Origin of the sequence: Flavobacterium sp. (genome assembly GCF_025352015.1) — a bacterium.
Classification (GTDB): domain Bacteria; phylum Bacteroidota; class Bacteroidia; order Flavobacteriales; family Flavobacteriaceae; genus Flavobacterium.
This window is the reverse complement of record NZ_JANXUG010000112.1, coordinates 1-57,671: the sequence shown is the minus strand read 5'-3', so window position 1 is coordinate 57,671 and position 57,671 is coordinate 1. Positions and strand designations below refer to the sequence as shown.

Genomic DNA, 57,671 nt, shown 5'->3' with positions numbered 1-57,671 from the left:
TATGATAATCGCCGACAAAATCAACACAATTATTGGAGTGGTAACCATAATTACTGCTGCCGAAATAGGCGTGGTAAAACTTAATCCTTTAAAGAATGTCAGCATGTTCAATGCCACGCCAAAAAAAGCGGCTGCTACTATTCTTGGAAAATCCTGAAGTTGAATTTTTTCTTTTGAACCAAAAAAAGAAACAATCCAAAACAATATAGTAGTACCGATAACACGTAGTAAAATAAAGCCAAAAGGTTTGATATAAACCGGCATGACATCTTTGGCGACCGTAAACGAAACGCCATAAATCAGCGAAACCATCATGGCGGCAATCAATGCCCACGTTCTTTTTGACATTACGACAATGCTTTTATAACTTCGATGATATTTTTTTGGCTGTTACCGATATAAATTTTATCGTCTAGGATAAAAACGGGTCGGCTTAAAAATGTGTAATGTTCTAAAATATACTTTTTAAAATCAGGTTCTGTCAACGATTTGTTTTTCAAATCCATCGATTTATAAAGCTGTGCTTTTTTGCTGAACAACGCTTCATAGGTTCCCGAAAGTGAATGCATTTCCTCTAATTCTATCGCTGTAATCGGGTCTTGACGAATATCGTGGAATTCCAATCTATCAGGATTTGGTAGCGATTTTATAATTTTTCGACACGTGTCGCAGGAAGCCAAATAGTAAATTTTGTTAGTCATAAGATTTCTTTTTACAAAGAAAATTCATTTCGAGTTATAATCTGTAATTTTATACAAAAATTCAAACTAATGGAAACTATCTTTAACATCAATAAAACCAGCAGAAATGTCATTTTAAGATTCCTGGAAAATCATACTTTAGAACAACTAAATACCATTCCGGAAGGATTTAGCAACAACTCAATTTGGAACATTGCTCATTGTATAGTAGTACAACAACAGTTGGTTTATAATTTATCTGGCTTGTCAATGATGGTTTCAGATGATATGATTGTCAAATACAAACGCGGCACCAAGCCTGAACACAAAGCAACTCAAGAGGAGGTTGACGAAATTAAATTCTTGTTGTTTTCAACGTTAGAACAAATTAAAAAAGATTTTGTAGCTAACATTTTTCAGGATTATTCTGAATTCACAACCATGTCTGGTTTCACTATTAGAAATGCTAAAGAAGCATTAGAATTCAACAACTATCATGAAGCGGTTCACACTGGAATCATGATGCAAATTAGAAAGTTTATATAACGTTAAACTAGCTTTTGCATTAAGAAATTTAAAATATATTTGTCAAAAATTACTCGAAATGAAATTTAATACCAAAGTTATCCACGGGAAACAACATTACGAAAAAGTTACTGGAGCCGTGATGCCCCCTGTTTTTCAAACCTCAACTTATGCTCAAACTTCACCTGGGAAACCTGTAGGTGATTACGAATATTCACGAGCGTCAAACCCTACGCGACAGGCTTTGGAAGATGCTTTGGCATCAATAGAAAATGGTGCACGTGGATTGGCATTTTCATCTGGATTGGCTGCTACCGATTGTTTATTAAGATTGTTTAAAGCTGGTGACGAAGTAATCGCCATGGACGATTTATACGGCGGGACGTATCGATTATTTACAAAATTATACAAAGACAGTGGTATTAAATTTCATTTTGTGGATATGAATGATGTTGCAAAATTTCAATCATTAATCAATGAAAATACAAAGTTGGTTTGGGTAGAAACGCCAACCAATCCGTTGATGAAATTGGCAGATATTCAGGAAATTGCTAAAATCACTAAAGCAAAAAATATTCTTTTTGCGGTCGATAATACCTTTGCTACGCCTTATCTTCAAAAACCTTTGGATTTGGGTGCAGATATTGTAATGCATTCGGCTACCAAATACCTTGGCGGACATTCTGATGTAATTGCTGGTGCACTAGTTATAAAAGACAAAGCACTGGGTGATGAATTGCATTTCAAGCAATTTGCAACTGGGGCAACATTAGGACCTATGGATAGTTTCTTGGTATTAAGAGGTATCAAAACCTTGCATTTGCGCGTGCAGAGACATTGTGAAAATGGCGAAAAAGTTGCGGCATTTTTAAGTAATCATCACAAAGTGCAAACTGTTTATTATCCGGGATTGCCAAGTCATCCGTTTCATGAAATTGCCAAAAAACAAATGAGTGGTTTTGGTGGAATGGTTTCTTTTACCTTCAAATCGGGCAAAAAAGAGGCTGCTATTTCATTTTTAGAAAAGTTAAAAGTATTTACTTTGGCTGAATCGCTTGGTGGTGTTGAGAGTTTGGCAAATCATCCCGCTTTGATGACTCACGCTTCCATACCAGAGGACATGCGTGCAGCAATAGGAATTACTGACGATTTAGTTAGATTGAGTGTTGGTGTTGAAGATAGTGACGATTTATTAGCTGATATTGAGCAAGCTTTTAGATAAAACCAAAACTTTTGTTGGGTTTCAAACTGCAGATGGAATTTTTTTAGTTGTCATATTATTAGAAACCATAATTGACACCTAAACCGATAACTTGACGCGTTTGAAAGCCTCGGAAAGCATTGTCGTCATAAATAGTTTGAAAAGCTATGTTTGAGGATAACGATTTATTAATTTTCATCACAATATTTAAATTGTAATCAAGGTCGATATTTTGTGGGTCTTGTAAATAATTAGAATACAAATTCAAAATATTTTCTACCGTGACGTTTTCAACTAGAATAAATTTGTAATACGCATTAAGCGCTGCTCCAAATTCATAGCGTGTCGATTTGCCTTGTTGAACACCAAAAGAAGGACCGAGTACCGTAAAATATGAATCAACTACAATGAGTTTCGAGGTTGCGGGAGCAATATTTACTTTCAGATTATCATTTTTTTTCCACAACATACCAGGACCAAATTGAAAATAAGCTGGCGAGAAAAAATGAGATGTTTTAATTCCTGAAACCAAGTCAAATCCTGAATCAAACTGTGTTTGGAAATTAAAAAATAAGGAGTAGAACCATTCGCCACTTGCTTTTTTGCCTGCTAGTGAATTAAATACAAATCTATCATCGGTTTTTTGAACTTTTTGGTCTTTTAATTTCGTCAAGCCATAGCCTGCAATAATTTTATTGTCCCAGTTCCAGGTATCACTTTTGTAATTAAAGTCATAGTTTAAGCCAAGATTCCCAGAAATACTGCTTTGTCCTCCTGCCAACCAGTTATTAAAATTTGCCTGATTTGCTAAAAGAGTAAAGGTTCCTTTTTTAACCCAGCCGTTTGGTTTTTCAACTTTCAATTTTGCTGCAGCTTCTTCATTTTTCTTAAGTAATTCTTTCTCATTTACTTGAGCAGCAACCGTAGTAAGCGTTAATGCAAAAGCAATTGAAAGTACTATATTTTTCATTTTGTGATTTTTAAAATTTTGAAACAAAGTTAAAATTACATTTCTTTAATCCAAATTGGATTTAGATTTAACCTATTTGCTTTTTTTGAATAATGGAACTGCCGAACATGCTTCGCCATACATAATACTTTTGGCAAAAGGTTGTAGTTTTTGAACGGCCATAATGTAAGCACTTTGTGGCACTGGTTTTTTTGAGCAACCTTTTAAAATGACTGGTTTATCTTGAAATTTGGAGTAATCAATTGTTGGAATAATTTCAAAATATAGTGCTGTTTCTAAATCATACAACGTTCCAGCAACCACTTTTTTAGCATACGGAGCAAGATAAACGGTAACCAAAATGCTTGCCCAAGTGGGTATTATGGCATCAGTGGCACAATAAATCGCAACAAAATGGTTTTCATATTGTTTCCAGTCATGGGTTTTAAGAGTTTCACGAAAAAAAATTTCCTTCAAAATATAATCTTCCAAAAGCCATTTTGAAATATCGATTTGCGTCCGAATACCGCTTGGGTAATACTCTTCAAGATCAAAAACCTGAAGATTAGAATTGGCTACTTTATTTATAATTTCGTTCATTTTTTAAGTCTGAAAGTCGAAAGTCAACTGTCAAAAGTCGGTAAGAAAGAATCTTTGGACTTTGAACATTAGACTTTGGACTAATTAAAGCATGCCTAATTCTAATTTTGCTTCTTCGCTCATTAAATCTTTGCTCCATGGCGGATCAAACGTGATTTCTACTTCGCAGGATTTAACAGTATCTATTTTTTTGATTTTTTCTTCTACTTCACGAGGCAAAGTTTCTGCCACAGGGCAATTTGGTGAAGTTAGTGTCATTAAAACTTTCACTTCATTGTCCTCATTAATCATGACATCATAAATTAATCCTAACTCGTATATATCTACAGGAATTTCTGGATCATAAATGCTTTTCAAGGTTTTGACCACGTTTTCTCCTAAATTAATATCGTCTTTATATTCTTCCATAGTTTAAATTTTTATTCGTATGTGACAGATTTTAGTACATAAGTCGAGAACAAGGTTATTAATTTTTCAACTCCAAATTCAGCATTTGAAAGAAAGATTGCTGGTGAAATTTTAGGATTTAATTTTTTATTAAAAACAACAACATTAGTCATTTCTAAATAATTATTTTTTTCTCTATAAGACCCTGTAACCTTATCGTTATCAAAATAAATCAAGTCGTATTTTGGTTCGAACTTAACTGTTCCATTCCAAATCGTTTTAATTGAATTTTCGGTTTCTTTTTTATAATCAATCGCTATAATCATAGTAAATCGTGGAAAATATTCATTGAAAATTTTTTTTGCTTTCTCTTTGATATCTTTATCATCTCTTATTATCTTAATTTCTGTTTTGTTTTTATCAACATAATAAGTTCCTTGGTATGTTTGATTGGTATGATATAATTCTCCTTGAACAAGTTTTCTTTTATCTTCAGGGTCAGAAAAAGCAGAATAAGGCAAAAACCCACAAATACTATTTTGTTCTAGAGGATTTTTTACTTTACTATATTTTATTTTTGGAAAATCAAATGCAATCAAAAGTGTGTCAGCAAAAACTCCGGTATCATCCAAATAATAATTAGATTTTTCTTCATACAGAAAATGAATTTTTTTTGTTTTTGTCGGCATTTTCTCGAAAAATGCTTGAGAGAAGCAATTGCAAAAGGTTAAGCAAACTATTACATCTAAAATAGATCTCATAAATTAATTTTTTGAAGTAAATCCCAAAGCATATATTTTTATTTTTTTTATCATCGATACCAAGCCATTGGCACGTGTTGGCGATAAGTGTTCTTTTAAGCCAATTTTGTCAATGAAATCGTTATTTGCATCTAAAATATCACTTGGTTTTTGATTGGAAAAAGACCGAATCAAAATGGCTATAATTCCTTTAGTTAAAATCGCATCACTATCAGCCGTGAAAACAATTCTTCCGCCTTTTTGTTCGCCATAAACCCAAACTTTCGATTGGCATCCAGTGATAATATTTTCCTCGGTTTTGTGTTTTTCGTCAATTAATGGTAACGTTTTTCCAAGTTCAATAATATATTCATACCGTTCCATCCAATCATCAAATAGTGAAAATTCTTCAACAATCTCGTCTTGTATTTCTTGTATGCTCATTTTTTTTCTTTGGCTAATGAAACTATTTTGCTGACCAGCTTTTCTATCGCTGCAGGTGGAAATCCATGATCAAAAGCTACCGATTCATAATTATTTCCTTGATAGCGTATTTTTAAATTTGCAATCGCAGCACCATCATATAATCGTTTTTGCGTAGGATCTTTAAGGTTTGGAATTGCAGCCAAATTAATTTTTTTAAATTCGGTTACCAATTCTTTCCAATCTGCATCAGATATAGCCATTTCTACCGCAGGATTTTCCGTTCCTCTTCCTTGAGAAATGGTAGCCTTTTGATTAGCGATATTAATCATCAAATGAAAACCGCGTGTATTTGCCGTATACTGAATTTCAGCATTAGCAATGTTATTTTGCGCTTCGTTAGTACAACTCTTCCCCAGAAAAAGTGTGACTAAAAACAAGGTGGCTATTTTCATTTTTTTTATTTTAAGATAACATTATTTGGGCTTTTTTCAGCGCTTTAATCATCAAATCAATTTCCTCTTTTGTGTTATAAAAGGCAAAACTCGCTCTAATTGTTCCCGGAATTTTTAAAAAATCCATGATTGGTTGTGCACAATGATGCCCTGTTCGTACTGCGATTCCCATTTGGTCAATAATTGTTCCAATGTCATACGGATGAATATTACCTATGTTGAACGAAATTACAGAAGTTTTGTTTTGTCCTGATGCTTCTGGACCATAAATTTTTAAACCTTCGATTGCTTCTAATTGTTCTGTTGCATATTCCAATAATTCGTGTTCGTAGTCTGCAATAGTGTCAAAACCTACTTCATTCATATAATCAATTGCGGTTCCAAGTACAATTCCTGCTTCTATATTAGGCGTTCCAGCTTCAAACTTGTGTGGCAAATCGGCATACGTTGTTTTATCAAAAGATACTGTTGCAATCATTTCTCCACCACCTTGATAGGGTGGCAATTTGCGAAGCCATTCCTCTTTTCCGTACAAAATTCCGATTCCTGTTGGACCACAAATTTTATGTCCCGAAAATACATAAAAATCGCAATTTAATGCTTGAACGTCTGGTTTTAAATGTGCCACTGCTTGCGCACCATCTATTAAAATTGCAGCACCAACTTTATGCGCTTTGTCTATCATTTCCTTTATTGGATTGATGGTTCCTAAAGCATTGGATATATGATTTACCGCTACAATTTTGGTTTTATACGTTACTAATATGTCGTAGGCAGACATAATTAATTCGCCGTTTTCATTCATTGGAATGACTTTCAATACAGCACCAGTTTTTTCACAAAGCATTTGCCATGGAACAATGTTGCTATGATGTTCTAATGCCGAAACGAGAACTTCGTCACCTGCTTTCAAAATCGAAGCAAAACCAGTAGCAATAGCATTTATACCGTGAGTTGTTCCCGATGTAAAAATTACTTCATACGGGAATTTTGCATTAATATGATTTTGAATTTTATTTCGTGACACTTCATAAGCATCAGTAGCTAATTGGCTCAACTTATGCACGCCACGATGAATATTGGCATTTATTTGCTGGTAATATTTCGAAATTGCATCAATAACCACCTGCGGTTTTTGCGAAGTAGCGCCGTTATCAAAATAAACAAGGGGTTTGCCATTGACCAATTGTGAAAGTATCGGGAAATCACCTCTAATTTTTTGTATGTCTAACATGTTATTTATAAAAATTCTAAATACAAAAGTACTACAATTGAAACGGCTAATTTAGCAAACACTTGTTAATAATAACTTTAATTTTTTACATTTACTGAAACACAATTTTATTTGATCCTATGAAAAAATTCCTCATAGTCTTCGTTGCGCTGCTGTTGATTGTCCTTGTTTATTTGAGAATTGCCATTTATCCGCAACTAGATTTGATTTCAGGATTTTCGGCGAAAAGTGTGGCATCTTGTCATTTTATTGATGGTCGAAATTTGGAAACCATTCAAAAAAATGATAATAACATTCCAAAAGTAGATTGGGCAACCAATGATATTAATAAAGTCGGGAAATTTGTCTCTTCAAAAGTATTTGGATTAAAAACCCGAAAAGCTATTTACCGAGAGGGTTTAGGAGCAACTTTGATTGATGATGATTTTGATGAAACTAAACCGTACGAAATTCCAAAAAGAACGAAATTGAACACAAATTTGCGCTTCCCTTACGGAGATTTAGAGCCTAAAGATAGTGTTTTTGCAAATGTTGATTACAGGAAATTAAATGCAGCTGTTGCCAATGCATTTGATAAAAAAGGAGAAAAGAATAAAAGAACACGTTCAATACTTGTGATTTACAAAGACAAAATTATTGCAGAGCAGTACGCTGATGGCTTCAATAAAAACTCGAAAATTTTAGGCTGGTCAATCACCAAAAGTGTGACGGCAACCTATTTTGGAATTCTGCAAAAACAAAGCAAAATTAATATTATGAATCCCGCACCCATCGTCGCATGGAAGAAGGATGCTCGATCAAAAATAACCATTTCAGATTTATTACACATGAATTCTGGCTTGGAATGGGATGAAGATTATGGCAAAATTTCAGATGCTACAAGAATGCTTTTTCAGGCAAAAAACATGTCGCAATCACAAATTGAAAAACCACTGATTGGAAAACCAAATAACACCTGGAATTATTCATCAGGAACAACTAATTTATTGTGTGGAATTTTGCGTAATCAGTTCAAAACGCATCAGGAATATTTAGATTTTTGGTATTCCGCATTAATTGATAAAATTGGGATGCACTCCATGGTTGTTGAAACCGATATGGCTGGTAATTTTGTAGGTTCTTCGTACAGCTGGGCGACCACAAGAGATTGGGCAAAATTTGGATTATTGTATTTGCACCAAGGCAACTGGAATGGCGAACAAATTTTTGACCCTAGTTGGGCTAAATATGTGGCAACACCAAGTGAAGGATCCAACGGTAAATATGGCGCTCATTTTTGGCTCAATGCTAATGGCGATTTTCCTGATGTTCCCAAAGATTTCTATAGGTGTAGTGGTTTTCAGGGGCAAATGATTGCAATATTTCCAACTCAAGATTTGGTAGTTGTTAGAATGGGAGTGAAAGAGGATTTTGATTTTAATGGATTTTTGAAGGAAGTCGTTGGTAGTTTGGATAATTGATGAAGATAATTATTCAAAAGAAAGTTTAAGAAAATGCGAAATAAAAAAATTAACCGCAAGGACACAAAGTAAAAAATCGAAAAGTGCGCAAAGGTTAAACCTTGCGCACTTTTCGTATACTTAAGCGAACCATGCGGTCGAAGTCTACAAGTCAAACCCCAAATTCACTCCTAGTTTTGTAGCAATGATCTTAGTAATCCTCTTTTTAAGTTCTGGAATTTTAATACTTTCGATGACTTCGTTAGAAAATGCATACATCAATAATGCCTTGGCTTCTTTCTTTGGAATACCACGTTGTTGCATGTAAAACATAGCGTTTTCATCTAATTGCCCGATGGTACAGCCGTGCGAACATTTTACATCGTCAGCAAAAATTTCAAGTTGTGGTTTTGCATTTATTGTGGCTTTATCGCCCAATAAAATGTTGTTGTTTTGCTGAAAAGCATCGGTTTTTTGCGCTTCTTTTTCAACATAAATTTTTCCGTTGAAAACTCCAGTTGAACTGCCCGCCAAAATGGTTTTGTAGTTCTGATGGCTTTCGCAGTTTGGTGTCGCATGATTGACCAATGTAAAATGATCTACATGTTGCTTGTCGCCAATAATGGTAATTCCTTTCAACGTTGAATCGATTCTTTCTCCAAAATGATAGAAATTCAAGTTGTTTCTTGTAATGTTGCCACCAAAAGAAAACGTGTGAACCGAAACCCGACTTTCTTGTTTTTGGGAGATATAAGTATTGTCAATCAGATTGGCCGATTGCAAATCATTTTGGATTTTATAATAATCAACAATCGCTCTTTTTTGTGCAAAAATCTCGGTTACCGAATTTGTCAAAACTGGATTTTCGTTTAACGACTGATGTCTTTCGATGATTTGAACGTGCGCATTTTCGCCAACGATTACCAAGTTTCTGGGTTGTACCATAAAAGCGCTTTCATTACCCGTCGAGAAATAAATAATTTCAATAGGTTTCTCCACTACTTTGCTTTTCGGAATGTTGATATACGCTCCTTCATTGGCAAATGCCGTATTAAGTGTTGTTAAACTCTCGTCTTTGCTGGCAATTTTGTTGAAATATTCATCAATCGCAATTTTGTATTTCGGTTTATTCAATGCCGATGACATTAGGCAAACATCCAAACCATCATGCGTTGTTGCTGATAAAAACGAACTGAATTTCCCGTCTACAAAAATCACTTTGTGGGTGTCAATTTCGTGGAGAAAGTATTTTTTTACGGCTGCAAATTCAACTGCATTCTCATGCTTTGGAAAAACAGAATAGTCATTTTTTAAAATAGCAGTCAGCGAAGTGTATTTCCAGGCTTCTTCTTTTTTAGTTGGAAAACCTTTATTTTCAAAGTTTTTTATAGCCGAAGTACGCACATCATGAAGTTCGGAATGAACGTCGATTTGCTCTTCAAAGGCCATGAAGGAGGAGATAAGTTTTTCTTTTAATTCCATTTTATATTTAAGTCTGAAAGTCGAAAGACTTTAGATTGAAACTTACTATTATTGATAATTTATTGTTTGAAAACCATAGCGTATTTAGTGAATAATATATTTATGCCTTTAAATTTTATGCTTTTTGAATTTGCGACTTTGGACTTTATGCCTTTGTACTCAAGTATTTAATAAAACCACTTAACAGTTTAGAAATTTCAGTAACTGATTCTAATAATTCTTCAAATTCTAATTTTGATATATATTCTAAATCAAATGCTAAATATATTTGAGAACGAACTTCTCCTGCTGATGCCTCTGCAACATACAAAAAGTAAACGAACTCTTTATCTGTATTTCTTTCAAATCCTTCAGCATTATTTGAAGAAATTGAAATCGATGCACCCCTTATCTGTCTTACCAAATCAAAGTCTTTCTTAAAATTTAGGTTTTCACTAATTTGATAAATTTTTTTATTGAAAATTCTTGATTTTTGCCAAAAAATAATTTCTTCAAATGAATTGAACTTTCCCAGCTCTTAACTTTAAGACTTTTGACTTTCGACTACTTCGTTTTTAATCCAATCGTATCCTTTTTCTTCTAACTCGTAAGCCAATTCTTTTCCACCCGATTTTACGATTTTTCCATCCATCAAAACGTGAACGAAATCGGGTATAATATAGTCTAACAATCTTTGATAATGCGTAATTACAACCACAGCATTGACTTTACTTTTTAGTTTGTTTACACCATTAGCAACAATTCGTAGCGCGTCGATATCCAAACCAGAATCAGTTTCGTCAAGGATTGCCAGTTTTGGCTCTAACATCGCCATCTGGAAGATTTCATTACGCTTTTTTTCTCCACCCGAAAAACCTTCGTTTAACGAACGCGATAAAAACTTACGGTCTATTTCCAATAATTCTGATTTCTCCCGAATTAGCTTTAGCATTTCATTGGCTGGCATTTCTTCCTTCCCGTTGGCTTTGCGACTTTCGTTGATAGCGGTTTTCATAAAGTTCGTCACCGAAACTCCTGGAATTTCCACAGGGTATTGAAACGACAAGAAAACACCTTTATGCGCTCTTTCTTCAGGAGCTAATTCAGAAATGTCTTCACCTTCCAAAAGGATTTCTCCTTCAGTAACAGTGTAATTTTCATTTCCGGCAATGATGGAAGAAAGTGTAGATTTTCCGGCACCATTGGGTCCCATGATAGCATGTACTTCTCCTGCATTTATTTCAAGGTTGATGCCTTTTAATATTTCTTTGTCTTCTATCGAAGCGTGTAAATTTTTTATGCTTAACATTTTTTGAATGTGTTTTTATTCTGATTTATGATTATCCTACGGAACCTTCTAACGAAATCTCTAATAATTTTTGAGCTTCTACAGCAAATTCCATCGGCAGTTTGTTCAAAACTTCTTTACTAAAACCGTTTACAATTAAGGCAATGGCTTTTTCGGTTGGAATGCCACGCTGGTTGCAATAAAAAACTTGATCTTCACCGATTTTAGAAGTTGTTGCTTCGTGCTCGATTATTGCAGTTGAATTTTTGCTTTCGATGTAAGGAAAAGTATGTGCACCACAATTATTGCCCATCAACAACGAATCGCATTGTGAAAAATTTCTAGCATTATCAGCATTGGTTCCAATTTTCACTAATCCGCGATAACTATTTTGTGATTTACCTGCGGAAATTCCTTTGGAAATAATAGTTGATTTGGTGTTTTTTCCAATGTGAATCATCTTTGTACCTGTATCGGCTTGTTGGTAATTATTGGTTACCGCTATTGAATAAAATTCACCAACAGAATTATCACCTTTCAAAATAACCGATGGATATTTCCAAGTAATCGCAGAACCTGTTTCGACTTGTGTCCAGGAAATTTTTGCTTTTTTTTCACAAATACCTCTTTTGGTTACAAAATTAAAAACGCCTCCTTTGCCTTCCTTATTCCCGGGGTACCAGTTTTGTACTGTTGAATATTTTATTTCGGCATTGTCTAAAGCAATCAGTTCTACACAAGCGGCATGCAACTGGTTTTCATCTCTGCTTGGTGCTGTGCAACCTTCAAGATAGGAAACATAACTGCCTTCGTCGGCTATCAAAAGTGTTCTTTCAAACTGACCGGTTCCTGCCTGATTAATTCGGAAATACGTTGACAATTCCATTGGGCAACGAACGCCTTTTGGGATGTAGCAAAAACTACCATCGGAGAAAACAGCAGCATTTAATGCTGCATAAAAATTATCTTTTTGCGGAATTACCGTACCAAGATATTTTCGAACTAATTCTGGATGCTGTTTTATCGCATCAGAAATTGAACAGAAAATAATGCCTTTTTCATTCAGCGTTTTTTTGAATGTGGTAGCAACTGAAACCGAATCCACCACAATATCCATGGCGATATTGTTCATCATTTTTTGTTCGTCTACATTAATTCCAAGCTTTTTATACATCGCCAAAAGCTCGGGATCAACATCATCAAGCGTTTTATTGGGATCCACAGATTTTGGTGCTGAATAATACGAAATAGCTTGAAAATCGGGTTTTTCATACCGAACGTTTGCCCATGCAGGTTCAATCATTTCCTGCCAAGTACGAAACGCTTCAATGCGCCAATCGGTCATCCATTGTGGTTCATCCTTTTTTAGAGAAATAGCCCTAACAATATCTTCATTTAATCCAACGGGGAACGTCTCCGAGTCTAAATCCGTGTAGAATCCGTATTCGTATTCTTTACTTTCGAGTTCAATTTTTAAATCGTCTTCGGTGTATTTTGACATTTTTTTTGTTTAAATATTATAATGAAAACGATTCCCCACATCCACAAGTTCTAGATGCATTTGGATTGTTAAATACAAATCCTTTTCCGTTTAATCCTCCTGAAAATTCTAAAATAGTTCCCGCTAAATACAAAAATGATTTTTTTTCAACGACAATTTTTACATGATTATCTTCAAAAACTTTGTCGTTTTCACCTAGTTCTTTATCGAATTTCAATTCATACGACAAGCCCGAACAACCACCACTTTTTACGCCCACACGAACATAATCTTGGGCTGCGTTAAAACCGTCTTCCTGCATCATCGAAACGATTTTTTTACTAGCGTCATCAGAAACTTTAATCATAAGCTTATTTTGATTTTGTCTAAATTAATCGCAAAGTTAGTACAATTATCCTTTTTTCAACAATCTATAACATTTTTATAACGAATGAAGACATAGAGAAATTTGATTTTTAATTCTATAAATTTGTGAAAACATTCAAAGATGAAAATTTACCCCATAGAAGCTGGAAATTTTAAATTAGATGGTGGCGGGATGTTTGGAGTTGTGCCAAAAACCATTTGGAATAAAACCAATCCTGCTAACGAAAATAATCTTATTGATATTGCGGCAAGATGCCTATTGATTGAGGACGGAAACAGGTTGATTTTGATTGATACAGGAATGGGCAATAAGCAATCGGAGAAATTCTTTGGTTATTATTCACTTTGGGGAACACATTCTTTGGACGGTTCATTAGCAAAATGTGGCTTTCATCGTGATGATATTACGGATGTTTTTATGACGCATTTACATTTTGACCATTGTGGCGGAAGCGTGAATTGGAACAAAGATAAAACGGGTTATGAGGTGGCTTTCAAAAATGCCAAATATTGGTCTAATGAAAACCACTGGGAATGGGCAACCAAGCCTAATCAACGTGAAAAAGCATCATTTCTGTCAGAAAATATTCTGCCTATGCAGGAAAGTGGTCAACTTCATTTTATAAAAAGAACAAAAGGTGATTTTCAAGCGAATTCGGAATTAGATTTTGGGGTTTTTTATGTTGATGGTCATACCGAAAAAATGATGATTCCGCACATTAGTTACAATAACAAAACCATAGTTTTTTGTGCCGATTTGATTCCAACTGCTGGTCATTTGCCTTTACCTTATGTTATGGGTTATGACACACGACCTCTTTTAACTATGCCAGAAAAATCAAAATTTCTTCATGCTGCCGTTGCCAACAATTACTATCTTTGGCTCGAACACGATGCGCACAATCAAATCATCACTGTTGAAAATACTGAAAAAGGAATTCGATTAAAAGACGTTTTCTGCTGTGAAGATATCTTAACATAGTGTTAATGATTGATGTAAAGCACTAAAACATTTTAATTTTGCACATTTATGAAAATGAAATTTATGAAATTTTTTGTTTTTTATTTGCTAACATTGACCTGTCCTACTCCAGCTAACGAGCAATCATTTTTCAAATCCATCAACTTTACACTAAATAAACTGCAACAATACAGTCTTCTTAAAATAGAAAAAAAATTAAAATAGCTACAAGAGTTGACAAAGCTAAATATGAATTTTAAAAATAACAAAATCGTCCAAAAAAACAAAATAATGAAAAAGATAAGTGCCGCTTTATTACTAGTCATTCTGTTGTCTTATAATACAAAATCATCAGCTCAAACGACCCAAAGTGAAAGAGAAGGCGAATTTTATTTCTCTTGGGGATACAATACCGAATGGTATACTAAAAGTGATGTTCATATTTCGCAACCTTCACTCGGAAACGATTACACCTTTAACAATGTTGATGGACACGACCATAAAGGCTGGGATGAGGGCTTGTTTTCGAAAGCATTAACTATTCCGCAATACAATTACAGAATTGGTTATTTCTTCAATAAAAAAAGAGGATTAGGAGTCGAAATCAATTTTGACCATACCAAATATATCATTACAGACGGTCAACAAATCAATGTTACAGGCACTATGGGTGGAAACCCTGTTAATACCACTGTAAATTTTTCGGATGCCAACGGTTATCATTACTACTTGAACAATGGTGCTAATTTTTTGTTGTTCAACTTTGTAAAAAGATGGCATTGGTTTGGTAAAACCAATAAAAATTTCAAAGTAGATGTATTGGCAAAAGCAGGTATTGGACCCGTAATTCCGCATGTTGACAATAGCTTTGCAGGTCAACAAAATAATCCAAAATTTCAATTAGGCGGATGGAACACAGGTGTCGAAGGCGACATTAGAGTTACTTTTTACAAACACTTTTTTCTAGAATATGGCAACAAATTAGACTATGCCAGCTACTCTAATTTAAAAGTTTACCAAGGTACCGCCAAACAAAATTTTGGTACCTACGAAATGATTCTCAATCTGGGCGTTACTTTCCCAATGGGTAAAAAAATATAACTTGCTGATAAAATGTTAAAACCTGTTTTTTGTTTTCTTTCAATAATTTTTTTTGGCTTTGTTTCCGCACAAAACAATCGCTATTGGCAACAACATGTCAATTACAAAATAGAGGTGACGATGGATGTCAAGAACTATCAGTATAAAGGCAAACAGAAATTGGTTTATACTAACAATTCGTCTGATACCTTGCGCCGTGTTTTTTACCATTTGTACAACAATGCTTTTCAACCAGGAAGCGAAATGGATATACGTGCTCAAACCATTATTGACCCAGATGCAAGATTTGTCATCAAAACAAAAACTAGTGACGGCAAAGAAATAAAAGAAAGTCGCATAGCCAAGTTGCAGCCAGATGAAATTGGTTACTTAAAAATTTCCAACTTCAAACAAGATGGCGTTATAGCAATTGCCATAGAAGTAGGAACCATTCTAGAAGTAACGTTGGCAAAACCAATTCTTCCCGGAAAATCAACGACATTCACATTAGATTTTGATGGACAAGTCCCATTACAAATTCGTCGTTCTGGTCGTAATAACAAAGAAGGTGTTGCACTTTCGATGGCACAATGGTATCCAAAAATAGCCGAATTTGATTTTGAAGGTTGGCATGCCGATCCTTATATCGCGAGAGAATTTTACGGTGTTTGGGGTGATTTTGATGTCAATATTACTATTGACAAAGACTATGTTCTCGGCGGTAGCGGATATTTGAAAAACAATAACGAGATTGGTTATGGCTATGAAGACCAAGGCAAGCAAGTAACGAGAGATTCTAATGCAAAAACATTAACGTGGCACTTTGTCGCACCAAATGTGCACGACTTTACTTGGGCTGCCGATAAAAATTATATCCACGATGTTATCAAAGGACCAAATGGAGTAGACCTGCATTTTATTTATCTTTATAATCCAAAAATTATTGATAACTGGAAAAAACTTGAGCCAATAATGGTGCGAGTAATGGATTTTTTCAATAAAACTGTGGGCACTTATCCCTATAAACAGTACTCTTTTATTCAGGGAGGAGATGGCGGAATGGAATATGCAATGTGTACGCTCATGCTGGGCAACGGAACCTTAAGCGGAATGCTGAATACGGCGCCGCATGAACTGGCACATTCGTGGTTTCAGCATGTTTTAGCATCCAATGAATCTAAACATCCATGGATGGATGAAGGTTTTGCAAGTTATATTGAAGATTTGGTGCTCTATGAACTAGCGGATAAAAAAGTTGAAAATCCATTTGAAGGTTCCTATAAAACATACGTAAAGTTGTATGAATCTGGGAAAGAACAACCGCTTTCTACCCATGGTGATCGTTATGATGAAAACAGAAGTTACAGCATCGCTGCCTATGTGAAAGGCGAACTATTCCTGACACAATTGGAATACTTATTAGGAAAAGATAACTTGCTGAAAACATTAAAAAGATATTATAACGATTTTAAATTTAAACACCCAACGCCAAACAACATCAAGCGCACAGCAGAACGTGTTTCAGGCGCAAACCTCGATTGGTATTTAACAGATTGGACACAAACCACCAATACTATTGATTATGGAATAAAAAAGGTGGAAAGCGCGACCGATGGAGTTCAGAAAACAGGAATTTCGTTGGAACGAATTGGCAGAACGCCGATGCCGATAGACTTATTGGTTGAATATACCGATGGTACAAAAGAGAATTTCTACATTCCGTTGCGAATGATGAGCTTTGAAAAAGAAAATCCAACACCTGATATTAAACGAACTATTTTACCAGATTGGGCATGGGCAAATCCAAATTATTTTTTCGAAATTAAAAGACCCAAAGCAGACCTAAAAAAAATTACCATTGACCCAAGCGGATTAATGGCGGATATAAAGTTAGAGAATAATGTTTTTGAAGTGAAATAATAGGCAATCTAGGTGTAACTCTTTTTTTTCGAATAGAATTTGTAGATTTACCGCAAATATTTTTTCATTATGAAATTCCTGAATGTTTTTTTTCTTTTAATTGCTTTAAACTTTGGGGTTCAAAAAAGCTACGGGCAACCTATACGCTTTCAAGCTAGTAGCGTTAGTTTTACAGACAAAAAAGAAGACGGAAGTTGGAACGAATGGTCTGATTTTGCGCCTGCCAACGTTTTGATAACCCTTAATGCCAAAAAAGATTTAATTACCATTAATTCCTCTGAAGTACAGTCCTTCAAAATCAAAGCCTATGGTGAAATTACAGATAATGCCGAGGTAAATATTGTTCCGTTTGAATGTGTTAATAATAACTCTTCAAAATGTAATATTATAATCATTACCAAAAAAAAAGAAGACAATAGAGTACAGTTTTACATTACTTACAATGATGTGAAATATGTTTACAACATCTACGCCAAGTAGCAATGGCTTTTTCTTATCCAAAAATAGAAAAACTAAAGAGTAAAAAAAGTATTGATTTGTTGTTCTTAAAAGGCAAATCTGTAAGTAAATATCCGTTGCGATTAGTGTATGTTCAGCATGATTTTGAGGAAGATATTTCACTAAAATTAGGAGTATCTGTATCCAAAAAATATTTTAAAAGTGCTGTCGACAGAAATTATTACAAACGTGTGCTTCGCGAATGTTATCGACTGAACAAACAATTATTAATTCAAAATTTAACCGCAAAATACTGCTTTATGTTTTTTTATCAAACCAGCGAAAAATTACTTTATCCAGAAATAGACGAAAAAACAATACAGCTTTTTGAAAAGTTTAACAACGCAATTCTGGAGGAAAGAACAGAATCTAAACAGTAACCCTTTTTATTAAAAGTTATTTATTATATTAGTTCACTTGAAATAAAAAATTATGACATCCTTCATGAAAAAAAGATATTTTATTCCCGCCATTTTGAGCATTTTTCTCTTAATTGGCGTAAGTTTTAAAGACGATTTCTTCGAGATTTCTAAACAAATAGAAATCTTCACTACCTTATACAAAACCATAAATCAGAACTATGTTGACGAGACCAATCCTGCAGAGTTAATGGACAAAGCGATTAAAAGTATGCTAGCCGATTTAGATCCGTATACGAATTATTTTAACGAGCAAGATGTAATCAAATTCAAAATAAACAATACGGGAGAATACACAGGAATTGGAGCTATGATTACCCGAAAAGAAGACCGCCTTATTGTTAAAGAACCTTACAAAGGTTTACCTGCTGACAAAGCGGGATTGAAAGCTGGTGATGAAATTACTCAAATTGGTGATGTGCTTTTAGCCGATTTTAAAGATGACGCTTCACAATTGATGAAAGGTGCTAAAGGCACTAAAATTTACATTAAATATGTGCGTCAAGGAAAGTTGCTTTCCACTCAATTAGTTCTTGATGAAGTTGCCGTAAAAGCTGTTCCGTTTTTTGGAAAAGTTGATGATAAAACCGGGTATATTGTTTTGTCACAGTTTAATCAAAAAGCATCAACAGAAACCAGAGAAGCTCTAGAATCCTTGAAAGCAGACGGTGCTACACAAATTATTCTTGACTTGCGTGGAAATCCAGGAGGATTATTGAATGAAGCCGTAAATATTTGCAATCTTTTTGTGCCAAAAGGGGAAACTATTGTAACTACAAAATCCAAAAATTCTAAATATAACAATACCAACAAAACCAATCGTGAACCTATAGATATCGAAATTCCATTAATTGTCATTGTAGATGGAAAAAGTGCTTCGGCTTCTGAAATTGTTTCGGGTGCTTTGCAAGATTTAGACCGAGCCGTAATTGTAGGTAGTAGAAGTTTTGGAAAAGGATTGGTGCAAAGACCTTTTGACATGACCTATGGAACACAAGTTAAAGTAACTATTTCGCGCTACTACACGCCATCGGGAAGATGTATTCAAGCACTGAATTATGCGCACAAAGATAAAACGGGAAAAGCCATCAGAGTAGAAGAAAAAAATTATAACGCGTTCAAAACCAAAAAAGGACGGACTGTTTATGATGGTGGTGGCATTTTGCCCGATGTAGTTTTAGAAAACACAAAAACAAGCACCATTGCGGAAGCTTTGCAGAAAAATGATGGTATTTTTAATTATGCCACCTACTATTACTATAAAAATACAGCGCTAGGCGATAAAATTCCAACTATAACAGATGCTGATATTATTGATTTCAAAGCGTTCTTAAAACGCGAAAAAATAGCCTTTGATACCGAAACCGAAGTTGCCTTAAAAAGCACTTTAGAAAAAGCAAAAAAAGAAAATGTTGATACCGCTATTACTTCTGAATACCAACAATTATTGACTGCTCTAGAAAAAAGCGAAGAAACGTTAATTGACAAAAATCAAAAAGAGATCAAGAATTTATTGTTGGATGAAATCATTAAAAGATTCCAATACAAAGAAGGTTTGTACCGATATTACATCAAAAGTAATTTTGAGATTAAAAAAGCCATTGAGGTTTTAAACGACAAACAACAGTACAATAGGATTTTAAAAATTTAAAATGAAGTTTCTAAAGTATTTGCCACTGCTTTTTTTTGGTTTTCTTCAAGCACAGGAAGAAGTAGTTCATTCAGTATATTTTGAATTCGACAAATTTTCTTTGAATGAAAAAGAAGTCAATGAAGCTATTGATTTTATCAAAAAAACCGATTCTACTCGCATCGAATCTGTTCAGATTTTTGGTTACACTGACGATGTTGGTAAAGAAGCTTATAACTTTAAACTTTCTACAAAACGTGCTTCCGCTATAAAAGACAAATTTGTTCAAAACAGTATTAAAAGTAAAATTATTGTAACGATTGAAGGCAAAGGAAGAATTTTGATAGAAGATGATATGGTAGAAAATCTTCCCGAAAAACGTTCTAAAAATCGTCGTGTTGATATTGTTGTCAATCTAAAACCGTTGCCAAAAATTCAAATCACGGGGTTTTACAGCACCGTTCAAAAGCATCACATTATTGGCGATCATATTTATTTAGAAAATATTTTATTTGACAGAGGGAGCAGCAAATTACTTTTTAAATCAAAAACAGAATTAGACAAAATTTCAAAATTACTGATAAAGTATAAAACCCTTCAGTTTGAGGTTCAAGGTCATGTTTGTTGTACGCCACCATATCAAAAAGAAGCTATAGATTTGGATACTAGAAAACGCCAGTTATCTATAAATAGAGCAGAATCGGTTTATAAATATTTGATCTTTAAGAAAATATCCAAAGACCGCATGACTTTCAAAGGTTATGGCAACACGGTTCCGCTTGGCAAAGGAGCTGATTATGACCGAAGAGTAGAATTGGTTATCACGAAGATTTAGATTTTTTTCATTTCAATGTGGGGAATATCATCTTCTAAATAAGTTTCACTTGTTTGAATAAATCCATGACTCTCATAGAAGTTTTTTAGATGCAATTGAGCCGAAATGGTGATTTTTGTTTCACCAAGCTGATGTTTCATAAAATAAATTGCTTCTCGCATTAAAATATGTCCAAGTTTTTTGTCTCTGTAACTTGGTTTCACTACAACGCGACCAATGGATGCTTCTTCAAAATAATCTTTAGGTTTAAATAACCTAGCATAAACAACTATTTGTTCGGTGTCTTCTCCGATAAGGTGCAACGCTTTTTGATCTTTGTTATCAATGTCTTGATAGATGCAGTTTTGTTCCACTACAAAGACCTCGCTTCTCAATTGAAGCACATTGTATAATTCAGCGGTAGTTAGTGCTTCAAATCGTCTTATTTTCCATTCTAAATTCATGCGCTTTTTATTTTTTTATTTGAATAGATTTTATAATCGATTCTAATTCAAACATTAAATCACGTTTTTCTTTTGAAGGTGCATAACAAAACCCTTCTAAAATTAGGAGTCTTCTATTGGCATTATCAAAAATAACATAATTAATAAACGGTCCCGACATAAAATCATTTTTCATCTGCCAGGTTCCTTTGGTTTCAAATGTTGTGTTTCCAGCTAACTTTGTTACTGAAAAATAAGGTGAATACGCTTCTTCTGTTATCATTTTTGTTCCCGCTACAGAACCGTGAATGTATAATTTTCCTATGGAATCTCTAACTTTTAAAACATCGGGCACAGCATAATTGGGACGAATGCTTTTCCAAGGGATTTGATAAATAATAAGACTGGTATTGCCGCCGATAATTTCGCTTTTTATCCAAATAAAGTTTTTTTTCCGCATTACATATTCGTATTTCGAAGGAATAAGCAAATCGATATTAAATTTCTTTTTTATTTTTTGGCTGTTGAGCAAGGAGTCTTTGAATATTTTTTGATTGTGTGTAATTTCGATTGCTCTCATTTTTTGAATAATGATAGGTGCATTTTTTTCAAGAATTTCTATTATTTCGATAGAGTTTTTTCCTGAAATATGAAAGGAATTCTGTGGTGAAGTAAACTCGTTTTGTTTTATTTCGAATTTAGTTTCATTGTCTTTTTTAACAATGATGATGTTACGTGTGTCGGTGGAAAATCCTTCAAAAAGTTTTACTGGATACTGATTAATGTTAAAAAGAGGTTCTTCTTGAGGAAGTCCTAAAACAGGAGAAGCAAATTTATTTCTTACACTGTCACCAACTTCACCGTTCCAAAGCTGGTCATCAATAATCACGGCAATGGTATTTATAGCGGCAGATGATTTTTCTTGAGAATTGTCTTTTTTAAAAGCACAAGAAATCAGGAAAGACGTACTAAAAAGGCATAAAAAAAGGGTTTTATTCATGACAGAAGTAAAACCCAAATTTATAGAAGATTTTTGGATTAACCGTTAATTTTTAATTTCATCCCTGCTTTTAAACTTTCGTTTTTAATTCCGTTCCATTTTTTCAAATCTGAAATGGATACGCCTGGATATTTTTTGGCAATGCTAAATAAGGAATCTCCTTTTTTGACGTGGTATAATTTTATTTCGTTTTTATCATTAACTGCTATATTATCTTTTTTGGAAGTTGAATTTTTATTTTCTGAAGAGATGATGTATTTTTTGCCAACAATCAGTTTGGTGCCATATTTAATGGTATTGTCATCCATTTTATTCCAATCTTTGATATCGGATACAGAAACATCATATTTTTTTGCAATACTTCCTAAACTTTCTCCTCTATCAACCACATGTTCTGTGATTTTTACTTCGGGTTTGTGCGAAGCTTCTGTTGCTTGGACTTCGTCATTACTAACCAATGCTAGTTTTGAACCTAGTTCAACGTTTAAGTCAATAAGATTATTCCATTTTTTCAGGTCTTCTAAACTAACGTTGAATTTTTTTGCAATGCTAAATAAATTATCACCTCTTTGAACTTCATAAAAATCGCTCTGTTTAGAACTTGATGATAAGCTTGTCTCAATATCATTTTTATCTGCTTTTACTTCTCTTCTAAACGTGGTAACTATTCGTTCGTTTTTGATGATTTTCAAACTTTTCCCTTTAGTAAGAGTAGTACCTTTGATGTGATTCCATTTTTTTACTTCGGCAACGGTAACTCCATATTTATCTGAAATTTCTCCAAGATTTTCGCCTCTTTTCACTTTATGAAATTTCGTAACATTTTTATACGAAATTACTTTTTCATCTTTAAAAACTTTAGCTGTATTTGATGCAATTGCTGATGTCTCTTTTACTGCAATAGTATCTGGTTTTATAATTTTTTTTACTTTTACTGCTACAACTTCACTGGTGTAAATTTTTAATTTTTTACCCATTGGCGCTTTATTATTTCGCAAATGATTCCATTTTTTTAGCTCAACCATTGTAATGCCATACTTGTCTGAAATCTCACTTAAACTGTCACCTCGTCGCACTTTATGGTATTTAATTTTTGTGATTTTCCTATCGTTTACGGAGTAATTTGAATCGCTAACAGCAACCAAACTTTCATAAGGTCGCTCTCTTTTATTTGCATCATACTGTACAAAGGCGTAAATCTTATCTTCATTTGAGGTAAATACAGCCACTTTGTTAATTGGCAATCTCAAGTAATGCTTCTCATTAGACATAAAAGGAACTTCGTCTCTTTTGTATGAAGGATTTAAAAATTGCAATTCCGCCACAGGAACATCCAACAAATCTGAAATTTGTTTAAATGTCATAGCTTTTTTTATCATTATTGTGTCGGTTGCAAAATGATTGGCAATAGCTCTATCTGGTTTTATGCCATGTTCTTTGTGGTATTCAAAAATATACATTGTTGCTAAAAAAGCAGGTAAATATCCTTGCGTTTCCTTTGGCAAATATTTTCTAATGTTCCAATAATTTTGTTTTCCTCCTGAGCGTCTAATCGCTTTGGCAACATTTCCTGGTCCAGAATTGTAAGCCGCTAATACTAAATCCCAATCACCAAAAATATTGTACATATTGGTCATGTATTGAGTGGCTGCATTGCTGGCTTTTATTGGGTCGCTTCTGTCATCAACATACGAGTTAATGTTTAAGTCATATTGTTTTCCTGTTTGGTACATAAATTGCCACAATCCTGTTGCGCCAACTCTGGAAACGGCTCTTGGATTTAATGCTGATTCTACCACAGCTAAATATTTTATTTCTAAAGGAATGTTCTTGGCAGCTAATGATTCCTCAAACATTGGAAAATAAAATTGAGATAATCCCATTAATCTTTCGAATGTTTTTTTTCTGTTTTTTAAAAATGATTTAATTACATTTTCTAAACCAACATTATATTCTATATTGAATGGAGATTTCTCATCCATTTTCTTTAATCTTTCTTTTAAAAGTGCTGTTGGTAATTCGTAATCGACTTTTTCGTCAACATTAATGTTTTTAATATCGGTTGATAAATCATTGTATAAATTAAGGCTAACCATTTCTTTCATCCACAAACTGTCAATGCACGAGGCAAGGTTGTCGTGAACAAAGCTAGCTTTGATGGAATCTAAAACCTCTCTTCTTGTTAATGGTGCTTTTTTTACAACGGTATCAATAAGAGCCTCTTGCGCAAAAATTGTCGAAGAAACTAGTATTAATGCTAGTGATGTGATTTTTTTTATAGTCATAACTTTATTTATAAAGTGTTTAAATTTAATATTTTTGAAATAGTAAATGTAACCCATTAACAACGTAAATAATTGTTTATTATTATGTTATATTTTAAAATTAATTTAAAATAGCCGCTATACCTGGTAAAATTTTGCCTTCAAGCATTTCCAACATTGCACCGCCACCTGTTGAAACATAACTCATTTTTTCTTCCAACCCGAATTGCTTTACCGCTGCAACCGAATCGCCACCGCCTACAAGCGAAAAAGCTCCTTTTATAGTTGCTTCAGCTATGTAATTTCCTAACTCAATAGTTCCATTAGCAAAATTTTCCATTTCGAAAACGCCCAATGGCCCGTTCCAAAGTATGGTTTTTGAAATCATAATTACTTCTTTGAAATTTTCCAACGATTTTGGACCAGCATCTAAACCTTGCCAACCGTCGGGAATTTTGCTTACATCAACTATTTTTGTTTTGGCATTATTTGAAAAAGAATCCGCTGCAACAACATCAACTGGAATATGAATCTGAACATTTTTTTCTTTGGCTAAACGCAAAATTTCTAAAGCCAATTCTTGTTTGTCATCTTCACAAATAGAACTTCCTATTTTTCCGCCCAATGCTTTTACAAAAGTAAATGTCATTCCTCCGCCAATAATCATGTGATCTACTTTGTCTAAAATATTTTCGATGACCGTAATTTTTGAAGATACTTTTGAACCTCCAAGAACTGCCGTCACGGGTTTCGCCGAATTATTTAAAACACGATTTAAACTTTCAATTTCTTTGGCCAAAAGCAATCCAAAACATTTTTTTTTAGGAAAAAATTTAGCAATTATTGTTGTGGATGCATGTGCCCTGTGTGCTGTGCCAAAGGCGTCATTTACATAAAAATATCCTAAAGAAGCTAATTCTTTAGCAAAATTCTCATCTCCAGCTTCTTCTTGAGCATAAAAGCGAAGATTTTCTAACAATAAAACCTCTCCTTGTTTTAAATTTTTGGCAGCATTTTGAGCAATTTCACCCGTACAGTCTGAAGCAAATTTAACCTTTATCCCTAAAACTTCTGAACATTTTGATACAATATGTTGTAAAGAAAATTGTTCTTCTTTTCCTTTTGGTCTGCCCAAATGAGACATTAAAATTACGCTTCCACCATCAGCAAGAATTGCGTCTATCGTTGGTTTTGCTGCTTCAATTCTAGTGGCATCAGCAACGTGAAAATTTTCATCTAAAGGGACATTAAAATCGACTCTAATTAAAACTTTTTGGTCTTTAAAATTAAAATCTCGAAGTATTTTCATTAGGTATTAGGTAGGTTTGCATACTTGCAAATATAACAAAATTTAAACTCAACGGTTATTTTTGCGCTTTTATCGATTTATTTTAACATTTTTTTTAAGCGATAAGAAGTTTGTTTTCAATTGGATAGTAGTTTTTGCTCTTTTACTTTCACAGAATTACTTTATAATTATGTATTTAAGATGCTATTATTCATCATCTTTTAGTCAAATTTTTCTTCTATATTTGCTTTATGCAGTTTTCAGATATTCTTGGTCAAGATTACATAAAAAATCATCTCGTTAAAAGTGCGGTTTTGGGAAGAATTCCGCATGCGCAATTGTTTGTTGGGCCAGAAGGTTCGGGAACTTTGGCTCTTGCAATCGCTTATGCACAGTTTGTTTTGTGCAACAATATTGGTGCGGAAAATAGTGGCGGTAACGACAGTTGTAATCTAAAATTTCAATCGCTTTCGCATCCTGATTTGCATTTTGTGTTTCCAAATGTGACCAATGATGAAGTAAAATCGAAACCTAAAAGTGCTGATTTTATTGTCGATTGGCGCAAATTTGTATTAGCAAATCCTTATGGTAGTTTGTTTGATTGGTACAAACATTTGGGTGTTCAGAACAAACAAGGTGAGATTAGAGTAGAAGATGCTCAAGACATTTTGAAATCATTGGCATTAAAATCGTTTGAGGGAGGTTATAAAATTATGATTGTTTGGATGGCCGACAAAATGAATATTGCTGCTTCCAACAAGTTATTAAAACTGCTCGAAGAACCACCTGCGAAAACCTTATTTTTATTGGTTACAGAAAATGAAGAAGATATTATTCAAACTATTCGCTCTCGTTGTCAAGCCTTACATTTTGGTGCTTTGCCAGAGGTAGTGATAGCAAAAGCCATGAGAGAAACTTATTTTTTAGACGATTCTTCAGCCTTTAAAGTAGCCCATCAAGCTCAAGGGAATTATAATAAAGCCTTGCATATTGTAAAAAATGACACCGAAGATTTTCCTTTTGAAAGATGGTTTGTAGAATGGGTTAGAGCTGCTTTTAGAGCCAAAGGAAATGCAACCGCTATTCATGATTTGATTTCATGGAGCGAAGAAATTGCAAGTATCGGTCGTGAAGGACAGAAACAGTTTTTAAACTATTGTATTGTTTTTTTCCGGCAAGCATTATTATTGAACTATCAAACTCAAAATTTGGTATACTTTGAACCCACTGTAGAAAAGTTTACTTTAGAAAAATTTGCTCCGTTTGTAAATGGGAGTAATATAAATGCTATTTTTAATGAACTATCTGACGCCGTTTATCATGTAGAAAGGAATGGAAATGCAAAAATAATTTTAACCGATTTATCTATAAAGCTTACTCGATTAATCCATAAAAATGAATAAACATGAATAATTCTGCCTCTGTTTTAGTATTACTGTTTTTAGCTGTTACATTTATTCAATCTGCCTACGACAAAGTATTTGATTGGAATGGTAATGTAGAATGGTTGAAAAGTCATTTTGCCAAGACATCTTTGTTGAAAAATAATGTTCCAATGGCACTAGGGACTATTTTAATTTTGGAACTAATTGCTGGGGTTTTTACGTTGGCTGGGTGTGTACAATTAGTTGTTAACGGCGAGAGAATTTTTGGCTTTTATGGCGCTGTTTTTTCATGTATCACGTTAATTTTGTTGCTTTTAGGACAACGTTTAGCGAAGGATTATGATGGCGCACGAACCATAGCTATCTATTACATTCCAGCAATTTTAGCGGTTTTTTGGTTGAGCTAGTTTTTAGTAAATTATTTTTAGTAATTTTATGTTTTTAAATTTTTGATGAAACTATCTAGTAATGAGATTGATATAATTAAAGATTTCTTTTCAAAACAACCTGTTTTGAAAGCATATCTTTTTGGTTCTTATAGTCGGGGGACTGAAAATGAAAGCAGTGATATTGATTTATTAGTTTAATTAGATTATACGCAACCAATTGGTTTAGAGTTTATCCAAATGCAAATTGATTTACAAAAGTTACTTTCTAAAAAATTAGATCTAGTTTCTGCAAGAGGATTATCAAAATACTTTAAACCTATTTTGGACAAAGAAAAAAAGCTAATTTATTCAAGACAGATTAGGTGACAAAATTCGGCTGCAACATATTTTAGACGCAATTGTTGACATTGAAAATTAAACACAAGACAACGTTTAAAAGGTTTTGTGACTAATTCAATGATGTTAAATGCTTCGTAAGCTTGAAATCCTTGGAGAAGCCAGTAACCGTTTGTCCGAAGAATTATTGCTGAAAAGCGATGACATTTCATGGACTTGAATAATTGGTCTACGTAATCTCGTTATTCATGAATATTTTGGTGTTGATGATTTCACAATTTGGAATGTTATCAAAATAAATTTACCTGAATTGAAGGAGAAAATCATTGTTTTAATTCAGGAAATGAAATAAACTTTACCGAAAACTTGCCTTAAACATTTTCAATTCATCCCAGGTAAATTTATCGCCCATTTGTTCTTTCAATGCGTTCAGAGATTCTTCGTTATACCCTTTAAAAACTATAGACAGTTCCTGAATTTTATCTTCGGTTAAAACATCTGAAATTAAAATGGTTTTAGCCTCAATAAGTTTAACTAAATGACCACTAATAGTTTGGGTTGTGAGTTTTCGAATGGCAGCAATTTCTTTAATAGAATTTTTTGCTTGCCACAATTCATAGGTTTCTTGAACGGTTGTTTTTTTGGGTTCTTTACTAGTTTTTTTCTTTTTAGTGTAGCGTTCCAAATCGACTTCATCTTCTATTAAAGTGACATTTAGATTTTTAAACTCCTCTCGAATAACCTCAAGTTTTCTAATTTTGTAATACTTTATTTCCTCTGACGACAATTTTTCTTTAGAAATTTTTTCGCCTTTTACTACAATTTCTGTAAGCAATTTAGCCTTCATCAATCGCAATACGGCTTTAATTTGAGCGGTTTCTAAAACTACCAGTTCATCATGAAATGCTTTTACTTGTTTGATTCTAATTACTTCTTCAAGTTTCCACAAGATTTCATAGACTAAACTATCCATAGGTTGCAGAAAATAGCTGTACGCAGCCTGAATTCTTTCGTTTATAAATTTAAAATCTACCTCATCAGTAGTAAAAAGTTTGTTTAACTGTGCAATAAATTTTTGGGACGCCTCCAATAAATTTTCTACGGTTTCTGTTTGTTTTTTTGCCCATGCGGCATGTTTTGATTTTGCAGATAATTCTGAATTTTCATTATAACTAAATTGATGATTGCGCCATTCTTGCGCCAAATCTGTCCAATCAAAACTGGATTTCAAATAATTATAAATATAGCTTTGGGTTTCTTGTTTCAACGAATTTTCTAAAAAGGCTTCACTGGCTTTATTTTCAGCGTATTGCATTACGTCTTGATCGCTAGAAATACCATTCATTTGCAACGGCGAAAGCAAAACCAATCCGTTTAACGATCGCAATCTAGAGAGTGCCACATAGGCTTGACCAGGAAGAAAAACCTGCGAAACATCGAGCGCAGCTTTGTCAAAAGTTAGTCCTTGACTTTTGTGAACGGTTATTGCCCAAGCTAATTTTATAGGATAATGGGTAAAGGTTCCCAATACATCTTCACTTATTTCTTTAGTTTTTTCATCTACAAAATAGCGTATGTTTTGCCACTCATACCGCTCTACTTCGATGGTTTTGTTTTCTTCTGGAAAATGAACGAGGATTTCTTCATCTGAAAGTGATTTAATAATGCCCATTTTTCCGTTGAAATAATTTTTGTCAAACGACAAATCATTTTTAATAAACATGACTTGTGCTCCAATCTTGAGTTCTAATGTTTCTTCAAGCGGATAAATTTTATCTGGAAAATCATTTACAATCATTGCCTTGTATGTTTTAGATTTCCCTTGCAAATCATGAAGAGATTGCGCGTTTATAGTGTCCGCTTTAGCGTTGTGTGTAGTCAATGTAATAAAGCCTTGGTTCGCTTTTAAATCAAATTTAGGTTGCACAAACTGGTTAAGAGTTTGAATATCACTAGGTGAAATCTGATTGTTTCTTAAGTTGTTTAAAACAGCAATGAACTTCTCATCCGTTTGACGGAAAATTTTAGATAATTCAATGTACAGCGGTGGATTTTGCTGAATAACTTGAGCATGAAAAAAGAATTTCCCTTTGTAATAATTTCGCAGAGTTCGCCATTCTTCGTCCCTAATTATTGGAGGTAATTGCATTAAATCACCAATAAAAAGTACTTGAACACCACCAAAAGGTTGGTTTTTTTTCCGAACAGATTGCAACATAAAATCAATAGCATCCATCAGGTCCGCGCGCAACATACTTACTTCGTCGATGATCAGCAATTCCATATTTTGAATTACCGCTTTCTTGATACCGCTCATTCTAAAATGTCTGCGTAAAGTTGCTTTAGTTTCAAATCTTGAATTATCAGAAAATTGAGGGGAAGAATTATCGGGAATAAATCCACCAAAAGGCAACTGAAACATAGAATGAATGGTTACTCCACCGGCATTCAAAGCTGCAATTCCGGTAGGCGCAACAACCACACAATTTTTATGTGTGGAAGCAATTATTTCTTTGAGAAGTGTGGTTTTCCCAGTTCCTGCCTTTCCGGTCAAGAATACAGAACGATTGGTTTGATTAATAAATAACAAGACATAGTCTGCTTCGGCTGAGACTTTTTGCACGGCTTATATTTTAAAAAAAAAGTGTTGTTATTTAGGTCAAAACAAAAAAAATGTCTTCAGTTAAAGACATTTTGTAATTTTAAGAACAACCGATTATTTTTTTTCTTCCCTTGTAGTTGTTTCTTTTTTACCAGTTGCTTTGTATTTGTCGTTGATCATCTTGATAATTTCTTTTGAAATATCATAATTGTCTTTTGCGAATAAAATAGAAGGCGAGGCATCTCCTGAACCATAAATGTAGTCGTAGCCTTTTTCTTTACCGTAAGTTTTGATTAATTTTCTGTAATTTTTAACTAACGAATCCATTTCAACGGCACTTTCTTGTTGTAGTTGCTGAAGCATTCCTTGCTGCGCATAGTTTAGTCGTTGCTCTGTTTGTTGTAATTCTGAACCCTTTTTTTGTGCCCAATCTTGACCGTTTTTTTGTGCGTTGTCTTTAAAACTAGCAGCTTCCTTTTTAAACCTTGCTACTTCTTGTTCTAATTGGCTACCCATTACTTTAGACTTGTCTTTGTATTTTGCTTCAATAACTTTGGCCTCTGCAGACTCTTCCATTAATTTTGAAGTGTCAATATAAGCTGTTTTAAATTCTTTTGCAGATGCTGGTTTATTGCATGACATTATTGAAATAGCCAGTGCAAAAAGGATTACTATATTTTTCATTATTCGAATAAAATTTAATTTCGATTTCAAAAGTATAAAAATAAATGCAATATTCTAATGTTAAAAATGTAGTGATAAGAAATTCCAAATTATAATTAACAACTATTAATAAAATTAAATCAATAAGGATTTACTATTAATTATGGCTTTATATAAAAGCATTTAAGCTGATTTTTGCTTTTTAACAAGGTAACTTGTACTTAATGTTTTTTTAATTAATATTTACTTGTTTTTTTGAATTTTACTTGTTTTTTATGATGTAAATGTGTGAAGAGAACTCTTTACTTCGTTTTGCTGATAGATTAGATTTCCATCCAACAAAAAAAGCTTTGAGATAATTCATATTACCTGTTTTATATTTTTCAGATAAAAGACTCACATAAAAACTATCAAATTTCATAGGTAACACTTCCGCTAATTTCATCTCTTTTTCTGTGAATAATTTTTGGATTGCTGTTTTTGAAAAATGCCAAATGTGTCTTGGGACATCGTATGCTGCCCAAAATTTTCCATAGTAAGTAGCGTCGAACGATTTAAAATTGGGAACTGCAATAAAAATCACCCCGTTTGGTTTTAATAACCGTTTCAGTTCTAATAAATAATCATTTAAATTTGGAACGTGTTCTAGAACATGCCACATCGTAATAATGTCAAAGGAATGGTTTTCTAAATCGGATAAATTCTCGGCAAAATAAACTCCTTTACGAATTGCTGTTGCCCTTGCTTTTTCACTGGGTTCTATTCCTGTTGTTTGCCATCCATCTTTTTTTGCAACAACGAGAAAATCGCCAGTTCCCGCTCCAATATCTAAAAGGGATCCTACTGATGCTTGAGCATTAATTAATTTCACTTTGCTTTTAAGCGCACTACTTTTTATCAAATGATAGATTTTTTCAAATAAAGAACGTTTGCCATCAGTATGCGAAATGTAATCATCGCTTTCATAATAACGTGATAATTTATCCAAATCTGGCTTAGGAAAAGTGATTAATAAATCATACTCTGGATTGTGATGCAATTCAAAAATTTCTTTTGAAACCGAGTAGTCCTTTACTTTTTTAAAAAAAATATTGTTTTGAAAACTCATATGAAGGCTTTATTTGGGGGACTTAACAAAATTCGTTTCACGTGGAACAAAATATTTACGATTGCTGATTGAAGCTATCAGATAGCAGAATTATTAATTCATAGATCTAAAATTCTATCGTCCCATATAAATTAGTAAAATGGATACATCAGCAGGAGATACCCCGCTGATTCTTGATGCTTGTGAAATGGTTATAGGACGAATGGAGCTTAACTTTTGCTTTGCTTCTATCGACATTGATTTAATTTTTTGGTAATCAAAATTTTCTGGTATTTTTATATCTTCTAATCGTATTAATTTTTCGGCATTATTTCTTTCTTTTTCGATATAACCGGAATATTTTACTTGAATTTCGGCTTGCTCAATGATTTCTTTATCTAAATCATTATTTGATACATATTCGGAAACTTTTTCGAATTTTAAAAAATCATCTAGCACGATTTGTGGTCTTGAAAACACTTTAAACATCTTATCAGATTGAATCATTGGCGCGCTGTCTTTGGCTTCCAAAATTGGATTGGCTTCCTCTGATGTAACACTAGTTTGTTTAAAAAACTGAACCATTTTTTCACTTTCATTAAATTTATGCTCCATTCTTAGTAAGCGTTTTTCGCTCACCAAACCTATTTCAAATGCTTTTGGTGTTAGCCTAAAATCTGCATTGTCTTGTCGTAGCAAAGTTCTAAATTCTGCTCTTGATGTAAACATGCGGTATGGTTCATCGGTTCCTTTAGTAATTAAGTCATCAATCAAGACTCCGATATAAGCTTCGTCTCGACGCAATATCATTGGTTCTTGTTCTTTTACTTTTAACGCTGCGTTAATTCCTGCCATTATACCTTGTGAAGCCGCTTCTTCATACCCAGTTGTACCGTTGATTTGACCAGCAAAATACAGACCATCTACTATTTTAGTTTCTAAAGTGTGTTTAAGTTGTGTCGGAGGAAAATAATCATACTCTATAGCATATCCAGGTCGGAAAAACTTAACTTTTTCAAATCCTTTTACTGAGCGCAGTGCTTTAAACTGAATATCCTCTGGCAACGACGTTGAAAACCCATTTACATAAACCTCTACGGTATTCCAACCTTCAGGTTCAACAAATAATTGATGTCGTTCTTTATCTGCAAATCGATTTATTTTATCTTCAATAGAAGGACAGTAGCGCGGACCCATACTTTTGATTCGCCCATTAAACATAGGCGATCGATCGAAGCCTTCTCGAAGAATATTATGCACCTCATTTGACGTATACGTCATGTGACATAGTTTTTGACGAGTCAAAGGTTGCGTTTCATCGGAATATGAAAATTTGTCAGGAAACAGATCCCCTGCTTCTTCAATCATTTTTGTATAATCTAAAGAACGACCGTCAACTCTTGGCGGTGTTCCCGTTTTCATTCTGCCCGCTTCAAAACCGAGCTTAACTAAATCTTCTGTTATTCCATAGGAAGCACTTTCACCAGCTCTACCACCACCGAATTGTTTCTCACCAATATGAATTAATCCGTTTAAAAAAGTTCCATTAGTCAGCACAACAGTTTTAGCTTTTATTTCTATTCCAAGTGCAGTTACAACTCCTTCAATCTTATTATTGTTTATCAAAAGTCCTTTAACCATTTCTTGATAAAAATCAAGATTGGGTGTTTTTTCTAGTCGCAGTCGCCATTCTTCAGAAAAACGCATTCTATCAGACTGAACCCTAGGCGACCACATAGCTGGTCCTTTTGATTTGTTCAACATTTTAAACTGTACTGCTGTAATATCTGAGATTATTCCAGAATAACCCCCAAGCGCATCTATTTCACGGACAATTTGACCTTTAGCGATTCCTCCTATAGCTGGATTGCATGACATTTGAGCTATGTTTTGTAAACTCATAGTAACTAATAAGGTGCTACACCCTAAATTGGCTGCTGCTGCTGCCGCTTCACAGCCCGCATGACCTGCCCCAACCACTATGACATCATATCGTTCTAAAAACATTTTAATTTTGTTTCACGTGGAACATCTTCATTTTTTCATCTTCTTTTTGACGCATAATAATTTCGTCTTGCTCACTTTTATCTTTATATCCGCATAAGTGCAACAGCCCGTGAATAAGAACTCTTTTTAACTCATCATCAAATGAAACCTTAAAATCTGATGCGTTCTCCTGGACTCTTTCAACAGAAATGAAAATATCTCCCTGTAACTTATTTCCTATTGAATAGTCGAAACTAATAATGTCTGTTAAAGTATCGTGTGATAAATATTTGTTGTTTAATTTCAGTAAATAATAGTCATCACAAAAGATATAGTTAAGCTCACCTTCCGTTTTTGATTCAGAAATAATGACATTGGACAACCAGTCTGAATAAAGCTCTTCGTCTACTAATTTATAGTCAAACTCGTAATTAAAATTAATCATTGTATTTTAAAATATGCTTGAACCTTTTGAGTAAAATTAGAGCGCAAAGGTAAACTTTGTCTGTTTAAAATTTCAATACTATTCAAATATTCTTGAAGCTTTTCTGGAAGAGGAGCTGCTAGATTGTTAAATTCTTTCTTATTTGTTTCAGATTGACGTTTTTTGTCTTCACCTTGTTGCTGCACAGCTTTTTCTAATTTTAATAATTCATATTTTACGTTTAAAATCTTTTGAAGCGTTTCATTGTTAAAACCCTTATTGAGTAATTGTTTCTCAATTTGCTTCATTTGATCTAAAGTGTTTTGACCATTGCCGCCAAGACCCTGTTTTTTCAGCTCATTTTCCAAGGCTTCTCGTAATTGTTGTTGTTCTTTATAAATCTCCATGATGTTTTTTGAATCTCCTTCTCCATCTTGCCCATTTTCTCCACCTTTTTGATTTCCTTGCCCTTTTCCGCCATCACCTTTACCATCGTCCTTACCGCCGCTTCCCTTATGGCCTTGCTGCCCTTGCCCTTCTTTTTCGCCCTGACCTTCACCTGATTTTTCACCTTTATTCATTCCTTTTTTTATTTTTTCTCCTAGGCCTTCCTGCTTTTTGATAATGTCGGGCAATTGCATTCCTTGACCCTGACCCTTACCTGGTTTTGGCTTTCCTGCGCCCGATCCTGACATTTCCATCTGCATTCCATTTAAAATATCACTCAACATATCTGCTAATTTATTGGACGAGGAAACGGCATATTGCTGGTATGAATTACCTTTAGAAACATTGGCTTCGGCTAAAGTTTCGATTGATTTGTCTACATTATATTGAACATTTCCTATTTCTTTAGTAATATCTTCAGCTATTTTTGGATTACGTAACGACATAGCAAATAAACTGTCGTCAACATGTTTGAATTGTTGCTTTAAATCTTGCTGTATTTTCAAATTTTTATTAAATGATGGCGCTCCGCGTTTGAGGCTCCTAAATTGTTTCATTACATCCTCTTCAGAAAAAGAAAATGCCAAGAGATTGTCCAAAATCTGTCTTAACATGGCAACATCTTCTTCCATTTGCTCTTTGTCATCGGATGCCATTTGTTCTTGCATCTTTTGACTCATTTGCTTCATTTTTTTTGATGCACTTTTCTGTTTTGGTTTAGCTTTTTCTTTTTGTTCTTTTTGAAGTTGTTCTTTTGCCTCTTTTAAATCTTCATCGATGCTTTTCTCTTTCTCTTCTGTTTTAGGCAAATCCATCGGAACTTTTAATTCTTTGTTTTCTTTTTGTAATTCTTTTAGTTCTTCCTGCAGTTTGTCAAATTCTTTATTTATTTCATTTTGCTTTTCAGCGTTATTCTCGTCTGTTTTATCAGCTAATTTGTCTTGCTTATCAGCAAGTTTATTTAACTTATCGGCAACTTGTTGTGCTTTTTTTTCTACATAATACCGTTTGGTAAGTTCTACTAATTGTTCCAAACTTTTGGTTTGGTTTTTACTAGCTTGCTGAAATTTTTCCATTTTTTCAAACAATTCTTCTTTGCTAATTTTGTCATTCAATTTTTGAAGTACATCAAGCAATTTTTTGTTTTTTTCTAATTCATCTTTCGCTTTCTCTAATCTATCCTGCAGCAAATCTTTCTTTTCGTCTTTTTTTTCTGTTTTAAATTTATCCAGGTTGTCTTTCATCTTTTCTGAAAAGTTTTTCATTACTTCATCTTGTTGTTTTTGACGCTGAATGAAATCGTTTACTTTCTGCTGATCTTTGTATTCCAAATTATCTTTTTCTTTACTCATTTTCTGCAGCTTATCCATTTCTGAAAGTTGCTTGTCTTGCGTCTTTAAGGATTTTGACATGGCATTTATATTCTCATTTTGCTGTTGCATCATTTCGTCTTGCTTTTCAGTTTCTGTTGAAATCCTATTGCTGAAAACCGAAGATTTGGTGCTTTTATAGTTATGAAAAGCATCGTTATCAAAAACCTCAAAATAATATTCGTAAGATATCCCTTCTTCAACAGGAAGATTGCCCGGGAACGAAAACACAAACTGGTCAAAGACCTCTTTCTTTACAGGGATAGTTGCTTTTTTTGAAACGTTAGGAGTGTTTTTTGGATAGTACACAATTTGCAATTTAGACAAACCATAATCATCTGAAACCTGACCTAAAACAACGCTTTTATTAATCTTTAAACTATCAGGAGCATTATTGACAGTAATCGTTGGGAACTGATCTTTTATTACAGAAATTTGATAATTTAATTTCTCGTAATTCTGAATTTTTGTATTAGAAGTTAGAATTTGATAATCAACATTTTGAACTATGTTTTTAGACAATGAAAATACATTGTCTTGTTTGGCAAAAGTAAATCGTGAATTTTCGTTCACCCAATCCACTTTTTGTGTGGCTAAAGTATTTATGCGCCATGTTACTTGAGTTCCTTCTGGAACAATGGCGTTTCCAGTTCCTTTGACAACTTCTGACTTTTTATTTAAATAATTTGGAAAATTCAGTACCATTTCAAAATTAGAAATTGACGGAACAGTAATAACCTTTAACTCATAATCATGGGAAGAAACGGCATTCGCCTCAATATGAAAATCTAAATTTTCTGTAGGTTTAGGAATAACAAATTCAAATTCTCCCGTTTTATTGCTTTCCATAAAATAGCTTTCATTGCCAATGAAAATCATAGCATTTTCTGGAACAACTTTACCTATGGTTCTTACCTTCAAAAGGAAATCCTTGTTTTGCTCTGTCTGTAAATTGGCGTTCAAAACCACAAATACAAATGGTGCTGGCGGTAAAAATTGCTGCTTAAAATTAACGACTCTATTCAAACTTTGCGAAATCATACTGCTGTTTCCGGAAAGATAGAAAAATGCAAAAAACAGTACGGGAACTATCGCTAGTGGTAAATATTTCTTGTTATTTCGTAAGTTAATAGCGTTTCCAAAAGGGATGGGTTGCAATGCATTTGCTTTTTGATTAATGGATGCCAATAGCAATTCAGACTCATTTTTATCTTGAGAAAGTTGGAGAAAATTGATTAGTTTGTCACTAACTTCGTTGAAATGGTTTCCAATAATGGTGGAAGCTTCTTTGTAATCTATTCCTTTTTGAAGTTTAAATAATTTGAATAATGGAAAAAAGATAAAACGAACCAAAAGAAAAACTTCCACAATAACAAACGTGCAAAACAAAAATGTTCTTGCCGCAGGTTTAAGCCAAAGAAAGTACTCCACAAATAAGGTGAAAATAAAATATATCAACCCTAATCCGACAAACAAAAGTACTCCGCGGATTAATTCATTAGTATAAAATTTCTTTATAAAATCTTCTAACTTTTGATATATAATGTGTGAATTCTCCAATTTTTGCAGTTTATTTTTTATAACCGTTAAATGTACACTTTTTACCGAATAACAAAGCGTTAAAAATTTGCCAATCATTTATATTTTTATTTCTTAAAAACTTCAGTAAATTTAGACCATAAATACATTGATTATGAAATATTTATTGGCTTATTGCGTTCCGTTTATAGCAATAATAGGGATTTATTTTGGTGGTTACTGGAGTTTTTCTGGGGTAGTCTTTGCATTTGTTTTGATTCCATTTTTAGAGCTTATTTTGCCTAGAAACGAAAAAAACTATTCGGCTGATGAAATTGATAATAGGCTCAAAAATGGTTTTTTTGACCTTCTACTGTACCTAAATGTAGTTATAGTTTATGGCAGTTTGTTATATGTTTTGATAGTAAAAACTAATAAGAATCTTTCGAATTCAGAAATTATTGGTATAATAGTAAGTTTAGGAATCATACTTGGCTCAAACGGAATAAATGTTGCGCACGAACTGGGTCACCGAGAAAAATTGTATGAACGAATGTTGGGGAAATTGCTTTTGATTCCATCGCATTACACTCATTTTTTTATCGAACATAATCATGGTCATCACGTGCATGTTTCAACACCGCAAGATCCATCAACCGCAAAAATTAATCAATCGCTTTACGCATTTTGGATTCAAACGATTTGCGGAACCTATATTAAAGCGTGGCAAATACAGAAGAAATTAAATCAAAATGAAAATCGTTCTTTTTTTTCTTTAAAAAATGATATGATGTGGTTTACTTTAATTCAAATTACGTATCTTATTTTGATTTACTTTTCCTTCGGAATTTTGTCCTTTACAATCGTTTTATCAGCAGGTATAATAGGTTTTCTGTTATTAGAAACCATCAATTATATAGAACATTACGGTTTAAAAAGAAATCTTTTACCTTCTGGACGTTACGAGCGTGTAAGTGAAAAACACTCATGGAATTCCAATCATATTTTAGGTAGAATTATGTTGTATGAACTTACGCGGCACAGCGACCATCATTATAAATCACAAAAGAAATTTCAAGTTTTAGAATATCATTTCGTTTCGCCACAAATGCCCTATGGTTATCCCACAAGTATGGTCTTGTCTTTAGTTCCACCGCTTTGGTTTGCGGTGATGAACAAAAGAATTCCATCCGAAATGAAAACCTAAAATTATAAACTTCTGACACCAAACTTCTGATTATCTTTGCACCAAATTTTAATAAAATGTCAAGACCTGTTCGAGTTCGTTTTGCGCCAAGTCCAACTGGACCATTGCATATTGGTGGTGTTCGTACTGCTTTATTTAATTATTTGTTTGCCAAAAAAAATGATGGTGTTTTCTATTTAAGAATAGAAGATACAGACCAAAATCGTTTTATCCCAGGAGCCGAACAATACATTTTTGAGGCATTGGAATGGTTAGGTATTGCTCCCAGCGAAACCATTGGAAAGAATGAAAAATTTGGACCCTACCGTCAATCCGAACGAAAAGATATATACAAAAAATATGCTCTTCAATTGATAGATTCTGGTTGGGCATATTATGCTTTTGATACCCCTGAAGCTTTGGATTTATGCAGAAAACAGCACGAAGAACAAGGAAAAACATTTATCTACAATTGGCACAATCGCGAAAAACTAGATACTTCGTTACTAATTTCAAAAGAAGAAACTGAAAAAAGAATTGCAGCTGGTGAAGATTATGTAATCCGATTTAAAACCCCTGTAAATGAAAGATTGGATTTGCACGACATTATTCGTGACGATATTCATTTCGAGACCAATCTTCTTGACGACAAAGTTTTGTTTAAAAGCGACGGAATGCCAACGTATCATTTGGCGAATATTGTTGATGATCATTTAATGGAAACTTCGCATGTTATTCGCGGCGAAGAATGGTTGCCATCAATGCCGCTGCACTATTTGTTATACAAAGCTTTTGGTTGGGAAGCGCCAAAATTTGCGCATCTTCCGTTGATTTTAAAACCTGTTGGTAACGGAAAACTCTCCAAGCGAGATGGTGATAAATTAGGTTTTCCAGTATTTCCTTTAGAGTGGAAAAGCGATGAAGTCATATCGTCTGGGTATAGAGAAAAAGGTTTTTTCCCAGAAGCTGTAATAAACTTTTTGGCATTATTGGGGTGGAATGACGGAACAGAACAAGAATTATTTTCGTTAGAAGAACTAATAGAAAAATTTGACTTAAACAGAGTTCATAAATCCGGAGCCAAATTTGATCCCGATAAAAACAACTGGTTTAATCATCAGTATTTGCAAAAGCAAAGCGACGAGAGTTTGGCAGAATTGTTTAAGAAGGATTTGTTAAATAGAAGCACTTCGACTGCGCTCACTGTGACAGATGTAAAATTGACAAGAATCGTTTCCTTAATAAAAGAACGCGCCAATTTTGTCTCAGAGTTTTGGGAAATGAGTAATTTCTTTTTTGAACCGCCGACCTCTTATGATGAAAAAGCAGCAAAAAACTGGAAAGAAGACGCGCCAGAATTAATGAAACTATTAATAGAAGTTTTAAAATCTATCGATTATTTCACTTCAATAAACATTGAAAATGTTGTAAAAAAATGGATGACTGAAAACGAAATTGGAATGGGAAAAGTAATGCAGCCGTTCCGTTTGAGTTTGGTTGGTGCTTTGAAAGGACCTCATCTTTTTGATATTGTAGAACTGATTGGCAAAGATGAAACTATAACTCGATTAGAAACAGCAATCGTACGATTATAAGATAAAAGTACAATTGCGTTGTGTGAAAAAAATACTTTTTTATAAATTAAAAATCACCTGCCCATTTATGGTTCCCAAGTTTCCTTTGAAACTATTGTTATTATTCAAGGCTTGTAAACTAGTATCATTGTTGAGTTTATTTAACAAGTTGGTAAAACCATATTCATAAAAAATCACTGCCCGAATGGTTTTACTTCCTGCAGAAATACCAAAATAAAAGTTTCCGCTCACTGGCGAAACATCAATAATTTGATTGGCTTTTAGCAAAGTTCCCTTGATTGTTTTTGTTTCATCTGACGAGGCAATTCCTAATTTCCCGTTTACTTGAAGTACAGGTCCAAAATCTATTGAAACATGATCTTGAACCACATTATAACTTAACAATAATCTAATTTGAACACCTTGAATACTGTATTTTATATTTTGGTTAAACGTAGATTCGAGCGAAAAATTATTAGCAAAAAACTGCATTCCATAAATCATGCTCCAGTTATTGTAATAATTTCCTCTTATAGAAAGACCTCCAGCAAAACCCATTTCGGGTTTGGCATTAAAATTATTGGTAAATAAAGTAGTTTGCGAAACTCCGGCAGATAATCCAATGCGATTTCCATCTCGATAACCGTTTTGAGCAAAACCTAACATCGATGACAGCAATAAAAGTAGTATTGTTTTTTTATTCATAAAAAGTCAACTTATAATTTGTAACAAACATACATATATTTCGTATAAACATCGTACTAACAATTTAATTTAAAAAATTATGCCTGTATTTTTAATCGTATTTCTGGTTTTAGGTTTTTTTGTTTTCTTTTCATCTTTTTTTACGGTAAAGCAACAAAGTGCTGTTGTTATTGAGCGTTTTGGAAAATTTACAAGCATTCGAAGTTCGGGGTTGCAACTTAAACTTCCTATAATCGATAGAATTGCTGGTCGAGTAAATTTAAGAATTCAACAACTGGATGTTATCATTGAAACAAAAACCAAAGACAACGTATTTATCAAAATGAAAGTTTCAGTTCAATTTAATGTTATTCAGGACAAAGTTTACGAAGCTTTTTACAAATTAGAATATCCTCATGATCAAATCACAGCCTACGTCTTTGATGTTGTGCGTGCCGAAGTTAATTTTGGATGATGTTTTCGAAAGAAAAGATGACATCGCCATAGGTGTAAAACGGGAATTAAACGAAGCCATGATGACGTATGGTTATGATATTATCAACACTTTGGTTACAGATATTGATCCTGATATTCAAGTTAAAAATGCTATGAATCGAATTAATGCTGCTGATAGAGAAAAAACGGCCGCCACTTTCGAAAGTGAAGCACAAAGAATTAGAATAGTTGCAAAAGCCAAGGCAGAAGCCGAAAGTAAAAAATTACAAGGACAAGGTATTGCCGATCAACGAAGAGAAATTGCCCGCGGATTGGTTGAAAGTGTAGAAGTGTTAAACAATGTGGGGATTAATTCTCAAGAAGCTTCGGCACTAATTGTCATTACACAACACTATGATACTTTGCAAGCTATTGGTGCTGATACCAATTCGAATTTAATTTTACTGCCGAATTCTCCTCAAGCTGCCAGCGATATGTTAAACAGCATGGTTACTAGTTTTACTGCTTCGAACATCATCGGTGAACAGATGAAAAGCCAACCAAAAAGAATTAAAAAATCTAAAGATACAACCGCTCTAGATTATAACCCATCAGACACTTCAAATCCAACAGGCGAAGTATAATTTTTTGATATAAAACATAACTTTTTTTGCTTTAACTTTTTGTAACGGATTTAGACAGATTAAACGGAATTAAATATTTTATAAATTACAAATCCATGTTAATCTTTAAAATTCGTTTAACCCGCCTATTAGCAGAAAGGTCTGTGGCAACAATAAGAATTTAGGTTGACGCTAATACTACTAGAATTTTCATAAGTCAAATATGATTTATTGCATAAAAAAAAGAGGCTTATTTGCCTCTTTTTCTGTTTAAAAACCAATTGATAGCATACGGAATCAACATCTTTAAAATGGTTCCAAATGTTCCTGATAAGTATTTATGATAAATATCGGCAACAAAAGTTAAGGATTTAGAGGGAATCAAACATTCTTTCGTTTTTTCAATACTTAAAACTATTTTTTGATAGTGAATCTCGCGTTCAAGATTTAAGATTTTTAAATCATGATCAATTTCAGCGTAGGATGAATATTTTTTTGTTTCCATAATTTAGTCCTCATTAAAAAATATTTCGGAGAATTTTTCCAATATTGGTCCTTCTACTATTTTGTCTTTTATCAAAAATAAAAGCAATGCCAACACCAAATAAACACTTGCGACACATAAAAATCCTAAAGGATAACTATGAAACACTTGGCCAAGGAATAAAGAACCAGCTACGGAAACAAATAGCAAAACAATGACCAAACAAATAGCAATCAGGAAAAATTTGAATGCTAAAGTGGTTGATTTCATCGCCACTTTAAAACCCCAAAGTTTATAGTAGGCAAGGCTCTTTTCTATATAAGCTTTGGTGTTTTCCTGAATATCTTCGGCATTTTGTTTGATTTCTTCTAGTGCCATTACTTCTGTAATTTAGCGTTTTGCTTTTTTAGCTCCGCTAGTTTTTCTTCCAAAAAAGTGATGGCTTCTTCTGCTTTATAACTCGAATTGGAAAGCAAGTCATCAATGGTGTTTATTAACTCGTCCTTTGATTTTGAAAATTTTTCTTTGGCTTCGCCTTCAAGCGAATTAAATTTAGTTTTAACCTCATCTTTCAAATCATCAAAACCATCTTTGATTTTTTGTCTAGTTCTTGAACCTTTATCGGGCGCAAATAAAACTCCCAATCCTAATCCAACTGCTGCTGCTGCCAAAAGGGCAATAAAACTATTATTTTTTGTTGCCATGATTTTTAAAATTTAATTGGTATAAAATTACGAAAATTTAACCTAATTATATATTAATTTTCTTTATTACTACAAAAACTTATTTTAAAGCGAAATACTGAAAGTTTACAAAAGGATTGAAACATGAAGTCATAAAACTTAAAAAAGAGTAAGGAAGGTAAAGTATGAATGCCAACTTAAATTGCCAAATATTATACTTTTTTTGCTTTTAATAGTTTAAGTTAATAATAACAAAATCCCACCGCCAAATGAGTTTTTATTTGTAAAATCTATTGTCGTTTTAAACATCTGTAATTACATCAAATCCTTTGAAGCTTCCAACAATTGCCAAACCAATTACATTTTTTGCTATTTTTTTATTTTTGAGTTTACCAGAAATTTGATTTAAAGTTGAGCCTGAACCAACGGCATCATCAATCAACAAAACATTTTTATAAGTTACATTTCCCCTTACTACAAAAGTGTTTTCGGCGTTTGAAATTCGTTCTTCCAATTTATTTAATGATTTTTGTGGCACTGGAATAATTCCACCTATTTTGATGATTCCAATTAGTGGTTTATTGATTTTTAACCCATTCATCAATACTTTCATTAACTGCGTTTCTCTTTTTATGGTTGGCGGAACATAAGCTATGGCATCAATTTTTAGAGTTTCGAGTAATCTATTTATTGGTTTTTTTATCTCGTCTATTAAAATACGCATCAACATTTTATTCTGACCTTGTTTTGCATAATGCAGTATGGTTCCCAACCGTGTTTTTCCAAATCTTTCGATAGCATAAAAATCAAGGTAATACAGTTCTTCTAAATTAATTTTATCGTATCCCTTGGTGTTTTTTAGTTTATCAATACCGCTTACTAACTTATTTTTATCAAAATAAACGTTATATCTATTTTTGGTATCTATATACTCATCTATGGTTTTTTTAAGGGGCAATTTTCTTTTTATGCACCAGTTTTCAAATGCTTCAAGACCTGTTAGCATTTTGCCCACTTCGGTAATCAATAGAAAATTTTGATTTAAAAATTCGATTTTACTGGACTCTATTTCTTCATAATTTGCTTTAGGGGTTAATGCCGTTTCTATTATTTTATATACCGTTTTGGGAGATTTACCAAATTTTTCGATAATGTTAGCTTCTAACAACTGATTCAATACCCGATGAACAAACTGTCTTGAAACAGAAATTTCATCAAGAATTTCATTTATTGAAAGCTCTTTTTGTTCTTTAAAAAGGGTGTATATTTTAGACTTTACGTTCATTATATTATTTTTTACAAAACAAATATAATAACTTTAGTTTACAGTTTACAGTAAAGTATAAACAAATAAACAACTTTAATGGATTTTTTTGTATTGCTTATTAACTCAATCTTATGCTAATCACTGCTTACTTTCGCCCAAGTATCTTTTAGTTCAACTGTTTTGTTGAAGACTATTTTTTCAGCTGATGAATCTTTATCAACACAAAAATAACCTAACCGTTGAAACTGAAATCGTTCTCCGTTTTTAGCAGTTGCCAAACTTGGTTCTAAATATCCAGTAATGACTCGCAACGAATTGGGATTAATATATTCTTTGAAATCAACGTCTTTATCACCATCGGGGTTTTCATGAGTAAAAAGACGGTCGTACAAGCGAACTTCGGCTTGAATCGCATGGTTGATAGCAACCCAATGAATTGTTCCTTTTACTTTTCGTTGCGAAGCTTCTGAACCGCTTCCGCTACGCGAATCTTCATCGTAAGTACAGTGAATTTCGTTTATAGTTCCATCGGCATCCTTTACGACGCTTTCACTTTTAATGATATATGCATTTTTCAAACGGACTTCTGTACCTAATGTTAATCGGAAAAACTTCTTGTTGGCTTCTTCCTGAAAATCTTCTCTTTCGATATATAATTCTTTTGAAAAGGGAACCTTTCTAAAACCTAAACTTTCATCTTCTTGACTGTTTTCGGCTTCTAAAATTTCTTCTTTTCCTTCAGGATAATTTGTAATAACCAACTTCACAGGATTTAAAACGGCCATCACTCTTGGTGCTGTTTTGTTTAGATCTTCGCGAACGCAAAACTCTAGTAAAGAAACATCAATTAAATTTGTGCGCTTTGCAATACCAATGGTATTAGCAAAATTTCTGATTGCCATCGGCGAATAACCGCGTCTTCTCATTCCAGAAATCGTGCTCATTCTAGGATCATCCCACGAAGTAACGTGTTTTTCTTCTACCAATTGTAAAAGTTTTCTTTTTGAAACAACTGTGTGAGATAAATTTCTTCGTGCAAATTCTCTTTGCTTAGGACGCACTTTGGTACTATCATAAATTTGGTTCAAAAACCAATCGTATAATTCGCGATGTGGCAAAAATTCTAACGTGCAAAAGGAATGTGAAATTTGTTCCAAATAATCGCTTTCTCCATGCGCCCAATCGTACATTGGATAAATGCACCAATCATTCCCGGTTCTGTGATGATGTGCATGCAGGATTCTATACATAATTGGGTCACGCATCAACATATTGTTGGCGCCCATGCTTATTTTGGCACGAAGAATATGCGTTCCGTTTGGAAACTCTCCGTTTTTCATTCTAGTAAACAAATCTAAATTTTCTTCTACCGAGCGGTTTCTATAAGGAGAATCATTTCCAGGAGTTGTTGGTGTTCCTTTTTGGATTGCCATTTCTTCAGACGATTGACTATCAACATAGGCTTTTCCGTTTTTAATAAATTCAATAGCCCACTCGTACAGTTTTTGAAAATAATCAGAAGCATAACACTCGTTCGTCCATGTAAAACCAAGCCATTCAATATCTCGTTTTATAGCGTCAACAAATTCTTGCTCCTCTTTTGCAGGATTGGTATCGTCGAATCTTAAATTTACTGGCGCTTGATAATCATTTCCTAAACCAAAATTTAAACAAATCGCACTGGCATGACCCACATGTAAATACCCATTAGGTTCTGGCGGAAAACGAAAATGCAATTTGTCATTTGGGAAACCATTTTTCAAATCTTCTTCTATAATTTGTTCAATGAAATTGAGGGGCTTCTCTTGTGTAGACATTATTTTTGTAATTTTAGCAAAGATATATTTAATTAGTCAATTTGAAAATTTGAAAATTTGAAAATTGGCACGAAATCAAATTATGGGTACTATTAAGTTACAAAATGTCAGGACTTTTTCTTTTCACGGCTGCCTTAAGGAAGAAGCTCTAATTGGTTCGGATTACAGGGTAGATTTAGAAATCAAAACCGATTTCCGAAAATCTTCAACTTCAGATGAGTTAAAGGATACTGTAGATTATGTGCTTTTAAACAAAATTGTTGTGGAAGAAATGGCGATTCGTTCCAATTTAATAGAGCATGTGGCACACCGAATTATTGCCAGAATTTTTAAGGAAATTCCAGCTATATCTAGAATTATTTTAGCTGTTTCTAAACTCAATCCTCCTATTGGTGGTGATGTAAAAGCGGTTACTATTGAAATGGAAGAATTTAGAAGTTAAGTTCGATTTACAATGTGGGAAGTACGAAGAGAGAAAAGAAAACTTTTTTGCTTTTGTCTTTTGCCTTTTAACTTTTTTAGTATATTTGCGCACCAACGGCATCGTGGCCGAGCGGCTAGGCACCGGTCTGCAAAACCGTTTACTCCGGTTCGAATCCGGACGATGCCTCTAAAACCTTCAAGTAAACTTGGAGGTTTTTTTTATTGGTGAATTTTTAAGAAAATTTAATTAAAGTTATGTTCGAATCCGGTAATTAATCTTCGAATATGTTTGGAAGATTTCCAACGTGCCTTCTATTCCGCTATTTTTTCATAATATTCTTCAAGATCATCGTCAATATGAATTTTAGGATCTCCAAAATACATTACTCTATCTACATAGCTATCTAATTTGCCTATATTATCCTGTTTTAATTCAATGCTCATATTCATTCTTTTAAATTTCAATTTGTACAATCCTTTACCATATTTGTTACTGTTGTATCGGTAGCCTTGTAAAATTTTTATCGTATCGTGTCTATTATGGTTATTAACATAAGTGCCTGTCATTTGTTCTTTTGTAAAACAATTATTGTAGAAAATTAGTCCAATGAATATGTATACTAAAAGTGTAAGTATAATTTTCTTCATTTTGTTTGATGGGGTATGACCCAATTTTAATTTGCGTTATTTATCATGCTAATACGCGAAATTTGTTTTCTCCTCTAAAATAGAAGTTTTTCGTGAGCTTATTGGAGATTTAGTTTACCTGCGGTTTCAGCGCATTGATGCTAACTAATTGATTGTTCTTACTTTTCTTTTTCTAACTTTTCGAACGCTTTGTTCACAATTTTATGCTCTTTTGAAAACCAACCTTGACTCAAAAGAAATACTCCCGAAGCCATTAAAACAACACTTATAAATTTTTTTATCAATCTAATATTTTTAGGGTTTAGTTGGTTTCGTAGTTGCTTTGCGAGTAATATTTTAAAGATATCAATAATAAAATAAGTAGTCACCATTGTGATTAAAAAAGTAAACATTCGTGTTGGATTCAGTTCCATTTTAGGACCAATGGTTATTAAAATTACGAGCCAGTATCCTAATACTCCAACGTTGATAAAATTGAGGAAAAATCCTTTTACGAATAAGGAAAAATAATTGTTTTGGGCTAGCTCCGCCGGATCTTCTTCGTCGATGCCTTTTTTGTTTTCTTTTTTATTTTTTACAAACGATATAATGCCGTAAGTAAACATCACTAATCCGCCAAAAATAAACAGAGCTGGATCGTCTTTAATGCTTTGTATTAAACGATAACTACTGAAATAAGCAATTAGGATAAAAATGATGTCTGCCAAAACTACTCCTAAATCAAATGATATGGCTGCCCTAAATCCTTTGACTACACTTGTTTCCAGTAGTACAAAGAATACTGGACCAATCATAATACTTAAAATAAATCCGGGAAAAATGGCTGATAGAATATCCTTGAGAAAAATCATGCTTGAAATTTTGACACTGCAATTTAGAACTAAATTTTAATAATATCAATTATTTCTACTTTGCTTCCTTAATGGTTCCCCCAGCTACAACCTTTTGGTTAAATTGTTTTGGTTTCCCATAAACAGTGATGTTTCCACCTGCTCTTACTTTTGCATCTACTATTTCTTTAGCAAAAACATCAGCTTCACCACCGGCATTGCAGGCTACAGTGGTTACTTTTGTTTCAAGTTTTTCTGCTTCATAAATTCCACCAGAATTGACCAATACATCTTGAATATCAGCGTTTCCTTCTAATGAAACTTTAGAGCCATTCGCAGTTCTAACATTCAATTTTTCTACATCTAAAATCAATTTTACCGTAGAACCTTCTTTAGCAATAATCTCAAAAGATGCTGCTTTAATTTTATCACCACAAGCAATTCTTGAACCTTCGTTAGCTTCGACTGCAGTTAGTTTTTTATAATAAACCGTCACGGAAATATGGTCACCATCTAACATTTTAAGCAATGGCATTCTGATTTTTAATTCGCCATTTTTATTGATTAATTCTACTTCATCAGCTTCTTTCCCATCAATAATAACCTTATTTTCAGTAGATGCTAGTAATAAAACTTCGATTCGGTCAAAAGAAGTTACTTTAGTAAAATCACCCACATTTTTTTCTACTTGCCCAAATGTGATTGAACTAAATACTAAAAAACTCAAAACTAATTTTTTCATGATTATATATTTGAATGAAATTCTTCGTCTGCGCTCGGAATGACAATATGTTATTATTCTTTTCTTCTTATAAAATGGAAATCCAATTGTTTTTTAACTAAATCGGCTGTTTTTACTTTTACAAAAACTTCATCACCCAACTGCAAAATACTTTTTGAAACCTGTCCAACTAAAGCATATTGTTTTTCATCAAATACATAATAATCTTCTTTGATTTCTCGGATTCTAACCATTCCTTCGCATTTGTTTTCTATGATTTCCACGTAAATTCCCCATTCGGTAACACCCGAAATAACGCCAAGAAACTCCTGATCTTTGTGATCTTGCATGTATTTTACCTGCATGTATTTTACAGAATCTCTTTCGGCCTGTGCAGCTAGCCCTTCCATATTGCTGGAATGTGCACATTTTTCTTCATAGATATCGGCATCAACAGATTTTCCTCCATCTAAATAATATTGCAACAATCGGTGCGCCATCACATCGGGATAACGACGAATTGGCGACGTAAAATGACCATAATAATCAAATGCCAATCCGTAATGCCCAATGTTTTCAGTAGAATATTTGGCTTTGCTCATGCTTCGAATCGTCAAGGTATCAACTAGATTTTGCTCTTTTCTTCCATTAACGTCATTCAGTAATTTATTCAACGATTTTGAAATATCGTGTTTAGATTTCATATTTATCGAATAGCCAAATTTTGAAATTACCGTTTGAAGATTAATCAATTTATCCTCATTAGGTTCATCGTGAATACGATAAATAAAAGTTTTCTTCTGTTTACCAATGAATTCCGCCACTTTTTTGTTGGCTAAAAGCATGAATTCTTCAATCAGATGATTGGCATCTTTAGATACTTTAAAGAAAACACCAACTGGTTCTGCATTTTCATCCAAATTGAATTTTACTTCTACTTTATCAAAGGATATTGCGCCATCAGCCATTCTTTTTCGGCGAAGAATTTTAGCTAATTCATCTTGTTTTAATGTCGCAGCGACTATTTCTGCCGAAACTTTAAATTCCTTTGCTGTTAAAGAAATCTCTGCCGGAATTGTACCTGATTTAGTCTCAATAATACGCTGCGCTTCTTCATAGGAAAAACGTTGGTCCGAATAAATTATTGTTCTTCCAAACCAGGAATCTAAAACTTCTGCTTTTGCATTCAATTGAAATATAGCTGAAAAGGTATATTTTTCCTCATGCGGACGAAGCGAACAGGCAAAGTTTGATAATACTTCGGGCAACATCGGAACAACTCTATCAACCAAATAAACTGAAGTTGCGCGTTTATAAGCTTCGTCATCAAGTATGGTTCCTTCTTGTAAATAATGCGAAACATCGGCAATATGAACACCTATTTCATAATTTTCGTTTTCTAAAACCTGAAACGACAACGCATCATCAAAATCCTTCGCATCTTTTGGATCAATCGTAAATGTCAACACTTTTCGCATATCGCGACGTTTATCAATTTCTTTTTGAGTTATAGAAGTATCTATTTTATTAGCATACGCTTCTACTTCTATCGGGAAATCATACGGTAAACCATATTCAGCTAAAATGGCGTGTATTTCGGTATTGTGTTCTCCAGGTTTTCCAAGAACTTTGATTACCGAACCAAAAGGCGAATCGGCTTTTGCAGGCCAATCTTCAAGAGTTACCAAAACAACATCACCATGTTCGGCATCAGCAAGTTTGTTTTTCGGGATAAAAATATCAGTGTACATTTTGGCATTTGCCGTAGTGACAAACCCAAAATTCTTTTGAATATCAACCACACCAACGAATTCCGTTTTATGTCTTTCGATGATTTCGATAACTTCAGCTTCTGGTTTTCTAGAGCTTCGTCTATTATAAACATAGGCTTTCACTTTGTCTTTATCTAATGCGTGATTGAGGTTTATAAACGGAATAAATACATCATTTTCTAATGCATCACAAACAAAATAGCCCGATTTTCTAGAAGTCATATCAACAATTCCTTCATAATATTGTTGACTAGAAGCTTTAACTAAATAGGTTCCGGGTTCGGGTTCGATGATTAACTTTTGTGCTGCCAGTATTTTTAAATCTTTGATTATTTCGTTTCTGCTTTTGGTATCATCCAATTCTAAAATAGCAGCAATTTGTTTGTAGTTAAAGGGTTTATTGGCGTTTTTTGATAGTATCTTAAATATCTTTTCGGAGAAAGTCTTTTCATTTTTTCCGAACTTTTTTGGTTTCTTACTCATTTTGAATTTTAAATTAATGCTGAAAATTACGAAATAGTTATGAGTTACATGTTGTGATTTTTAATATAAATCTAACCTTAACTATTTTTTTAAATAAATTAAATCTTAAAAAAAAGAATGTTATCAACACATATTAAAAAATAATATTTAAAAAGATAATTTAATATAAATTTATGATGGTTATTATAACATGTTCATTTGTACAATAACTTTAGTCTTTAAAACCAGATTTGTGAGATAACTTTTTTTATACTTATTTATCAACATAGTTTTTATAATTTAAAACGTTCATTTTTAACCTTTTTTTAGTTTTAGTTAACAGTTGTTCACAACTTAAAAAAAGCATTTTTTGTAGATAACTTTGGTTGTTGATTTTGTTTAAAAAAGTCACTTTCGTATTGATAACTTTTCTAAAAATTAGTCAAACTAAGTTTGTTTTATTTAACTTGATTTTGCATTACAATTTTAAATTATGCAAACAAGAAATAGTTCTGAAATTCTATCTCAAGTTGTTAACAATTGATGTTAATTTAAGGTTAACTGAAAATCAACGAATTGCGAAATTCAATTAACAATTCATAATTTTAACATTTAAAATAGCATTAACATAAATATTTTCAAACAATTATAAAAATTTATCAAATAAGCAAAAACCTTGTCAATTAAAAGCCAAACACTTATGATAAACTAAAAATACAACCAATACTTTACGTAAATTTGCGAAACCACATACACAGCATATTATGAAAATAGCCATTGGGAATGATCACGCCGGACCAGATTATAAGACAGCTATAGTTGCTTTTTTAGAACAAAAAGGACACGAAATTTTGAACCATGGAACCAATACTTTTGATAGTGTAGATTATCCCGATTTTGGTCATCAGGTAGCATTAGACGTTGAAACTGGAAAAGTAGATTTCGGAATTGTAATTTGTGGTTCTGGAAACGGAATAAACATGACTGTAAACAAACATCAAGGAATCCGGGCAGCTTTATGCTGGACAAAAGAAATTGCTGTTCTAGCGCGCCAACATAACAACGCCAACATTATAAGTATTCCGGCACGATATACTTCCATACAGCAAGCGGTTGAAATGGTAGATACCTTTTTAAATACGTCATTCGAAGCCGGAAGACACGCTAATCGAGTGAATAAAATTGGCTGGCAATAAAATGGAACACAACCACAACCACGTTCATATTCATATTCACAAACATGAAGTCGAAGGAAAAAATTTAGTGTATTCAATTCTTTTAAACTTACTGATTACCATTGCGCAAATCGTGGGCGGAATTATATCAGGAAGTTTGGCTTTAATTTCGGATGCACTTCACAATTTTTCTGATGTGCTTTCGTTGTCCTTTAGTCTTTTAGCACACAAATTGTCAAGAAGAAAAGCTTCTCTAAACAATACGTTTGGATATAAACGTGCCGAACTCATAGCTGCTTTTATAAATGCCATCACGCTAATTGTTGTGGCATTATTTTTAATCTATGAAGCGTCTACACGATTATTTCATCCAACACCCATTCAGTCAACTTTAGTTATTTGGTTGGCACTTTTGGGAATTGTTGTCAACGGAGGTTCGGTTTTATTACTAAAAAAAGATTCGGAACACAACTTGAACATGAAATCGGCTTACATCCATTTATTGACCGATATGATGGCTTCGGTGGCTGTTTTAATTGGTGGCTTACTAATGAAGTTCTATGGTTGGTTTTGGGTCGATAGCTTGATGACTTTGTTAATTGCGGTCTATTTAATTTACGTGAGTTATGATTTAATTAAATCGTCCACTAAAATGCTGATGCTTTTCACGCCAAAGCATATTGATATCAAAGAAATTGTTCGCGAAGTGCATAAAATAAAAGGCATTAACAAACTACATCACATTCATGTTTGGCATCTCAATGAAGAAGAATTGCATCTCGAAGCGCATCTTGATTGTTCAGACGATATTAAAATGAGCGAATTCAATGTCTTACTGCATAATGTAGAAATGGTTTTATTCGAAAAATTCAACATCAACCACATTAATATTCAACCCGAATTTAAGAAAGAAGATCCAAAAGATTTCATCGTTCAAGATTAAGAAATACTCAAAAAACACTTTGCAGACTTTGCGAAATCCTTTGCGAACTTTGTGGTTAAAATATCAAAATGACCAACATACAATTCATTCAAACCCAAGTTACGGCTGCGCCAAAAAGCATTGAAACCACTTTAAAATTACTTTCCGAAGACTGCAGCATTCCATTTATTTCGCGTTATCGGAAAGACCAAACCGGTAACTTGGACGAAGTTGTAATTGAAACGATTGCCAAACTTTCCAAACAGTACGATGAAATCTTAAAACGAAAAGGAAGCATCTTAAAAACCATCGAGGAACAAGGTCAGCTTACACCCGAATTAACCAAAAAAATAAAGGAAAGTTTCGATTTACAGGAAATAGAAGATTTGTATTTGCCGTATAAAAAAAAGAAAAAAACGCGAGCTGACATTGCTCGTCAAAATGGTTTAGAACCTTTAGCAAAAGTCATATTTGCACAAGGAAAAGACGATGTCGATTTCATTTCCACTCAATATATTAATGACAAAGTCAAAAATGAAGATGAAGCTTTGCAAGGCGCAAGAGATATTATTGCCGAATGGATAAACGAGAATATTTACATCCGAAAAAATCTGCGGCGCATGTTTCAGCGCAAAGCTATTGTAGAAACCAAGGTAGTTAAGAAAAGAGAAAACGAAGAAGACGCACAAAAATTCAAGCAATATTTCGATTGGGCTGAACCGATATCAAAAGCACCATCACACAGATTATTGGCGATGCTGCGGGCCGATGCTGAAGGTTTCGTCAAACTTACTATTGATTTCAAAAAAGAAGAAGCGTTAGATTTTATCGAAAACGAAATCATTAAAGCCAATAATGACACCACCGAACATATCGAATTAGCCATAAAAGACAGCTACAAAAGATTGCTCGAACCAGCAATTTCTAACCAAACGCTACAAGACGCTAAAGCCAAGGCCGACACGAAAGCTATTGCTGTTTTTGCAGAAAATTTAAGTCAGCTTTTATTGGCACCACCATTGGGTGAAAAACGCATTTTGGCTATCGACCCCGGATTTAGAAGTGGATGCAAAATAGTTTGCCTTGATGAAAAAGGCGATTTGTTATACAACGAAACCATTTATCCGCATCAGCCACAAAATGAAAGCGCGATGGCAATGAAAAAAATTCGTTCCTTGGTTAATTCGTATAATATTGAAGCCATATCTATTGGCAACGGAACAGCCAGTCGGGAAACCGAATTCTTCATCAAGAAAATTGCTTTTGATAAGCCTGTTCAGGTTTTTGTGGTTTCGGAAGCTGGTGCATCGGTTTATTCTGCGAGTAAAATTGCGCGTGAGGAATTTCCAAAGTATGATGTAACCGTTCGGGGTTCGGTTTCTATCGGACGACGACTTTTAGACCCGTTGGCTGAACTCGTTAAAATTGACCCAAAATCAATTGGAGTTGGACAATACCAACATGACGTTGATCAAACTAAACTCAAAGAAGAACTAGATACCGTGGTAGCTCGTTGCGTGAACTCTGTTGGTATAAACATCAATACCGCCAGTAAATCGCTGTTGAGTTATGTATCGGGAATTGGTGAAAAAATGGCCGAAAACATTGTGACTTTCCGTTCTGAAAACGAACCGTTTGAAGACCGAAAACAACTTAAAAAAGTACCGCGGTTAGGCGATAAAGCGTATCAACAAGCAGCAGCTTTTATCCGTATCAAAGGCGGAAAAAACCCGTTGGATAATTCAGCGGTGCATCCGGAAGCGTATCCAATAGTAGAAAAAATGGCAAAGGATTTAGGTTTAAAAACCAATGATTTGATTGCCAATAAAGAAAAAATTTCCCAGTTAAAGTTAGAAAATTACTTATCGCCCGAAATAGGAATTTTGGCTTTAAAAGATATTGTGAAAGAACTTGAAAAACCGGGACTCGACCCAAGAAAGGCAGCAAAAGTTTTCGAATTTGACCCAACTGTTACCGCTTTAAAAAATGTACGAACGGGAATGATTTTACCCGGAATTGTCAATAACATCACTGCGTTTGGATGCTTTGTAGATATTGGCATCAAAGAAAGCGGACTAGTGCATATTTCTCAATTAAAAGAAGGTTTTGTTTCGGATGTAAATGAAGTGGTAAAGTTGCACCAACATGTTCAGGTAAAAGTGGTTGAGGTTGATGAGGAACGAAAGCGAATTCAGTTAACGATGGTTTTTTAGATACTCGCTTTTAGTAATTTTTTTAAGTAGTTATGTAATTTAATCTACTGTGTATGTTATCTAATGTACTATATATGTTATTTAATCTACTGTAAATGTTATTTAATTTAAAGTGTGTGTCACTTAATCTATTATAATTGTAATATAATCTGGTTTAATAGTCAAAAATTGTTGGTAAAAATGCTGTAAAGCATTATAAAATATGATAATGAGAGAAGTTTAGCTTGAAGATTTATCTTTTTAAAATCCAGGAGCTCATTTTATCTAAAACTTGTGGTGCAATGGTTTGCTCTATTTGTCCGTATTCTTCAACAGAACCTGTTTTGGCTTCTTGAAAAAGGTGGTTCAAGTTAGGGAATTCTACAATTTCAAATTGGTTGTTTTTTGCTTTTTCTAATGCTTTTTTGATTCCGGCTAGATTTTCTTTTGAAAGAACTTGTAAATCTTTTGCGCCATTGATTGCAAGTACTGGAATTTTTAATTTGCTCCAATAATCTGCGGGATTTATCTTTAGGAAATAAGCAAACCACGGAATGGCTACTTTTTGGCTTTCTTGTTCTGCGGTTTTTTCAATTTCCGTTGCATTGGGGCGTTGTTCTTGAGGTAATATTTGCATTTCTTCGCTAATCATTTTTTTGACTTCGCTTTTTAAATCATTTCCGTTGTAGTTTTTAATAAGCGCATAAAGTTTTTTGTTTGTATCCGAACTCGATTTTAATTGATCATCGGAAGCACCTGCTGCTTTTGCTATAGCGTTGGTTTGCAGTATTAGTAATTCATCGGACGGGATGCCAGGACCTGCCATTGCGATTATAAATTTTACTTTTGTGTTTTGTGTTGCTACCATTGGTGCTATAATTCCACCTTCGCTGTGACCAATTAAACCAATATTTGTGAACCCTTTTTGGACTAAAAATGCTACAGCAGCATTGGTATCGCCAGCAAAATTTTGAGTAGTCACATTTTGAGTAAGACCATTGGAACCGCCGGTACCTCTATCATCAACTCGAAGAACGCCAATTCCTTTTTTGGTAAAATCATCGGCAATCACCCAAAAAGATTTGTGTCCAAATAGTGCACAATCTCTGTTTTGTTGGCCTGATCCTGAAATTAAAACCACTACAGGAAAATCTTTTTTGTTGGCAGGGGTAGTCAACGTTCCTGCTAATGTATTTTTGTCCGTAGGATTTATAAAAGTTACGTCTTCTATTTTGTAATTAAAGGGCTGTTGCGGTGTTTGTGGTCTTTTTAGAACAGCTTCACCTTCTTTTTTTCGAGTTAAAGTAAGCGGCAAACTCATTTGACCTTGAGTGAAAGTGCCTTCAATCTTATTGTCTTTTAAAATCCCTTTGAATTGAAGTTGCATGTTTGCAAGACTCACTATTAGCTCGTTTTTTTCAAATGTTGTTTTGGTTACTGGAATGTCTTTTGCACCTTGCATAGGGCTATCCATAGTTGCAACAAATTCATTTCCGTTTGGTTTTATATTAAAAATTAACGGGAGTTTTGTGCCTTGAACATCCAAGTCACCTTTCCAAGAACCAATAATTTCTTGACTGGATAGTATCATAAAATTGAATAGTAAAAAAATACTACTTACTAAATATTTCATTTGTTAGCGATTTAAAATTATTATTTTGATGCCATTTTAATGGTAATCATTTTAATTCAAAAGTAGTAAAAATAGGCACTCTTTGAAAAGAAATTTATTTTACCGAAATTTATAAAAATAGCTACCTTTGTTTTAGTGAAAAAAGAAATAACCATAAACGACTTTTCGCCGCAACTTTTTTGGGATGTGGATGTTGATTTATTTGATTTTGAAAAATACAAATATTTTTATTGAGGCGTTCATTTATTTACTTATTATAATGTCTTGATATAAAACTTTTTGAGTATTCATCATTCTGTTAATTAGTAGGTCAAAAATATTTTCTTTGTAAATTGACCGATTAATTCGATAACTAAATTCATCTAAA

55 protein-coding genes, 1 tRNA gene and 2 pseudogenes (1 of these 58 running past the window's edge) are annotated in these 57,671 nt (G+C 33.5%); 22 read left to right on the top strand and 36 right to left on the bottom strand.

The window, feature by feature from the left end; translation table 11 throughout:
• A protein-coding gene (locus tag Q0Q96_RS11440; RefSeq protein WP_293875480.1) for a DMT family transporter crosses the window boundary here: on the bottom strand, positions 1-348 show its beginning. It extends 570 nt beyond the left edge of the window; only the first 348 of its 918 coding nucleotides appear in the window; it begins with the start codon at positions 346-348; its stop codon lies beyond the left edge, outside the window.
• A complete protein-coding gene (locus tag Q0Q96_RS11435; RefSeq protein ID WP_293875478.1) occupies positions 348-701 on the bottom strand; it encodes an ArsC/Spx/MgsR family protein in 354 nt (117 codons plus the stop codon). Before Q0Q96_RS11435 ends, Q0Q96_RS11440 begins: the two co-directional genes overlap by 1 nt.
• A gap of 69 nt (positions 702-770) precedes the next feature.
• On the opposite strand from Q0Q96_RS11435, the gene Q0Q96_RS11430 reads away from it, so the two are divergent.
• Both Q0Q96_RS11430 and Q0Q96_RS11425 read left to right on the top strand, forming a co-directional pair.
• Positions 771-1,226 (top strand): DinB family protein, encoded by a 456-nt coding sequence (locus Q0Q96_RS11430; RefSeq protein ID WP_293875476.1) that lies wholly within the window; start codon positions 771-773, stop codon positions 1,224-1,226.
• A 58-nt stretch (positions 1,227-1,284) separates the two neighbouring features.
• Positions 1,285-2,427, top strand: coding sequence for a cystathionine gamma-synthase (locus Q0Q96_RS11425; RefSeq protein ID WP_293875474.1), 1,143 nt, complete (start codon positions 1,285-1,287; stop codon positions 2,425-2,427).
• Between the two features lie 58 nt (positions 2,428-2,485).
• On the opposite strand, the gene Q0Q96_RS11420 is transcribed toward Q0Q96_RS11425, so the two are convergent.
• The 7 genes from Q0Q96_RS11420 to Q0Q96_RS11390 form a co-directional block, all read right to left on the bottom strand.
• Positions 2,486-3,376: a DUF3078 domain-containing protein gene (locus tag Q0Q96_RS11420; RefSeq protein WP_293875472.1), complete on the bottom strand. Its 891-nt coding sequence runs from the start codon at positions 3,374-3,376 to the stop codon at positions 2,486-2,488.
• A gap of 72 nt (positions 3,377-3,448) precedes the next feature.
• On the bottom strand, positions 3,449-3,955 hold the full coding sequence (locus Q0Q96_RS11415) for a DUF2480 family protein (protein WP_293875470.1): 507 nt from the start codon (positions 3,953-3,955) through the stop codon (positions 3,449-3,451).
• An 84-nt stretch (positions 3,956-4,039) separates the two neighbouring features.
• The gene (locus tag Q0Q96_RS11410; protein ID WP_293875468.1) at positions 4,040-4,363 is read right to left on the bottom strand and encodes an SUF system Fe-S cluster assembly protein; all 324 of its coding nucleotides are present in this window, start codon (positions 4,361-4,363) and stop codon (positions 4,040-4,042) included.
• 11 nt (positions 4,364-4,374) lie between these two features.
• Positions 4,375-5,103 carry a hypothetical protein gene (locus Q0Q96_RS11405; RefSeq protein ID WP_293875466.1) on the bottom strand — a complete coding sequence of 243 codons (729 nt, stop codon included), beginning with the start codon at positions 5,101-5,103 and terminating at the stop codon, positions 4,375-4,377.
• Between the two features lie 3 nt (positions 5,104-5,106).
• Positions 5,107-5,526, bottom strand: a complete 420-nt coding sequence (locus tag Q0Q96_RS11400; RefSeq protein ID WP_293875464.1) for a SufE family protein — start codon at positions 5,524-5,526, stop codon at positions 5,107-5,109.
• On the bottom strand, positions 5,523-5,960 hold the full coding sequence (locus Q0Q96_RS11395; RefSeq protein WP_293875462.1) for a hypothetical protein: 438 nt from the start codon (positions 5,958-5,960) through the stop codon (positions 5,523-5,525). The genes Q0Q96_RS11400 and Q0Q96_RS11395 overlap by 4 nt, the downstream gene beginning before the upstream one ends.
• A gap of 10 nt (positions 5,961-5,970) precedes the next feature.
• The gene (locus Q0Q96_RS11390) at positions 5,971-7,194 is read right to left on the bottom strand and encodes a cysteine desulfurase (protein WP_293875460.1); all 1,224 of its coding nucleotides are present in this window, start codon (positions 7,192-7,194) and stop codon (positions 5,971-5,973) included.
• 119 nt (positions 7,195-7,313) lie between these two features.
• On the opposite strand from Q0Q96_RS11390, the gene Q0Q96_RS11385 reads away from it, so the two are divergent.
• Positions 7,314-8,654 (top strand): serine hydrolase, encoded by a 1,341-nt coding sequence (locus Q0Q96_RS11385; RefSeq protein WP_293875458.1) that lies wholly within the window; start codon positions 7,314-7,316, stop codon positions 8,652-8,654.
• 144 nt (positions 8,655-8,798) lie between these two features.
• Here the strand turns inward: Q0Q96_RS11385 and sufD are convergent, their stop codons facing one another.
• From sufD to Q0Q96_RS11360, 5 genes are all read right to left on the bottom strand, one after another.
• The gene (sufD, locus tag Q0Q96_RS11380; protein ID WP_293875456.1) at positions 8,799-10,115 is read right to left on the bottom strand and encodes a Fe-S cluster assembly protein SufD; all 1,317 of its coding nucleotides are present in this window, start codon (positions 10,113-10,115) and stop codon (positions 8,799-8,801) included.
• A gap of 145 nt (positions 10,116-10,260) precedes the next feature.
• Positions 10,261-10,599, bottom strand: coding sequence for a four helix bundle protein (locus Q0Q96_RS11375; RefSeq protein WP_293875606.1), 339 nt, complete (start codon positions 10,597-10,599; stop codon positions 10,261-10,263).
• A 39-nt stretch (positions 10,600-10,638) separates the two neighbouring features.
• Positions 10,639-11,403 (bottom strand): Fe-S cluster assembly ATPase SufC, encoded by a 765-nt coding sequence (gene sufC, locus Q0Q96_RS11370; RefSeq protein WP_293875454.1) that lies wholly within the window; start codon positions 11,401-11,403, stop codon positions 10,639-10,641.
• A gap of 31 nt (positions 11,404-11,434) precedes the next feature.
• Positions 11,435-12,883 carry a Fe-S cluster assembly protein SufB gene (sufB, locus tag Q0Q96_RS11365; RefSeq protein ID WP_293875452.1) on the bottom strand — a complete coding sequence of 483 codons (1,449 nt, stop codon included), beginning with the start codon at positions 12,881-12,883 and terminating at the stop codon, positions 11,435-11,437.
• 16 nt (positions 12,884-12,899) lie between these two features.
• On the bottom strand, positions 12,900-13,229 hold the full coding sequence (locus Q0Q96_RS11360; protein ID WP_293875450.1) for an iron-sulfur cluster assembly accessory protein: 330 nt from the start codon (positions 13,227-13,229) through the stop codon (positions 12,900-12,902).
• 141 nt (positions 13,230-13,370) lie between these two features.
• Here Q0Q96_RS11360 and Q0Q96_RS11355 point away from each other — a divergent pair, with 141 nt between their 5' ends.
• The 7 genes from Q0Q96_RS11355 to Q0Q96_RS11325 all read left to right on the top strand — a co-directional run bounded on the left by Q0Q96_RS11355 (position 13,371) and on the right by Q0Q96_RS11325 (position 20,592).
• On the top strand, positions 13,371-14,231 hold the full coding sequence (locus Q0Q96_RS11355; protein WP_293875448.1) for an MBL fold metallo-hydrolase: 861 nt from the start codon (positions 13,371-13,373) through the stop codon (positions 14,229-14,231).
• A 270-nt stretch (positions 14,232-14,501) separates the two neighbouring features.
• Positions 14,502-15,311: a hypothetical protein gene (locus tag Q0Q96_RS11350; RefSeq protein ID WP_293875446.1), complete on the top strand. Its 810-nt coding sequence runs from the start codon at positions 14,502-14,504 to the stop codon at positions 15,309-15,311.
• A 12-nt stretch (positions 15,312-15,323) separates the two neighbouring features.
• On the top strand, positions 15,324-17,210 hold the full coding sequence (locus tag Q0Q96_RS11345) for a M1 family metallopeptidase (protein WP_293875444.1): 1,887 nt from the start codon (positions 15,324-15,326) through the stop codon (positions 17,208-17,210).
• A 69-nt stretch (positions 17,211-17,279) separates the two neighbouring features.
• Positions 17,280-17,690 (top strand): hypothetical protein, encoded by a 411-nt coding sequence (locus Q0Q96_RS11340; RefSeq protein ID WP_293875442.1) that lies wholly within the window; start codon positions 17,280-17,282, stop codon positions 17,688-17,690.
• A 2-nt stretch (positions 17,691-17,692) separates the two neighbouring features.
• On the top strand, positions 17,693-18,088 hold the full coding sequence (gene rnpA / locus Q0Q96_RS11335) for a ribonuclease P protein component (protein ID WP_293875440.1): 396 nt from the start codon (positions 17,693-17,695) through the stop codon (positions 18,086-18,088).
• A gap of 52 nt (positions 18,089-18,140) precedes the next feature.
• Positions 18,141-19,778 (top strand): S41 family peptidase, encoded by a 1,638-nt coding sequence (locus Q0Q96_RS11330; RefSeq protein WP_293875438.1) that lies wholly within the window; start codon positions 18,141-18,143, stop codon positions 19,776-19,778.
• A 1-nt stretch (position 19,779) separates the two neighbouring features.
• On the top strand, positions 19,780-20,592 hold the full coding sequence (locus Q0Q96_RS11325; protein WP_293875436.1) for an OmpA family protein: 813 nt from the start codon (positions 19,780-19,782) through the stop codon (positions 20,590-20,592).
• Here the strand turns inward: Q0Q96_RS11325 and Q0Q96_RS11320 are convergent.
• The 4 genes from Q0Q96_RS11320 to Q0Q96_RS11305 all read right to left on the bottom strand — a co-directional run bounded on the left by Q0Q96_RS11320 (position 20,589) and on the right by Q0Q96_RS11305 (position 25,587).
• Complete coding sequence (locus tag Q0Q96_RS11320) at positions 20,589-21,035, bottom strand: GNAT family N-acetyltransferase (protein WP_293875434.1); 447 nt, start codon at positions 21,033-21,035, stop codon at positions 20,589-20,591. The genes Q0Q96_RS11325 and Q0Q96_RS11320 overlap by 4 nt on opposite strands.
• 7 nt (positions 21,036-21,042) lie before the next feature.
• Positions 21,043-22,014 (bottom strand): DUF4837 family protein, encoded by a 972-nt coding sequence (locus Q0Q96_RS11315; RefSeq protein ID WP_293875432.1) that lies wholly within the window; start codon positions 22,012-22,014, stop codon positions 21,043-21,045.
• Between the two features lie 38 nt (positions 22,015-22,052).
• Positions 22,053-24,299, bottom strand: a complete 2,247-nt coding sequence (locus Q0Q96_RS11310; RefSeq protein ID WP_293875430.1) for a LysM peptidoglycan-binding domain-containing protein — start codon at positions 24,297-24,299, stop codon at positions 22,053-22,055.
• 100 nt (positions 24,300-24,399) lie between these two features.
• Positions 24,400-25,587: a phosphoglycerate kinase gene (locus Q0Q96_RS11305; protein ID WP_293875428.1), complete on the bottom strand. Its 1,188-nt coding sequence runs from the start codon at positions 25,585-25,587 to the stop codon at positions 24,400-24,402.
• 230 nt (positions 25,588-25,817) lie between these two features.
• On the opposite strand from Q0Q96_RS11305, the gene Q0Q96_RS11300 reads away from it, so the two are divergent.
• The 4 genes from Q0Q96_RS11300 to Q0Q96_RS12290 all read left to right on the top strand — a co-directional run bounded on the left by Q0Q96_RS11300 (position 25,818) and on the right by Q0Q96_RS12290 (position 28,028).
• Entirely contained in the window at positions 25,818-26,969 is a 1,152-nt protein-coding gene (locus tag Q0Q96_RS11300; RefSeq protein WP_293875426.1) for a DNA polymerase III subunit delta', read from the top strand.
• A gap of 2 nt (positions 26,970-26,971) precedes the next feature.
• Complete coding sequence (locus Q0Q96_RS11295) at positions 26,972-27,358, top strand: DoxX family protein (RefSeq protein WP_293875424.1); 387 nt, start codon at positions 26,972-26,974, stop codon at positions 27,356-27,358.
• A 45-nt stretch (positions 27,359-27,403) separates the two neighbouring features.
• The gene (locus Q0Q96_RS11290; RefSeq protein WP_293875422.1) at positions 27,404-27,538 is read left to right on the top strand and encodes a nucleotidyltransferase domain-containing protein; all 135 of its coding nucleotides are present in this window, start codon (positions 27,404-27,406) and stop codon (positions 27,536-27,538) included.
• A 358-nt stretch (positions 27,539-27,896) separates the two neighbouring features.
• On the top strand, positions 27,897-28,028 hold the full coding sequence (locus Q0Q96_RS12290) for a HepT-like ribonuclease domain-containing protein (RefSeq protein WP_366069203.1): 132 nt from the start codon (positions 27,897-27,899) through the stop codon (positions 28,026-28,028).
• Positions 28,029-28,031: 3 nt separating this feature from the next.
• On the opposite strand, the gene Q0Q96_RS11285 is transcribed toward Q0Q96_RS12290, so the two are convergent.
• From Q0Q96_RS11285 to Q0Q96_RS11260, 6 genes are all read right to left on the bottom strand, one after another.
• A complete protein-coding gene (locus Q0Q96_RS11285) occupies positions 28,032-30,299 on the bottom strand; it encodes a helix-turn-helix domain-containing protein (protein ID WP_293875420.1) in 2,268 nt (755 codons plus the stop codon).
• Between the two features lie 93 nt (positions 30,300-30,392).
• A complete protein-coding gene (locus Q0Q96_RS11280) occupies positions 30,393-30,962 on the bottom strand; it encodes an OmpH family outer membrane protein (protein ID WP_293875418.1) in 570 nt (189 codons plus the stop codon).
• Positions 30,963-31,203: 241 nt separating this feature from the next.
• Complete coding sequence (locus tag Q0Q96_RS11275; protein ID WP_293875416.1) at positions 31,204-32,049, bottom strand: class I SAM-dependent methyltransferase; 846 nt, start codon at positions 32,047-32,049, stop codon at positions 31,204-31,206.
• A gap of 114 nt (positions 32,050-32,163) precedes the next feature.
• Positions 32,164-34,035, bottom strand: coding sequence for a tRNA uridine-5-carboxymethylaminomethyl(34) synthesis enzyme MnmG (mnmG, locus tag Q0Q96_RS11270; RefSeq protein WP_293875414.1), 1,872 nt, complete (start codon positions 34,033-34,035; stop codon positions 32,164-32,166).
• A 1-nt stretch (position 34,036) separates the two neighbouring features.
• A complete protein-coding gene (gene ybeY, locus Q0Q96_RS11265; RefSeq protein ID WP_293875412.1) occupies positions 34,037-34,459 on the bottom strand; it encodes an rRNA maturation RNase YbeY in 423 nt (140 codons plus the stop codon).
• Positions 34,456-37,815 (bottom strand): DUF4175 family protein, encoded by a 3,360-nt coding sequence (locus tag Q0Q96_RS11260; RefSeq protein ID WP_293875411.1) that lies wholly within the window; start codon positions 37,813-37,815, stop codon positions 34,456-34,458. The genes ybeY and Q0Q96_RS11260 overlap by 4 nt, the downstream gene beginning before the upstream one ends.
• 133 nt (positions 37,816-37,948) lie before the next feature.
• Here Q0Q96_RS11260 and Q0Q96_RS11255 point away from each other — a divergent pair, with 133 nt between their 5' ends.
• Positions 37,949-38,980 (top strand): alkane 1-monooxygenase, encoded by a 1,032-nt coding sequence (locus Q0Q96_RS11255; protein ID WP_293875410.1) that lies wholly within the window; start codon positions 37,949-37,951, stop codon positions 38,978-38,980.
• 56 nt (positions 38,981-39,036) lie between these two features.
• The gene (gltX, locus tag Q0Q96_RS11250) at positions 39,037-40,554 is read left to right on the top strand and encodes a glutamate--tRNA ligase (RefSeq protein WP_293875408.1); all 1,518 of its coding nucleotides are present in this window, start codon (positions 39,037-39,039) and stop codon (positions 40,552-40,554) included.
• Between the two features lie 39 nt (positions 40,555-40,593).
• Here gltX and Q0Q96_RS11245 read toward each other — a convergent pair whose 3' ends face one another.
• Positions 40,594-41,238, bottom strand: coding sequence for a PorT family protein (locus Q0Q96_RS11245; protein WP_293875406.1), 645 nt, complete (start codon positions 41,236-41,238; stop codon positions 40,594-40,596).
• A gap of 79 nt (positions 41,239-41,317) precedes the next feature.
• Here Q0Q96_RS11245 and Q0Q96_RS11240 point away from each other — a divergent pair.
• A pseudogene (locus Q0Q96_RS11240) lies at positions 41,318-42,296 on the top strand (SPFH domain-containing protein).
• Positions 42,297-42,525: 229 nt separating this feature from the next.
• Here the strand turns inward: Q0Q96_RS11240 and Q0Q96_RS11235 are convergent.
• From Q0Q96_RS11235 to Q0Q96_RS11215, 5 genes are all read right to left on the bottom strand, one after another.
• The gene (locus Q0Q96_RS11235; RefSeq protein ID WP_293875404.1) at positions 42,526-42,780 is read right to left on the bottom strand and encodes a DUF6327 family protein; all 255 of its coding nucleotides are present in this window, start codon (positions 42,778-42,780) and stop codon (positions 42,526-42,528) included.
• A gap of 3 nt (positions 42,781-42,783) precedes the next feature.
• On the bottom strand, positions 42,784-43,137 hold the full coding sequence (locus Q0Q96_RS11230; protein ID WP_293875402.1) for a competence protein: 354 nt from the start codon (positions 43,135-43,137) through the stop codon (positions 42,784-42,786).
• Positions 43,137-43,463: a YtxH domain-containing protein gene (locus Q0Q96_RS11225; protein ID WP_293875400.1), complete on the bottom strand. Its 327-nt coding sequence runs from the start codon at positions 43,461-43,463 to the stop codon at positions 43,137-43,139. Before Q0Q96_RS11225 ends, Q0Q96_RS11230 begins: the two co-directional genes overlap by 1 nt.
• Before the next feature lie 280 nt (positions 43,464-43,743).
• Positions 43,744-44,727 carry an HTH domain-containing protein gene (locus Q0Q96_RS11220; protein ID WP_293875398.1) on the bottom strand — a complete coding sequence of 328 codons (984 nt, stop codon included), beginning with the start codon at positions 44,725-44,727 and terminating at the stop codon, positions 43,744-43,746.
• 116 nt (positions 44,728-44,843) lie between these two features.
• Entirely contained in the window at positions 44,844-46,526 is a 1,683-nt protein-coding gene (locus tag Q0Q96_RS11215; protein WP_293875396.1) for a glutamine--tRNA ligase/YqeY domain fusion protein, read from the bottom strand.
• 82 nt (positions 46,527-46,608) lie between these two features.
• Here Q0Q96_RS11215 and folB point away from each other — a divergent pair, with 82 nt between their 5' ends.
• Together folB and Q0Q96_RS11205 are read left to right on the top strand one after the other, a co-directional pair.
• Positions 46,609-46,968: a dihydroneopterin aldolase gene (gene folB, locus Q0Q96_RS11210; RefSeq protein WP_293875604.1), complete on the top strand. Its 360-nt coding sequence runs from the start codon at positions 46,609-46,611 to the stop codon at positions 46,966-46,968.
• 97 nt (positions 46,969-47,065) lie between these two features.
• Positions 47,066-47,136 (top strand) — tRNA-Cys (locus Q0Q96_RS11205).
• A gap of 125 nt (positions 47,137-47,261) precedes the next feature.
• Here Q0Q96_RS11205 and Q0Q96_RS11200 read toward each other — a convergent pair.
• From Q0Q96_RS11200 to rnr, 4 genes are all read right to left on the bottom strand, one after another.
• Entirely contained in the window at positions 47,262-47,597 is a 336-nt protein-coding gene (locus tag Q0Q96_RS11200; RefSeq protein WP_293875394.1) for a hypothetical protein, read from the bottom strand.
• 158 nt (positions 47,598-47,755) lie between these two features.
• Positions 47,756-48,448, bottom strand: a complete 693-nt coding sequence (locus Q0Q96_RS11195) for a LysE family transporter (protein ID WP_293875392.1) — start codon at positions 48,446-48,448, stop codon at positions 47,756-47,758.
• 55 nt (positions 48,449-48,503) lie between these two features.
• The gene (locus Q0Q96_RS11190) at positions 48,504-49,169 is read right to left on the bottom strand and encodes a head GIN domain-containing protein (RefSeq protein ID WP_293875390.1); all 666 of its coding nucleotides are present in this window, start codon (positions 49,167-49,169) and stop codon (positions 48,504-48,506) included.
• A gap of 53 nt (positions 49,170-49,222) precedes the next feature.
• The gene (gene rnr, locus Q0Q96_RS11185; protein ID WP_293875388.1) at positions 49,223-51,403 is read right to left on the bottom strand and encodes a ribonuclease R; all 2,181 of its coding nucleotides are present in this window, start codon (positions 51,401-51,403) and stop codon (positions 49,223-49,225) included.
• A 743-nt stretch (positions 51,404-52,146) separates the two neighbouring features.
• Here rnr and rpiB point away from each other — a divergent pair.
• The 3 genes from rpiB (at position 52,147) to Q0Q96_RS11170 (ending at position 55,692) form a co-directional block, all read left to right on the top strand.
• A complete protein-coding gene (gene rpiB / locus Q0Q96_RS11180; protein WP_293875386.1) occupies positions 52,147-52,578 on the top strand; it encodes a ribose 5-phosphate isomerase B in 432 nt (143 codons plus the stop codon).
• A gap of 1 nt (position 52,579) precedes the next feature.
• Positions 52,580-53,500: a cation diffusion facilitator family transporter gene (locus Q0Q96_RS11175; protein WP_293875384.1), complete on the top strand. Its 921-nt coding sequence runs from the start codon at positions 52,580-52,582 to the stop codon at positions 53,498-53,500.
• A gap of 68 nt (positions 53,501-53,568) precedes the next feature.
• Positions 53,569-55,692 carry a Tex family protein gene (locus Q0Q96_RS11170; protein WP_293875382.1) on the top strand — a complete coding sequence of 708 codons (2,124 nt, stop codon included), beginning with the start codon at positions 53,569-53,571 and terminating at the stop codon, positions 55,690-55,692.
• Between the two features lie 232 nt (positions 55,693-55,924).
• On the opposite strand, the gene Q0Q96_RS11165 is transcribed toward Q0Q96_RS11170, so the two are convergent.
• Both Q0Q96_RS11165 and Q0Q96_RS11160 read right to left on the bottom strand, forming a co-directional pair.
• Positions 55,925-57,304: an alpha/beta hydrolase gene (locus tag Q0Q96_RS11165; protein ID WP_293875380.1), complete on the bottom strand. Its 1,380-nt coding sequence runs from the start codon at positions 57,302-57,304 to the stop codon at positions 55,925-55,927.
• Positions 57,305-57,547: 243 nt separating this feature from the next.
• Positions 57,548-57,671 (bottom strand): annotated as a pseudogene (locus Q0Q96_RS11160) (IS1595 family transposase); the annotation flags it as partial.

Excerpts from the sequence above, each read along its gene's own strand:
- Q0Q96_RS11420 (WP_293875472.1), bottom strand. The coding sequence starts at position 3,376 with ATGAAAAATATAGTACTTTCAATTGCTTTTGCATTAACGCTTACTACG.
- Q0Q96_RS11390 (WP_293875460.1), bottom strand. The coding sequence starts at position 7,194 with ATGTTAGACATACAAAAAATTAGAGGTGATTTCCCGATACTTTCACAA.
- folB (WP_293875604.1), top strand. The coding sequence starts at position 46,609 with ATGGGTACTATTAAGTTACAAAATGTCAGGACTTTTTCTTTTCACGGC.
- Q0Q96_RS11435 (WP_293875478.1), bottom strand. The coding sequence starts at position 701 with ATGACTAACAAAATTTACTATTTGGCTTCCTGCGACACGTGTCGAAAA.
- rnpA (WP_293875440.1), top strand. The coding sequence starts at position 17,693 with ATGGCTTTTTCTTATCCAAAAATAGAAAAACTAAAGAGTAAAAAAAGT.
- sufD (WP_293875456.1), bottom strand. The coding sequence starts at position 10,115 with ATGGAATTAAAAGAAAAACTTATCTCCTCCTTCATGGCCTTTGAAGAG.
- Q0Q96_RS11325 (WP_293875436.1), top strand. The coding sequence starts at position 19,780 with ATGAAGTTTCTAAAGTATTTGCCACTGCTTTTTTTTGGTTTTCTTCAA.
- Q0Q96_RS11415 (WP_293875470.1), bottom strand. The coding sequence starts at position 3,955 with ATGAACGAAATTATAAATAAAGTAGCCAATTCTAATCTTCAGGTTTTT.
- Q0Q96_RS11200 (WP_293875394.1), bottom strand. The coding sequence starts at position 47,597 with ATGAAGAAAATTATACTTACACTTTTAGTATACATATTCATTGGACTA.
- Q0Q96_RS11310 (WP_293875430.1), bottom strand. The coding sequence starts at position 24,299 with ATGACTATAAAAAAAATCACATCACTAGCATTAATACTAGTTTCTTCG.
- Q0Q96_RS11275 (WP_293875416.1), bottom strand. The coding sequence starts at position 32,049 with ATGAGTTTTCAAAACAATATTTTTTTTAAAAAAGTAAAGGACTACTCG.
- Q0Q96_RS11400 (WP_293875464.1), bottom strand. The coding sequence starts at position 5,526 with ATGAGCATACAAGAAATACAAGACGAGATTGTTGAAGAATTTTCACTA.
- Q0Q96_RS11170 (WP_293875382.1), top strand. The coding sequence starts at position 53,569 with ATGACCAACATACAATTCATTCAAACCCAAGTTACGGCTGCGCCAAAA.
- Q0Q96_RS11245 (WP_293875406.1), bottom strand. The coding sequence starts at position 41,238 with ATGAATAAAAAAACAATACTACTTTTATTGCTGTCATCGATGTTAGGT.
- Q0Q96_RS11305 (WP_293875428.1), bottom strand. The coding sequence starts at position 25,587 with ATGAAAATACTTCGAGATTTTAATTTTAAAGACCAAAAAGTTTTAATT.
- Q0Q96_RS11355 (WP_293875448.1), top strand. The coding sequence starts at position 13,371 with ATGAAAATTTACCCCATAGAAGCTGGAAATTTTAAATTAGATGGTGGC.
- Q0Q96_RS11175 (WP_293875384.1), top strand. The coding sequence starts at position 52,580 with ATGGAACACAACCACAACCACGTTCATATTCATATTCACAAACATGAA.
- sufC (WP_293875454.1), bottom strand. The coding sequence starts at position 11,403 with ATGTTAAGCATAAAAAATTTACACGCTTCGATAGAAGACAAAGAAATA.
- ybeY (WP_293875412.1), bottom strand. The coding sequence starts at position 34,459 with ATGATTAATTTTAATTACGAGTTTGACTATAAATTAGTAGACGAAGAG.
- Q0Q96_RS11320 (WP_293875434.1), bottom strand. The coding sequence starts at position 21,035 with ATGAATTTAGAATGGAAAATAAGACGATTTGAAGCACTAACTACCGCT.
- Q0Q96_RS11395 (WP_293875462.1), bottom strand. The coding sequence starts at position 5,960 with ATGAAAATAGCCACCTTGTTTTTAGTCACACTTTTTCTGGGGAAGAGT.
- gltX (WP_293875408.1), top strand. The coding sequence starts at position 39,037 with ATGTCAAGACCTGTTCGAGTTCGTTTTGCGCCAAGTCCAACTGGACCA.
- Q0Q96_RS11315 (WP_293875432.1), bottom strand. The coding sequence starts at position 22,014 with ATGAATAAAACCCTTTTTTTATGCCTTTTTAGTACGTCTTTCCTGATT.
- Q0Q96_RS11385 (WP_293875458.1), top strand. The coding sequence starts at position 7,314 with ATGAAAAAATTCCTCATAGTCTTCGTTGCGCTGCTGTTGATTGTCCTT.
- Q0Q96_RS11330 (WP_293875438.1), top strand. The coding sequence starts at position 18,141 with ATGACATCCTTCATGAAAAAAAGATATTTTATTCCCGCCATTTTGAGC.
- Q0Q96_RS11290 (WP_293875422.1), top strand. The coding sequence starts at position 27,404 with ATGAAACTATCTAGTAATGAGATTGATATAATTAAAGATTTCTTTTCA.
- Q0Q96_RS11425 (WP_293875474.1), top strand. The coding sequence starts at position 1,285 with ATGAAATTTAATACCAAAGTTATCCACGGGAAACAACATTACGAAAAA.
- Q0Q96_RS11215 (WP_293875396.1), bottom strand. The coding sequence starts at position 46,526 with ATGTCTACACAAGAGAAGCCCCTCAATTTCATTGAACAAATTATAGAA.
- Q0Q96_RS11190 (WP_293875390.1), bottom strand. The coding sequence starts at position 49,169 with ATGAAAAAATTAGTTTTGAGTTTTTTAGTATTTAGTTCAATCACATTT.
- Q0Q96_RS11230 (WP_293875402.1), bottom strand. The coding sequence starts at position 43,137 with ATGGCACTAGAAGAAATCAAACAAAATGCCGAAGATATTCAGGAAAAC.
- Q0Q96_RS11225 (WP_293875400.1), bottom strand. The coding sequence starts at position 43,463 with ATGGCAACAAAAAATAATAGTTTTATTGCCCTTTTGGCAGCAGCAGCA.
- rpiB (WP_293875386.1), top strand. The coding sequence starts at position 52,147 with ATGAAAATAGCCATTGGGAATGATCACGCCGGACCAGATTATAAGACA.
- Q0Q96_RS11430 (WP_293875476.1), top strand. The coding sequence starts at position 771 with ATGGAAACTATCTTTAACATCAATAAAACCAGCAGAAATGTCATTTTA.
- Q0Q96_RS11300 (WP_293875426.1), top strand. The coding sequence starts at position 25,818 with ATGCAGTTTTCAGATATTCTTGGTCAAGATTACATAAAAAATCATCTC.
- Q0Q96_RS11195 (WP_293875392.1), bottom strand. The coding sequence starts at position 48,448 with ATGATTTTTCTCAAGGATATTCTATCAGCCATTTTTCCCGGATTTATT.
- Q0Q96_RS11165 (WP_293875380.1), bottom strand. The coding sequence starts at position 57,304 with ATGAAATATTTAGTAAGTAGTATTTTTTTACTATTCAATTTTATGATA.
- Q0Q96_RS11280 (WP_293875418.1), bottom strand. The coding sequence starts at position 30,962 with ATGAAAAATATAGTAATCCTTTTTGCACTGGCTATTTCAATAATGTCA.
- Q0Q96_RS11360 (WP_293875450.1), bottom strand. The coding sequence starts at position 13,229 with ATGATTAAAGTTTCTGATGACGCTAGTAAAAAAATCGTTTCGATGATG.
- Q0Q96_RS11410 (WP_293875468.1), bottom strand. The coding sequence starts at position 4,363 with ATGGAAGAATATAAAGACGATATTAATTTAGGAGAAAACGTGGTCAAA.
- Q0Q96_RS11350 (WP_293875446.1), top strand. The coding sequence starts at position 14,502 with ATGAAAAAGATAAGTGCCGCTTTATTACTAGTCATTCTGTTGTCTTAT.
- Q0Q96_RS11295 (WP_293875424.1), top strand. The coding sequence starts at position 26,972 with ATGAATAATTCTGCCTCTGTTTTAGTATTACTGTTTTTAGCTGTTACA.
- sufB (WP_293875452.1), bottom strand. The coding sequence starts at position 12,883 with ATGTCAAAATACACCGAAGACGATTTAAAAATTGAACTCGAAAGTAAA.
- Q0Q96_RS11255 (WP_293875410.1), top strand. The coding sequence starts at position 37,949 with ATGAAATATTTATTGGCTTATTGCGTTCCGTTTATAGCAATAATAGGG.
- mnmG (WP_293875414.1), bottom strand. The coding sequence starts at position 34,035 with ATGTTTTTAGAACGATATGATGTCATAGTGGTTGGGGCAGGTCATGCG.
- Q0Q96_RS11345 (WP_293875444.1), top strand. The coding sequence starts at position 15,324 with ATGTTAAAACCTGTTTTTTGTTTTCTTTCAATAATTTTTTTTGGCTTT.
- rnr (WP_293875388.1), bottom strand. The coding sequence starts at position 51,403 with ATGAGTAAGAAACCAAAAAAGTTCGGAAAAAATGAAAAGACTTTCTCC.
- Q0Q96_RS11405 (WP_293875466.1), bottom strand. The coding sequence starts at position 5,103 with ATGAGATCTATTTTAGATGTAATAGTTTGCTTAACCTTTTGCAATTGC.
- Q0Q96_RS11235 (WP_293875404.1), bottom strand. The coding sequence starts at position 42,780 with ATGGAAACAAAAAAATATTCATCCTACGCTGAAATTGATCATGATTTA.
- Q0Q96_RS11340 (WP_293875442.1), top strand. The coding sequence starts at position 17,280 with ATGAAATTCCTGAATGTTTTTTTTCTTTTAATTGCTTTAAACTTTGGG.
- Q0Q96_RS11220 (WP_293875398.1), bottom strand. The coding sequence starts at position 44,727 with ATGAACGTAAAGTCTAAAATATACACCCTTTTTAAAGAACAAAAAGAG.